The 55294-nt window shown below is 69.9% G+C and carries 57 protein-coding genes, 3 tRNA genes and 1 pseudogene (1 of these 61 cut by a window edge); 14 read left to right on the top strand and 47 right to left on the bottom strand.

Going from position 1 to position 55294, the window contains the following annotated elements; translation table 11 throughout:
- From F6J84_RS03200 to F6J84_RS03120, 17 genes are all read right to left on the bottom strand, one after another.
- Window positions 1-60, bottom strand: the start of a protein-coding gene (locus F6J84_RS03200; protein ID WP_150971328.1) for a CoA-binding protein. 513 nt of this gene lie to the left of the window's left edge; only the first 60 of its 573 coding nucleotides appear in the window; the start codon lies at window positions 58-60; its stop codon lies off the left edge, out of view.
- A complete protein-coding gene (locus F6J84_RS03195) occupies window positions 57-1346 on the bottom strand; it encodes an O-acetylhomoserine aminocarboxypropyltransferase/cysteine synthase family protein (protein WP_150971326.1) in 1290 nt (429 codons plus the stop codon). Before F6J84_RS03195 ends, F6J84_RS03200 begins: the two co-directional genes overlap by 4 nt.
- 107 nt (window positions 1347-1453) lie before the next feature.
- The gene (locus F6J84_RS03190) at window positions 1454-2047 is read right to left on the bottom strand and encodes a TetR/AcrR family transcriptional regulator (RefSeq protein WP_150971324.1); all 594 of its coding nucleotides are present in this window, start codon (window positions 2045-2047) and stop codon (window positions 1454-1456) included.
- Window positions 2048-2057: 10 nt separating this feature from the next.
- Complete coding sequence (locus F6J84_RS03185; protein WP_150971322.1) at window positions 2058-2675, bottom strand: hypothetical protein; 618 nt, start codon at window positions 2673-2675, stop codon at window positions 2058-2060.
- Window positions 2676-2855: 180 nt separating this feature from the next.
- The gene (locus tag F6J84_RS03180) at window positions 2856-3965 is read right to left on the bottom strand and encodes an ABC transporter ATP-binding protein (protein WP_150971320.1); all 1110 of its coding nucleotides are present in this window, start codon (window positions 3963-3965) and stop codon (window positions 2856-2858) included.
- On the bottom strand, window positions 3962-5098 hold the full coding sequence (locus F6J84_RS03175; protein WP_150971318.1) for an ABC transporter ATP-binding protein: 1137 nt from the start codon (window positions 5096-5098) through the stop codon (window positions 3962-3964). The genes F6J84_RS03180 and F6J84_RS03175 overlap by 4 nt, the downstream gene beginning before the upstream one ends.
- Window positions 5095-5988, bottom strand: coding sequence for an ABC transporter permease (locus F6J84_RS03170; protein WP_150892978.1), 894 nt, complete (start codon window positions 5986-5988; stop codon window positions 5095-5097). The genes F6J84_RS03175 and F6J84_RS03170 overlap by 4 nt, the downstream gene beginning before the upstream one ends.
- On the bottom strand, window positions 5975-7009 hold the full coding sequence (locus F6J84_RS03165) for an ABC transporter permease (RefSeq protein ID WP_202980471.1): 1035 nt from the start codon (window positions 7007-7009) through the stop codon (window positions 5975-5977). Before F6J84_RS03165 ends, F6J84_RS03170 begins: the two co-directional genes overlap by 14 nt.
- Window positions 7002-8780 (bottom strand): ABC transporter substrate-binding protein, encoded by a 1779-nt coding sequence (locus tag F6J84_RS03160; RefSeq protein ID WP_191905737.1) that lies wholly within the window; start codon window positions 8778-8780, stop codon window positions 7002-7004. The genes F6J84_RS03165 and F6J84_RS03160 overlap by 8 nt, the downstream gene beginning before the upstream one ends.
- A 155-nt stretch (window positions 8781-8935) precedes the next feature.
- The gene (locus F6J84_RS03155) at window positions 8936-9940 is read right to left on the bottom strand and encodes an amidohydrolase family protein (protein ID WP_150971314.1); all 1005 of its coding nucleotides are present in this window, start codon (window positions 9938-9940) and stop codon (window positions 8936-8938) included.
- Between the two features lie 21 nt (window positions 9941-9961).
- Window positions 9962-11071 (bottom strand): zinc-dependent alcohol dehydrogenase, encoded by a 1110-nt coding sequence (locus F6J84_RS03150; protein WP_150892981.1) that lies wholly within the window; start codon window positions 11069-11071, stop codon window positions 9962-9964.
- 50 nt (window positions 11072-11121) lie between these two features.
- Entirely contained in the window at window positions 11122-11988 is an 867-nt protein-coding gene (locus F6J84_RS03145) for an SDR family NAD(P)-dependent oxidoreductase (protein WP_202980470.1), read from the bottom strand.
- Window positions 11985-13052 (bottom strand): hypothetical protein, encoded by a 1068-nt coding sequence (locus tag F6J84_RS03140; RefSeq protein ID WP_150971310.1) that lies wholly within the window; start codon window positions 13050-13052, stop codon window positions 11985-11987. Before F6J84_RS03140 ends, F6J84_RS03145 begins: the two co-directional genes overlap by 4 nt.
- Complete coding sequence (locus F6J84_RS03135) at window positions 13049-13606, bottom strand: UGSC family (seleno)protein (RefSeq protein WP_150971308.1); 558 nt, start codon at window positions 13604-13606, stop codon at window positions 13049-13051. Before F6J84_RS03135 ends, F6J84_RS03140 begins: the two co-directional genes overlap by 4 nt.
- A 72-nt stretch (window positions 13607-13678) precedes the next feature.
- A complete protein-coding gene (locus tag F6J84_RS03130) occupies window positions 13679-14800 on the bottom strand; it encodes an NDMA-dependent alcohol dehydrogenase (protein WP_150971305.1) in 1122 nt (373 codons plus the stop codon).
- 13 nt (window positions 14801-14813) lie between these two features.
- The gene (locus F6J84_RS03125; protein WP_150971303.1) at window positions 14814-16304 is read right to left on the bottom strand and encodes an aldehyde dehydrogenase family protein; all 1491 of its coding nucleotides are present in this window, start codon (window positions 16302-16304) and stop codon (window positions 14814-14816) included.
- A 36-nt stretch (window positions 16305-16340) separates the two neighbouring features.
- On the bottom strand, window positions 16341-17450 hold the full coding sequence (locus tag F6J84_RS03120) for an NDMA-dependent alcohol dehydrogenase (protein WP_150971301.1): 1110 nt from the start codon (window positions 17448-17450) through the stop codon (window positions 16341-16343).
- A gap of 278 nt (window positions 17451-17728) precedes the next feature.
- Between F6J84_RS03120 and F6J84_RS03115 the strand changes: the two genes are divergently transcribed.
- Genes F6J84_RS03115 through F6J84_RS03100 form a run of 4 tightly spaced genes read left to right on the top strand, consistent with a single transcriptional unit; the run spans window position 17729 to window position 20991 of the window.
- Window positions 17729-18478: a CoA transferase subunit A gene (locus F6J84_RS03115; protein WP_150971298.1), complete on the top strand. Its 750-nt coding sequence runs from the start codon at window positions 17729-17731 to the stop codon at window positions 18476-18478.
- A complete protein-coding gene (locus tag F6J84_RS03110) occupies window positions 18475-19146 on the top strand; it encodes a 3-oxoacid CoA-transferase subunit B (protein WP_275094020.1) in 672 nt (223 codons plus the stop codon). Before F6J84_RS03115 ends, F6J84_RS03110 begins: the two co-directional genes overlap by 4 nt.
- Complete coding sequence (locus F6J84_RS03105) at window positions 19143-20048, top strand: amidohydrolase family protein (protein ID WP_191905736.1); 906 nt, start codon at window positions 19143-19145, stop codon at window positions 20046-20048. The genes F6J84_RS03110 and F6J84_RS03105 overlap by 4 nt, the downstream gene beginning before the upstream one ends.
- Before the next feature lie 31 nt (window positions 20049-20079).
- Window positions 20080-20991 carry an SDR family NAD(P)-dependent oxidoreductase gene (locus F6J84_RS03100; RefSeq protein ID WP_191621810.1) on the top strand — a complete coding sequence of 304 codons (912 nt, stop codon included), beginning with the start codon at window positions 20080-20082 and terminating at the stop codon, window positions 20989-20991.
- Window positions 20992-21143: 152 nt separating this feature from the next.
- On the opposite strand, the gene F6J84_RS03095 is transcribed toward F6J84_RS03100, so the two are convergent.
- Entirely contained in the window at window positions 21144-21383 is a 240-nt protein-coding gene (locus F6J84_RS03095; protein WP_150892988.1) for a hypothetical protein, read from the bottom strand.
- A gap of 212 nt (window positions 21384-21595) precedes the next feature.
- On the opposite strand from F6J84_RS03095, the gene F6J84_RS03090 reads away from it, so the two are divergent.
- The 3 genes from F6J84_RS03090 (at window position 21596) to mftF (ending at window position 25252) form a co-directional block, all read left to right on the top strand.
- Window positions 21596-22399, top strand: a complete 804-nt coding sequence (locus tag F6J84_RS03090) for an IclR family transcriptional regulator (protein ID WP_202980469.1) — start codon at window positions 21596-21598, stop codon at window positions 22397-22399.
- Between the two features lie 136 nt (window positions 22400-22535).
- On the top strand, window positions 22536-23762 hold the full coding sequence (mftD, locus tag F6J84_RS03085) for a pre-mycofactocin synthase MftD (protein WP_150971294.1): 1227 nt from the start codon (window positions 22536-22538) through the stop codon (window positions 23760-23762).
- Window positions 23763-23779: 17 nt separating this feature from the next.
- On the top strand, window positions 23780-25252 hold the full coding sequence (mftF, locus tag F6J84_RS03080) for a mycofactocin biosynthesis glycosyltransferase MftF (protein ID WP_150971292.1): 1473 nt from the start codon (window positions 23780-23782) through the stop codon (window positions 25250-25252).
- On the opposite strand, the gene mftE is transcribed toward mftF, so the two are convergent.
- Genes mftE through mftA form a run of 4 tightly spaced genes read right to left on the bottom strand, consistent with a single transcriptional unit; the run spans window position 25196 to window position 27597 of the window.
- A complete protein-coding gene (mftE, locus tag F6J84_RS03075; RefSeq protein WP_238702576.1) occupies window positions 25196-25969 on the bottom strand; it encodes a mycofactocin biosynthesis peptidyl-dipeptidase MftE in 774 nt (257 codons plus the stop codon). The genes mftF and mftE overlap by 57 nt on opposite strands.
- Window positions 25962-27221, bottom strand: a complete 1260-nt coding sequence (mftC, locus tag F6J84_RS03070) for a mycofactocin radical SAM maturase (RefSeq protein ID WP_150971287.1) — start codon at window positions 27219-27221, stop codon at window positions 25962-25964. The genes mftE and mftC overlap by 8 nt, the downstream gene beginning before the upstream one ends.
- Window positions 27218-27484: a mycofactocin biosynthesis chaperone MftB gene (gene mftB, locus F6J84_RS03065; protein WP_224785933.1), complete on the bottom strand. Its 267-nt coding sequence runs from the start codon at window positions 27482-27484 to the stop codon at window positions 27218-27220. The genes mftC and mftB overlap by 4 nt, the downstream gene beginning before the upstream one ends.
- 17 nt (window positions 27485-27501) lie before the next feature.
- A complete protein-coding gene (mftA, locus tag F6J84_RS03060) occupies window positions 27502-27597 on the bottom strand; it encodes a mycofactocin precursor MftA (protein WP_150892994.1) in 96 nt (31 codons plus the stop codon).
- A 119-nt stretch (window positions 27598-27716) separates the two neighbouring features.
- Here mftA and mftR point away from each other — a divergent pair, with 119 nt between their 5' ends.
- The 3 genes and pseudogenes from mftR to F6J84_RS15650 form a co-directional block, all read left to right on the top strand.
- Window positions 27717-28361: a mycofactocin system transcriptional regulator gene (gene mftR, locus F6J84_RS03055; protein ID WP_150971285.1), complete on the top strand. Its 645-nt coding sequence runs from the start codon at window positions 27717-27719 to the stop codon at window positions 28359-28361.
- Window positions 28358-29950 (top strand): GMC family oxidoreductase N-terminal domain-containing protein, encoded by a 1593-nt coding sequence (locus F6J84_RS03050; RefSeq protein ID WP_150971284.1) that lies wholly within the window; start codon window positions 28358-28360, stop codon window positions 29948-29950. The genes mftR and F6J84_RS03050 overlap by 4 nt, the downstream gene beginning before the upstream one ends.
- A 366-nt stretch (window positions 29951-30316) precedes the next feature.
- Window positions 30317-30493 (top strand): annotated as a pseudogene (locus F6J84_RS15650) (molecular chaperone TorD family protein); the annotation flags it as partial.
- Between the two features lie 32 nt (window positions 30494-30525).
- Here F6J84_RS15650 and F6J84_RS03045 read toward each other — a convergent pair.
- The 8 genes from F6J84_RS03045 to F6J84_RS03010 form a co-directional block, all read right to left on the bottom strand.
- Window positions 30526-31143 (bottom strand): DJ-1/PfpI family protein, encoded by a 618-nt coding sequence (locus F6J84_RS03045; protein WP_150971282.1) that lies wholly within the window; start codon window positions 31141-31143, stop codon window positions 30526-30528.
- Window positions 31144-31244: 101 nt separating this feature from the next.
- Window positions 31245-32858 carry a bifunctional 3-(3-hydroxy-phenyl)propionate/3-hydroxycinnamic acid hydroxylase MhpA gene (mhpA, locus tag F6J84_RS03040; protein WP_150971280.1) on the bottom strand — a complete coding sequence of 538 codons (1614 nt, stop codon included), beginning with the start codon at window positions 32856-32858 and terminating at the stop codon, window positions 31245-31247.
- Entirely contained in the window at window positions 32855-33625 is a 771-nt protein-coding gene (locus F6J84_RS03035) for an HpcH/HpaI aldolase family protein (protein ID WP_150971278.1), read from the bottom strand. Before F6J84_RS03035 ends, mhpA begins: the two co-directional genes overlap by 4 nt.
- Window positions 33622-34086 (bottom strand): nuclear transport factor 2 family protein, encoded by a 465-nt coding sequence (locus F6J84_RS03030; protein ID WP_150893005.1) that lies wholly within the window; start codon window positions 34084-34086, stop codon window positions 33622-33624. The genes F6J84_RS03035 and F6J84_RS03030 overlap by 4 nt, the downstream gene beginning before the upstream one ends.
- Window positions 34087-34088: 2 nt before the next feature.
- Window positions 34089-34913: a 2-keto-4-pentenoate hydratase gene (locus tag F6J84_RS03025; protein ID WP_150971276.1), complete on the bottom strand. Its 825-nt coding sequence runs from the start codon at window positions 34911-34913 to the stop codon at window positions 34089-34091.
- Window positions 34910-35776: an alpha/beta fold hydrolase gene (locus F6J84_RS03020; protein WP_202980468.1), complete on the bottom strand. Its 867-nt coding sequence runs from the start codon at window positions 35774-35776 to the stop codon at window positions 34910-34912. The genes F6J84_RS03025 and F6J84_RS03020 overlap by 4 nt, the downstream gene beginning before the upstream one ends.
- 5 nt (window positions 35777-35781) lie before the next feature.
- Window positions 35782-36717, bottom strand: coding sequence for a 3-carboxyethylcatechol 2,3-dioxygenase (locus tag F6J84_RS03015; protein WP_150971272.1), 936 nt, complete (start codon window positions 36715-36717; stop codon window positions 35782-35784).
- A 67-nt stretch (window positions 36718-36784) separates the two neighbouring features.
- Window positions 36785-38161: an MFS transporter gene (locus F6J84_RS03010; protein WP_150971270.1), complete on the bottom strand. Its 1377-nt coding sequence runs from the start codon at window positions 38159-38161 to the stop codon at window positions 36785-36787.
- A 211-nt stretch (window positions 38162-38372) separates the two neighbouring features.
- On the opposite strand from F6J84_RS03010, the gene F6J84_RS03005 reads away from it, so the two are divergent.
- Both F6J84_RS03005 and F6J84_RS03000 read left to right on the top strand, forming a co-directional pair.
- Window positions 38373-39005, top strand: coding sequence for a TetR/AcrR family transcriptional regulator (locus tag F6J84_RS03005; protein ID WP_150971268.1), 633 nt, complete (start codon window positions 38373-38375; stop codon window positions 39003-39005).
- A complete protein-coding gene (locus F6J84_RS03000; RefSeq protein ID WP_150971266.1) occupies window positions 38998-39726 on the top strand; it encodes an SDR family oxidoreductase in 729 nt (242 codons plus the stop codon). Before F6J84_RS03005 ends, F6J84_RS03000 begins: the two co-directional genes overlap by 8 nt.
- A gap of 49 nt (window positions 39727-39775) precedes the next feature.
- On the opposite strand, the gene F6J84_RS02995 is transcribed toward F6J84_RS03000, so the two are convergent.
- Window positions 39776-40273, bottom strand: a complete 498-nt coding sequence (locus F6J84_RS02995; protein WP_150971264.1) for a LysM peptidoglycan-binding domain-containing protein — start codon at window positions 40271-40273, stop codon at window positions 39776-39778.
- Between the two features lie 81 nt (window positions 40274-40354).
- Between F6J84_RS02995 and F6J84_RS02990 the strand changes: the two genes are divergently transcribed.
- Window positions 40355-40735, top strand: a complete 381-nt coding sequence (locus tag F6J84_RS02990; RefSeq protein WP_150971262.1) for a VOC family protein — start codon at window positions 40355-40357, stop codon at window positions 40733-40735.
- 181 nt (window positions 40736-40916) lie between these two features.
- On the opposite strand, the gene F6J84_RS02985 is transcribed toward F6J84_RS02990, so the two are convergent.
- From F6J84_RS02985 to F6J84_RS02940, 10 genes are all read right to left on the bottom strand, one after another.
- Window positions 40917-40990 (bottom strand) — tRNA-Met (locus F6J84_RS02985).
- Between the two features lie 31 nt (window positions 40991-41021).
- Window positions 41022-41093, bottom strand: a tRNA-Thr gene (locus F6J84_RS02980).
- Window positions 41094-41164: 71 nt separating this feature from the next.
- Window positions 41165-42505, bottom strand: a complete 1341-nt coding sequence (locus F6J84_RS02975) for a M23 family metallopeptidase (RefSeq protein ID WP_150971260.1) — start codon at window positions 42503-42505, stop codon at window positions 41165-41167.
- 280 nt (window positions 42506-42785) lie between these two features.
- On the bottom strand, window positions 42786-43592 hold the full coding sequence (locus F6J84_RS02970) for an inositol monophosphatase family protein (RefSeq protein ID WP_150971258.1): 807 nt from the start codon (window positions 43590-43592) through the stop codon (window positions 42786-42788).
- Window positions 43593-43630: 38 nt separating this feature from the next.
- Window positions 43631-44569 (bottom strand): hypothetical protein, encoded by a 939-nt coding sequence (locus tag F6J84_RS02965; protein ID WP_150971255.1) that lies wholly within the window; start codon window positions 44567-44569, stop codon window positions 43631-43633.
- 143 nt (window positions 44570-44712) lie between these two features.
- Window positions 44713-45966, bottom strand: a complete 1254-nt coding sequence (locus F6J84_RS02960; protein ID WP_150971253.1) for an MFS transporter — start codon at window positions 45964-45966, stop codon at window positions 44713-44715.
- A 78-nt stretch (window positions 45967-46044) separates the two neighbouring features.
- Window positions 46045-46917 carry a class II glutamine amidotransferase gene (locus F6J84_RS02955; protein ID WP_150971251.1) on the bottom strand — a complete coding sequence of 291 codons (873 nt, stop codon included), beginning with the start codon at window positions 46915-46917 and terminating at the stop codon, window positions 46045-46047.
- 168 nt (window positions 46918-47085) lie between these two features.
- Window positions 47086-47170: transfer RNA gene (locus F6J84_RS02950), tRNA-Tyr, on the bottom strand.
- Between the two features lie 99 nt (window positions 47171-47269).
- A complete protein-coding gene (locus F6J84_RS02945; protein WP_150971249.1) occupies window positions 47270-48193 on the bottom strand; it encodes a PfkB family carbohydrate kinase in 924 nt (307 codons plus the stop codon).
- Between the two features lie 2 nt (window positions 48194-48195).
- On the bottom strand, window positions 48196-48690 hold the full coding sequence (locus tag F6J84_RS02940) for an FBP domain-containing protein (RefSeq protein WP_150971247.1): 495 nt from the start codon (window positions 48688-48690) through the stop codon (window positions 48196-48198).
- A 73-nt stretch (window positions 48691-48763) separates the two neighbouring features.
- On the opposite strand from F6J84_RS02940, the gene F6J84_RS02935 reads away from it, so the two are divergent.
- The gene (locus tag F6J84_RS02935) at window positions 48764-49252 is read left to right on the top strand and encodes a YajQ family cyclic di-GMP-binding protein (RefSeq protein ID WP_150971245.1); all 489 of its coding nucleotides are present in this window, start codon (window positions 48764-48766) and stop codon (window positions 49250-49252) included.
- 154 nt (window positions 49253-49406) lie between these two features.
- Here the strand turns inward: F6J84_RS02935 and F6J84_RS02930 are convergent, their stop codons facing one another.
- The 6 genes from F6J84_RS02930 to F6J84_RS02905 form a co-directional block, all read right to left on the bottom strand.
- Window positions 49407-50084, bottom strand: a complete 678-nt coding sequence (locus F6J84_RS02930) for an esterase/lipase family protein (RefSeq protein ID WP_150971243.1) — start codon at window positions 50082-50084, stop codon at window positions 49407-49409.
- Window positions 50081-50824, bottom strand: coding sequence for an alpha/beta fold hydrolase (locus F6J84_RS02925; RefSeq protein ID WP_238702575.1), 744 nt, complete (start codon window positions 50822-50824; stop codon window positions 50081-50083). The genes F6J84_RS02930 and F6J84_RS02925 overlap by 4 nt, the downstream gene beginning before the upstream one ends.
- A 122-nt stretch (window positions 50825-50946) precedes the next feature.
- The gene (locus tag F6J84_RS02920) at window positions 50947-51927 is read right to left on the bottom strand and encodes an alpha/beta hydrolase (protein ID WP_150971239.1); all 981 of its coding nucleotides are present in this window, start codon (window positions 51925-51927) and stop codon (window positions 50947-50949) included.
- A gap of 54 nt (window positions 51928-51981) precedes the next feature.
- On the bottom strand, window positions 51982-53355 hold the full coding sequence (locus tag F6J84_RS02915; RefSeq protein WP_150971237.1) for an FAD-dependent oxidoreductase: 1374 nt from the start codon (window positions 53353-53355) through the stop codon (window positions 51982-51984).
- A 60-nt stretch (window positions 53356-53415) separates the two neighbouring features.
- Entirely contained in the window at window positions 53416-54480 is a 1065-nt protein-coding gene (locus tag F6J84_RS02910; RefSeq protein WP_150971235.1) for a polyprenyl synthetase family protein, read from the bottom strand.
- Window positions 54481-54556: 76 nt separating this feature from the next.
- Window positions 54557-55276 carry a demethylmenaquinone methyltransferase gene (locus F6J84_RS02905; protein ID WP_150971233.1) on the bottom strand — a complete coding sequence of 240 codons (720 nt, stop codon included), beginning with the start codon at window positions 55274-55276 and terminating at the stop codon, window positions 54557-54559.
- Window positions 55277-55294 lie beyond the last annotated feature (18 nt).

Genomic DNA, 55294 nt, shown 5'->3' with positions numbered 1-55294 from the left:
GGGCAGGGCGCAGGTGAGTCCGTTGGCGAGCCGGGCCGAGACGAGTTCCTCGGTCATCATGCCTCCTGGGCGGCGGCGAGCGCCTGGTCGAGGTCGTAGAGGATGTCGTCGACGTCTTCGATGCCGACGCTGATACGGACGAGCCCGGGGAGCACGCCGCCGTCGATCAGCTGCTGCTCGGTGAGCTGCGCATGGGTCGTCGAGGCGGGGTGGATGACCAGGGTCTTCGCGTCGCCGATGTTCGCGAGGTGGCTGGCGAGGTCGACGGATTCGATGAACGTGCGTCCCGCTGCCCGACCGCCCTTCACGCCGAAGCTGAAGACCGCGCCCGGACCCTCCGGAAGGTAGGTGGCAGCACGGTCGTGGTGCGGATGCTGCGGGAGACCGGCCCAGTTCACGTATTCGACGCGCGGGTCGGCGTCCAGCCACTCGGCGACCGCACGGGCGTTCTCCACGTGCGCCTTCATCCGGAACGGCAGGGTCTCGACGCCCTGCGCGAGGAGGAACGCGGAGTGCGGCGCGAGGGCGGGGCCGATGTCGCGCAGTTGCTCGGCGCGGAGCCGGGTGAGGAAGGCGTACTCGCCGAAGTTCCCGGACCACTCGATACCGCCGTAGCTCGGTACCTCCTCGGTGAACAGCGGGAACCGCTCCGAGCTCCAGTCGAAGCGTCCGGACTCCACCACGACACCGCCCAGCGTCGTCCCGTGTCCGCCCAGGAACTTCGTGGCGGAGTGGATGACGATGTCGGCGCCCCACTCGATCGGGCGGCACAGGTACGGGGTCGCCACCGTGGAGTCGATGATCAGCGGCACGCCGGCGTCGCGCGCGACGTCGGCGAGGCCCTGGATGTCGGCGATCTCGCCGGAGGGGTTCGCGATCGTCTCGGCGAAGATCGCCTTCGTCCGCTCCGTCACGGCTGCGGCGTAGTCGGCGGGTTCGGCGGATGCGACGAAGGTCGTCTCGATCCCGAACCGGCGCAGGGTCACGTCCAGCTGGGTGATCGAGCCGCCGTAGAGGTTCGCGCTCGCGACGATGTGGTCGCCGGCCCCGGCCAGCGAGGCGAAGGTGATGAACTGGGCCGACAGGCCGCTCGCGGTCGCGACGGCGCCGAGCCCTTGCTCCAGCGACGCGATGCGCTCCTCGAAGGAGGCGGTCGTGGGGTTGGCGAGCCGACTGTAGATCGTGCCGTACTTCTGCAGCGCGAATCGGGCCGCCGCATCGTCCGTGTCGTCGAAGACGAAGGAGGCCGACTGGTAGATGGGCAGCGCGCGGGCGCCGGTGACGGCATCCGGGATGTTGCCGGCGTGGATGGCGCGGGTCCGGAAACCGTATTCGCGATCTGCCATGGTGGGAAGCCCTTCGGGTGGGAGTCGGCGGCTCCCCGAGCCTATCCGCGGCGCACGCGGCATCCGATTCCGATGACGCCTCGCGTAACACTGCACGCGAGCCGGCGTCACGCCGCGGGTGTCCCCGATCCGCGCAGCGCGTCGCGCGCCATGGCCGTCAGCACGCGCACGGTCTGCGTGGTGTGCGCCTGGGCGAAGTACGGGGTCGAGTTCAGCAGGCCGAAGCAGCCGAGCACACGGATCTGGCGTTCGGCCGAGTCCAGTTCTGGCCGGACCCGGGCCAGCACCGCATCCCAGTCCTGCACGTAGCTGCGCTGCAGAGCGCGGACCGTGCGGTTCGCTTCCGGCGACAGCTGCGCGAGTTCCCGGTCCTGCACCCGGATCACCGCCGGCGAGGTCGTCGTGTAGTCGATGTGGAAGCCGATGAGCCGGTCCAGCGTCCGCACCGGAGGGTCCCCGTCCTCGACGATCCGCCGACCGCCCTCGCTGAGGTGCGTGCTGGCGTCGATGAGGAGTTCACCGAGGAGTGCCTCCTTGCTGGGGAAATGCTTGTAGAGGGCGGGTCCGCTCATCCCGACGGCCTCGCCCAGCTCGACCGTCGAGACCGAGGCGTACCCGCGCTCCGCGAACAGTTCCGCGGCGGTGCGCAGCAGCTCGGCGCGGCGGTTCGCCTTCTGCTCGGTCCGCCAGGTCGTCGACATGGACCGAATCCTACGGGGCGTCCTGCCCCACCGTGACGACCGCGTCGGACACGGCGAGCACGCGCGCGCCGGACGCGACGGCACGGTGCGCCGCCCGCGGGTCGAGCAGCAACGCGGCTTGGCGATCCGCGGGGACCCCGTCAACGGTCAGGTCACCACGCAGATGCAGCAGCACGCGCGTGCCGATGGGCACCTCGGTCGTGCCGTCGAGGGTATGGAACGACAGCATCGGCGGAACGGCGAGAGCGGCGAAGCTCAGCACGAGGAGGGTGCTGACCCCGGTGACCCGCAATCGCGGACGCCGAAAGGAGACCGCGCTCGAGCGCACCAGCAGCGCGCTGTCCCGTCGCAGCGCCGTCGAGTGCTCCGGATCACCGAGCGCGACCTGGGGGCCGGACAGCCCGACGATGCGCTGATGCGTGTGGTCGGGGGCGAGGAACGCGCCGCCCGCCCCCTTCAGCTCGATGAGCTGCACCTGCCACCGGCGCTCCGACCCGGTCCCCTCCTCCGCCCAGATCCGCCGGAGCGTCCCGGTCCCCTCATCCAGGGGACGGCGCGGGAGGTCGCGGAAGCTCAACGGGCGCGGGAGTCCGGCGGGGACGTCCCGTGCGGTGTCGTGATCGGTCATGGTGGGGGATCCGGGGTCGCGGCACAGACGTGCCGCACCGCGGGACCGCCGCGCCGGACGCCTCACAGGCGACAGGGGCGCCGCCCGATCCCCCCACCTTTCCGTGCCCTCGTTTCGCCGACGTTTCCGGAGAGCTCACCCCGGTAAACAAGCGGTGACGCCGGTGATCCGGCGGACGCCTCAGACCGGCGGAGCGGCCGTCTCCGTGGCGGCGGGAGCGCGTCGCGCGGACGCGCGCAGCGACTCGACGGAGATCGTCGCGGGGTCCTCGAGCGGGAAGTGGCAGGCCGCCCGATGACCCGGCACCCCCACCTGGGCGAGCTTCGGCTCGACCGTCGCGCAGATCTCCTGCGCCCGCGGACACCGCGTCCGGAATCGGCATCCGCTCGGCGGATGCAGCGGCGACGGCGGCTCACCCTTCATCGGAACGGGTCGGCGAGCCACGCCCGTCTCCGGGTCGAGCCCGGGGATGGAGTCCAGGAGCGCTCGCGTGTACGGATGCCGAGGGGCGCGGTAGAGCTCCTCGGACGGACCGATCTCCGCGAGTTGGCCGAGGTGCATGACGGCGACGACGTCGCTGATCTGCTTGACCGTGGCCAGGTCGTGGGCGATGAAGATGTAGGCGAGGCCGAGTTCGCGGCGCAGCTTCTCGAACAGGTTCAGCACCTGCGCCTGGATGAGCACGTCGAGCGAGGAGATGGCCTCGTCGCAGATGATCAAGGCGGGGTTCAGCGCGATCGCACGGGCGATCGCGACGCGTTGCGCCTGACCGCCGGAGAGCTCCATCGGCCGGCGCCGCATGTACTGATCCGGGTTGAGCCCGACGAGGTCGAGGAGCTCCCGCACGCGTACACGGCGATCCGCGCTGCTCATCCTGCCGTGCCCGAGCAGCGGCTCGGCCACGACGTCCTCCACGCGCCAGCGCGGGTTGAGCGAGCCGAACGGGTCCTGGTAGACCATCTGCATCTCGGCGCGGGCGGCACGCAGCTGCCGCTTCTTCATCCCCACCATCTCGCGTCCGCGGAACACCACGGAGCCGGACTTCGGCGGGTCCGCCTGGATGACGGCGCGCGCGAGGGTGGACTTCCCGGAGCCGGTCTCCCCGACGACCCCGAGGGTCTGTCCGGCATACAGCTCGAAGGAGACGTCCGACACGGCGTGCACGACGCCGGCCTTCACGCCACCCGGGCCTCGGCTGACGAACTCCTGCACGAGGTGCTCCACGGTCAGGATGGGCTCATCGCGGGACTGCCCCGCGCCCGCGTCGATGTGCGGTTCGGCCAGGGTCATCGCACGACCTCCTCGTGTTCGTCCGCTGCGGCGGATGCATCCTCCGTGTCCGCGTTCGCCGGCGGACCGGCGACCTCCGGGGCGGTCTCGTCGATCGCGCCTCCGGTCAGAGCCGGATCGTCGCGTGACACAGGATGCCAGCAGGCGTACCAGTGGCCCGGCTCGTGTTCATCGAGCGGCGGCGCCTCCTCGCACTTCTCGGTCGCCTTCGGGCAGCGCGGGCGGAACGGACATCCGGTCGGCAGCGCGCTGAGGTCCGGCGGCTGGCCGCCGATCACCGTGAGTTGCGAGTGCGGCACGGTCGTCAGCTGCGGGATGGCCCCGAGCAGGGCCTTCGTGTACGGCATCCGGACGTTGCGGAACAGGGTGCCCGTCGCGGCGTGCTCCACGGCGCGCCCCGCGTACATCACGAGCACATCGTCGGCGTAGCTGGCGGCCAGGCCGAGGTCGTGGCTGATCAGGATCACCGCCGTTCCCAGACGTTCCTGCAGGTCGACCAGCAACTCCATGATCTGGGCCTGCGTCGTCACGTCCAGAGCGGTGGTCGCCTCGTCGGCGATGAGGACCTTGGGATTGCCGGCCAGGGCGATCGCGATCATGACGCGCTGGCGCATGCCTCCGGACAGCTGATGCGGGTACTCGTGGAATCGCCGTTCCGCCGCCGGCAGCCGGACGAGCTTCAGCAGCTCGACCGCGCGTTCCGCCGCGGCTTTGCGGGAGATGTCGCTCTGCATGCGCAGCGCCTCGGTGATCTGGGCGCCGACGCTCATGGTCGGGTTCAGCGATCGCGCGGGGTCTTGGAAGACCATCGCCACGTCTCGTCCTCGGATCTCGCGCATCGCCTTGTCGCTGCGCCCGATCAGCTCGATATCGTGCAGCCGCGCAGACCCCGTGATGTAGGCGCTCGGCGGGAGCAGTCCCATGAGCGCGCGCACGCTCACCGACTTGCCGGAACCCGACTCCCCGATGATGGCCAGCATCCGTCCCCGCCGCAGGGTGTAGGAGAGCCCGTTCACCGCGTGGATGAGCTTGCCGCCCCGCGAGAAGGTGATCCGCAGGTCGTCCACGGTGAGGACGGCGTCGTCCTCACCCCCACCGGGCCCACCCGTCGTCGTCTTTTCGAGCATCGTCATCGACCACTCATTTCGTCTCGGACGTTCTCACCGAGGAGGTTGAATGCCAGCACCGTCACGAGCAGTGCGAGGCTCGGCCAGAGGACGAGCAGAGGCGTCGCCGACAGCGACTGCTGGCCCTCGTAGATCATGTTTCCCCAGCTGGGCTGCGGGGCCGGGATGCCGAGTCCGAGGAAGCTGAGCGCACCCTCCGTCACGATCACGATGCCCATTCCGAGCATCGCGAAGTTCAGCATCTGGGGGATGATGTTCGGCGCGATGTGCCGGAGCAGGATGCGCCAGGACGGGCTTCCGCTGAGCTCCGCCGCCTGGATGAACGGCATGTTGACCACGCGCAGGGTGGCCGACCGCGAGATGCGGGCGACGGCCGGGATGCTGAACGCGCACAGCGCGAGCACGGTGTTCGGCAGGCTGGGTCCGAGCGCCTGCGCGATCGCGATGGTGAGCACGAGCGACGGGAACGCGATCAGCACGTCGAGCGCCCGCATGATGATCGTGTCCGTGATGCCGCCGAGGTAGGCGGCGATGGCGCCGATGATCCCGCCGACGACCGTTCCGATCAGATTGACCGCGATGGCCACCGTGAGCGAGGTCCGCCCGCCGAACAGGAGCCGCGAGAGGACATCGTTCCCGTTGACGTCCGTGCCCAGTGGATGCCCCGGGGATCCCGGAGGCAGGGCACTGTCGAGCACGCTGCCGCCGATCGGCGAGGGCAGCGGCAGCACGAACGGCCCGATGAAGCACAGGACGAGCAGGAAGCCCACGACCCCACCAGGGATCGCGACGATCAGCCGACGTCGGATCTTGGCCCAGCGCATGCTGCGCTCGGACGGGTCTACGACAGCGGGGGCAAGGACGCGGGCGGTGGTGGCGGCGTCAGCGAGAGCCATAGCGGATCCTCGGGTCCAGGACGGCGTACATCACGTCCACAACGAGATTGGCGAACACGGCAACCGCCGCGAAGATGAAGACACAGATCTGCACGACCGCGACATCCCGGGACATGGCGCCCTGGAGCATCATCATGCCGAGGCCCGGCATCGCGAAGATCTGCTCGATGATGATCGTGCCTCCGACGAGCCCGCCGACGTTGAGACCGACGAGGGTCAGCAGTCCGAACGACGAGTTGCGGAAGGCGTGCACCCAGAGCACCCGCCACGGACCGACGCCCTTCGCCCGCGCGGTCTCGATGTAGTCCGCGGAGTTCATCTGCTCGACGAGGTCGCCGCGCAGGAATCGCGCGTAGAAGCAGGAGATCGGCACGCCGAGGGCGAGCACGGGGAGGGTGACCGATCGGAGGTTCTCCCACAGTCCGTCCTCTATCGGAACGAAGCCGATGGCGGGCAGGGTGCGCAGGCTCACGGCGAAGACCAGGACCAGCAGGAGCGCCAGCACGTAGTTCGGAACCGCGAGCAGGGTCATGGAGATGACCATGACGATGCGGTCGAACACCCCGCCGGGCTTGCGGGCGGCGAGGAGGGCGATGGGAAGGGCGATCACGAGCGAGAGAGCGAACGCGAGGAGCACCAGCTCCATCGTCACCGCCATCCGCTCGCCCACCAGAACGGCGACGGACTGACCACTCACGGTCGAACGACCCAGGTTGCCGGTCAGGAATCCCAGCAGCCACGAGACGTACCGCTCGACCGGGGACCGGTCCAAGCCGAGGCGCTTCCGGACGGACTCGACCTCCTCCTCGGTGGCGTCCATGCCCGCCTGCTGACGGGCAGGGTCTCCCGGCATGGCCTCCAGGAGGGCGAACACCAGGACACTGATCGCGAACAGCAGGGGGATGGCGATCAGCACCCGCCGGACGATGAGCCGGACCAGGGGGGAGCCGGCCACCCGGCCGAGGAGCGACGAGCGCTCCTCGGTCCGGATGGACGTCGTCTCTTCGACGGTGTTAGTCACTCTCGACCCAGACCCGGTCGTACAGGACGCCCTGGTTGACCGCGAGCGCCGGGATGGGCGTGGTCAGCCCGGGACCGTAGACGTTCTTGCGCATGACCTGGGCGGGGCTGAACGCCATACCGAAGGGTCCGTACGCCTCATCGGAGATGTACTTCGCGACGGCTGCGTAGCGGGCCTTCCGCTCCTCGGGATCGATCGTGGCGATCGAGTCGGCGAGGAGCTGGTCGAGCTCGGTCTCGAGCCCCCGGGCCAGGGCGTCCCCGGCGTTGGCCGCACCCTCCGGCAGCGGCGCGCCGCTGTACGGCGAGGTGGAACCGAACCGGACGCTCACGCCGATGCCGACCGACGGGTCCCATGCTCCAGCGGTCTGCAGCATCGCCTCCCACTGCCCGCCGACGAAGTCGCTGATCACGTCGCCGAGGGCCTGCGCCTCGATCTCGACATCGATACCGGCTTCCGCCCACTGCGTCTGCAGGGCGGTGGTCACGGACCGGGCGGTGACGATGTCGGTGGTGCCGAGGGTGACCTTCAGCCCGCCGAGCTCCTCGACGATCTCCTTGGCCTTCTCGGGGTCGTAGGTGCGGTAGCCCTCGACATCGGGCTCCCAGAACAGACCGCCGGAGGCGGTGAAGGACTGGCTCATCTCGCCCTGCCCCTTGAACAGGCCCTCATTGATCGCGTCGAAGTCGGTCGCGTAGTAGATCGCCTCTCGGGCACGCTTGTCGTCGAACGGCGCGATGCGGCTGTTCAGCTGGATCACGTACGGCGATGTGGGCGCTCCGAGGACCACCTTCACATCGGGGTTCTTCTCCGCCTCCTCGATGAGCGTGACCGAGCTGAGACCCTCGATGACGTCACCCTGGCCCGCCAGCAGCGTCTGGTAGGCGACCTGGTCACCGGCGACGGACTGGAACGTCAGCTCGTCGAGGTACGGCAGCCCCTCCTTGAAGTAGTCCGGGTTCTTCTCCAGCTCGAGCCGCTCATTGAGCTTGTCGCTGGTGACGATGAACGGGCCGGCTGCGACGGGCATCAGGCTGAACGCCTCCGCCCCCATCTCGGCGTACGCCGTCGGCGAGCCGATGAGGTTGAGGTTGGTGCCCGGGAAGCTGTTGAGGAGCGAGCCGTTCACCGTGTTGAGCTGGATCTTGAGGGTCAGGTCATCCACGACCTGGATGGCGGTGAGGTCGCTCTCGACGTCCGCCTTGTTGACGTCCTCCGGCAGGGCTGCCCAGAGGCTGTCCATGAACTCCGGGTCCAGCGTCGGCGCCGGCCCGTCGGTCTTCAGATCGATCCGGGGAGCGCCGGTGCTGCCCGAGTTCAGAGCCCGGATCCAGTTCCACAGGACGGCGTCGGCATCCATCGGAGTGCCGTCGGTGAAAGTGATGCCGTCGCGGAGCGTGATCGTGAGCGTGCGGCCCTCGTCGGTCCACTCGTAGCTCTCGGCCTGGTTCGGCACGATCTCTGCCTCCGCGCCCTCCTCGGACTCGAGGGTGAACAGGCCGCCGAAGATCGCGCTGTTCTGGGGCAGGTTCGCCCCGGTCGTGTTGCTGGTCGCGGGGTCGAGGCCGGTGGCCCAGCCTCCCGCGAATCCGGCGTCGAGCAGCACGGTCAGATCGCCGCCGCTCTGCGGCTCACCGCTCTTTCCCTCATCGGTGGCGTCGGACTGCCCGCCGGGGGCGCAGGCCACCGAGGTCAATCCCAGGCCCAGCACGACGGCGAACGAGCCGATCAGCCGCGCTGCTGACCTTCCTTCGTTGCGAATTCTTTTCATGTGACGCTTCCCCTTGGACGTAGCGTTCCGGAGTTGTCGCGGCGGCTTCAGCGCCGCAGAGGCCCGGTTTTCCGGGCTTGGAGGGCAGTCTTTCCGAGTGCTGGATGCCGATCTACGCGAATTCCGCGGGATGGCAGGACCGGCATCCAGCGTGATCAGGAGGCGCTTTCCCGGCCCAGCCAACGCATCGCGTTGCGCCAGCTGATGTCCTCCCATTCGTCGTGCGGAAGGTCCATCGACATCAGCGTCTTCGCGGTCGGCTCCTCGCGGAGCATCGCCGGGAAGTCCGATCCGACGAGCAGGCGATCGGCTCCGAGCAGGTCGATGAGGTAACGGATGGTGCGCCGGTCGAACACCATCGAGTCGTAGTAGAACCGGCGGGCGTACTCCAGCGGAGACGGCCCGTCTTCGGGCATGACGGCACGGCTCGGGTCCTTGGGCTCCTCGTTCCAGGACCCGCCCCAGAAGTAGTTGGCCCGGGGCAGCATCATCGCCAGACCACCGGCCGCGTGGCTGAAGGAGATTCGCAGATCGGGGCAGGCGGCAGCGGTGCCGCCGAGGATCATCGATGCCGCGGCGAACATCCCCTCGATGCCCACGACGTACGTCCCCATTGCGGACATCGGGAGACGGTCCATGGGCGAGGGCATGGCGTGCACGAAGACCGACAGACCGAGCCGCTCGACCTCCTGGAAGAACGGCAGGAACTTCTCATCTCCGATGGAGCTGCCGAGGATGTTGGACGCGATCTCCACACCATCGAGCCCCGCGGCCTTGATCGCGGCGAGCTCGGCGGTCGCGGCGTCCGGGTCCTGCATGGGGACCATGCCGAGACCGAACATGCGCTCCGGTGCATGCGAGGTGAGCTCGGCCGTGAAGTCGTTGACGTGCCGGGCGAGCGAGAGCCCGTCGGCGGCGGGGAGGTCGTACTTCAGCAGGGGCGGCATCGGGCTGATGACCTCCGCGTCGACCCCGGAGGCGTCCATGGCCTCGATCCGGCGTTCGGCTTCGAAGAACACCTCCTTCGCCGGGAAGCGGGTGGCACCGAAGACGAGCAGCCGATTGGTGCTGTCCTCGATGGGCTCCATGTGCGGGAAGCACTCGGGGGCGTCAGCCGGGTAGTCCTTGGGCAGGAAATGGGCGTGTGCGTCGATGATCACGGGATGCCTCTCGTCGTCGGGTCAGGAGAAGTTCGGGTGGACGGACACGTGGATGGCCGACTTGTCCTCGGTCTCACCCGCGAGGGTGTCGATGGCGAGGCCGACCTCGTCCAGTCCGAAGGTGTGCGTGTGCAGCTTCTCCAGCGGGAAGCGGCCGGATTCGAGCAGGGCGATGGCCTTGCGGTTCGCGTCGACATCCACGCCGAACGCGCCCTTGATCGTGATGGCGCGGTTGATGATGATGTCCGTGACGAGCGGGATCTCCCGACTGCCCTTGAGGCCCGCCAGAACCACCCGGCCGCCGTGGCGGACGCTCTTGAGAGCATCCGTGATCGGCCCGCCTGCCATCGGGGTCAGATCCAGCGCCACGTCGACACCGCGGCCGTCGGTGATCTCCTGCACGGCCTCGACGATGTCCCTGCCCTCGTCGCCGTCGACGACGACGGTGTGATCGGCGCCGAGTTCGCGCGCGATCTCCAGCTTGTGCGCGTCGGAGGCGAGACCGGTGACGATGATGTTCTCTGCGCCGGCGGCCTTCGCGGCGATGACCGCGGCGAGTCCACGCTGGCCCGCACCCAGCACCAGCAGGCTGTCCCCGAGACCTACCTCCCCCAGGCCGACAGCCCAGCGCACTCCCGCGCCGAGCGGGTTGTACATGGCCGCGATCTCCGCCGGCAGGGTCTTGTCGATCTTGTGGACGACGGAGTTCGGCGAGATGTACATGTACTCGGCGAACCCGCCCCAGAGGGTCGGTGCCACCTCGATGCCGGTCACACCGTGCCCGTACTTACGGAATCGGCACGCCTGGTAGCGCCCGGTGAGGCAGTCGTCGCAGGCGCGGCAGGGGACGATGACCTCGAGTGCGACCCGGTCGCCCACCTGGACTCCCCAGCGCTCGGCCGCACGCTCGCCGACCTCCTCGATGATGCCCATCGGCTCGTGGCCGGGGATGAACGGTCCCCGGTCGGGGGCACCGATGTGCCCGCGGAAGATCTCCACATCGCTTCCGCAGATGCCGTTCGCCTCCACCCGGAGCAGCCCGTCGTCGGGGCCGATCTGCGGCCGCGGGAACTCGCGCATCTCGATCTTCCGCGGACCGGTCTGCACCGCTGCGCGCACCATCTGAGTCATGTCGTCTTTCTCGTTTCTGTCGTGGTCGGGGCTTCGTCGCCGCGCCTGGGTCAGTGCGCCGCGACGGCGCTCTTGGGAACGGAGGTGATCGGCGGTCCGGGCGGGAAGAAACTCATCGGCCCGCCGTCGACGGCGAGGATCTGCCCGGTCACCCACCGCGCTCGGTCGCTGAGCAGGAAGAGCGCGGCGTGGGCGATGTCCCACGCGGATCCCTCCGATTTCAGGGTGGTCGCCTTGCGGCGGGGTTCGCGCATGTTCTCGTCCATGTTGGACGCGGCGAACGACCCCCAGATCGCGCCCACGGCGATGCCGTTCACGCGGATCCCCTGCGGACCCAGCGTCGTGGCCGCACCCTCCGTCATGTTCTCGACGCCCGCCTTGGCGACGCAGTACGGCATGCCCGGCCCGCGTCCCCGCACACCGACGGAGGAGATGTTGAGGATGGCGCTGCCCCGGGGCATCAGCGGGACGGCGTGCCGGGTGACGTACCAGGCGGACTTCAGGTTGATGTCGATGAGTTCGGAGAAGCGCTCCGGGGTCACATCGAAGATGCCGGCGCGGTCACCGCTCGCGACGTTGTTGACGAGTGTGTCGAGACCGCCCAGCAACCGGGCCGCCTCGTCGACGGCACGGTCGCATTCGAGGTCGTCGGTGACGTCGGCGACGATGGGGATGGCCTCTCCCCCGCTCGCGCGGATCCGTTCCACGGTGCGGTCGGCCGCTTCCTGCGACCGGTCCAGCACCGCGACTCGGGCGCCGTGCGCGGCGAGCAGTCGCGCGATGGCGTACCCGACGCCCGGGAGATCGCCGTTCTGCCCGGCGCCGGTCACGAGTGCGGTCCGTCCGGTCATCCACTGCTCGCCAAGGTGCGCGAGCGGGTCCTCGAGGGGGTCCAGCGTGCCGGGCGCAGCCGTCACGACGCCTCCCCCGTGGTGATCGGCACGGAGATGCCGGACCAGTCGGCGAAGAAGCGCACCACCATGGAGATGCCCGCCGTCCGCGATCCCGCGACGGCGATCAGCACCTTGTCCTCGGCGCCCTCGGCGACCGTGCGCTGGAAGGTCTCCGAGCCGGCGCCGTCACCGGGGCGACGCACGCCCTTCTCCGCGAAGTCCTTGCCGGCACGGGCGAGCTGGTCGCTCGAGCGGCCGGAATGCCGGGCGAGCCAGGCAGCCACGTCCTCCCGGCTGTAGCCGGCATCGGCGAGCAGCCGGGCGTGCTCGGGGCAGAGGACGACCCCCACCATGGCGTTCTTGAAGATCCAGGAGCCGGAGCGTCCGATGGTGTCGGCGAAGTCGCTCAGCAGCTGCTCCGGGTCGGTGGTGTGCCGGTTGTCGACGTACTCGCAGGTGCGCAGGAGGGTGGTCGTGACCGCGTTCCCGGGCACGCCGCGGCTCTCCGCCAGCGGCGGCCACGGGCTGTCCTCCTCGTTCTCACCGAAGCAGATCGACCACCGGCCGGGCACCCCCTGGGTCGCCTGCTCCAGCTCGTGCGGGATGACGCCGAAGGCGTTACGCACGATGAGTCCGATGGCGCGGGCGACGGTCGCGTTCGCCCGGAACCCGGGCCCGAACACGCCGCCCGTGCTGTTGAAGCCGAGCTCTTCGCGGATCGGCCCGTTCACGATGATCAGAGGAGCCGGGCCGCTGGTGGACTGCCATCCGCCGCCGCCGGTCGCACGCTCCCGCATGAGCGCCTCCCAGGCGGCCAGGACGACCGGGAAGTACTCGGGCTTGCATCCGGCCATGGCCGCGTTGATCGCGGCCAGCTCCACGGTGACCGTGCGATCGACCTGCGGCATCCGGCCGATGATCTCCTCCGCCGGGCGTCCGCCGGCCTCGAGGAAACGATCGACGAGCGGCCGGCTCGCCGGGACGAGCGGCAGACCGTCCGACCAGCCCTGCTCGTAGCAGTGCTCGATGGCCGCCTGCGCGATGTCGGGATCCAGGATGTCGGTCTCGGTGGGGGTGGTGGTGGTCATCGTGCCGTCTCCGTCTCTCCGAGGAGCATTCCGACGACCTGCGGCAGGAGGCCGGCGGCACGCTCGCGCACCTGTTCCTCCGTCAGCGCGGCCATCGGGTGCTCCGTGGTGATCCACTCGTAGTCGGGATCGCCCTGCACGCCCGCCATCATGCGTCCGGTGGTCAGGAACGCGTCGGTGAGGACGACCGCGGCGGGCAGCCCCGCGCGTTCGAAGTTGATGCCGTCGGCGACGGCGGCGGCGCTGCACGATCCGCAGTCTCCGACGCCCGTGATCACGACGTCGCAGCTGTCCCGGTATCGCCCGACGATCGTCTCGTCGACGGGGATCGAGAAGCTCTGCTTGGTCTCGACGATGCTGACTCCGGCGGCACCGTGCTTCTCCACCAGCAGCTCGCCCACCGTCTGGAGGAACAGCATGGCGTTGTGCTTCGTGTTGTCCAGGAGCCCGATGCGGACTCCGGCGAGCGACGCGGGGCGGGGGGCGTGCACGGACGGTGCAGCCTCCTGATCGGCCGCGGCACGGCCGGTCGGGTCGAGTATGGCGTTGGGCATGGGTCTTCCTTTCCCCTCGGGACGGACACCTGTGCGGCGCCGTCCGGGGACGGCGCCGCACAGGTCACCGGGTCAGATGTCGTGGACGATCACGCCTCGGATGTTCCGCCCCTCGGTGAGGTCGCGGTAGGCCTGGTTGACCTCATCGAGCGCGTACGTCCGCGTGATCAGTTCGTCGATCTTCAGGTCCCCCGCACGGTACAGGCCGAGCAGCTTCGGGATGTCCGAGAGCGGGTTGCAGTCCCCGAACAGAGCGCCCCGGATCTGACGCTGGTAGCCGATGAGCGCGCCGCCGTGCACGTGCACGGCCTTCTCCGCGATGTGGCCGACCGCGGTGATCGTGACCTTCCCGCCCTTGCCAGTCATCATGACCCCGGAGTTGACCATCTCCTCCGTCACGGCGTTGGGCGTCATGATCACGTGGTCGGCCAACTGACCCCAGGTGGTCTCGGCGACGAACTCGTGCGCTTCGGCGGCGGTGGCGAACGCCTCGGTGGCGCCGAAGGTCTTCGCGCTCTCGCGCTTGAACTCCACCGGGTCGACGACGACGACGTTCTTGGCTCCCGCGTAACGGGCGCCCTGCACGGCGTTGCTGCCGACTCCGCCGGCCCCGAAGACGACGACCGTGTCACCGGCGCGGACGCCCGCGGCGTAGACCGCCGAGCCCCAGCCGGTCGGGACACCGCACCCGACGAGGGAACCGACCTCGAACGGGATGTCGTCGGGGAGCGGCACGACAGCCCACTCCGAGACGACGGCGTACTGGGAGAAGGTACCCAGCGAGCAGAACCCGCCGAAGTCCTCACCGTCCTTGTGGAAGCGGAAGGTGCCGTCCAGGAACATGCCGGTGCCGGCGTTGAGGCCCTTGACGCACATGTTCTGGTGTCCCGTGGAACAGGGCCGACAGGCGCCGCAGGCGGGGATGTACGAGCAGACGACGCGGTCCCCCGGCTTCACCCGGCGCACGTTCGGTCCGACCGACTCCACGATCCCGGATCCCTCATGGCCGCCGACGATCGGGAACCGCACGGGCGCGTCGCCCTCGGTGATGTGGTGGTCCGAGTGGCAGAGCCCGGATGCGGCGAACTTGATCCGGACCTCGTGCTCCTTCGGGTCGTCGAGCTGAAGGTCGGTGATCTCCCACTCCTGGTGGGGTTCCCGGGCGATCGCCGCGCGAGTGGTGATGGTTGCCATAGACGTGTTCCTCTCAGCGCCTGGGGAGTGCGGCGTCGCGCATCGACACCGTCTTGACCTGCGTCCATTCGAGTACCGAGTCGGCACCCATGGTCCGGCCGAACCCGCTGCTCTTGAACCCGCCGAACGGACCGCCGATGACGCCGGCGCCCAGGGCGTTGTTGATTCCCACCTGGCCCGCCTGCAGTCGCCGGCTCATCCGGACGGCGGTGCCCACGTCGCGGGTCCACACGGAGGCCACCAGACCGTAGTCGGTGCCGTTGGCGACCTCGATCGCCTCGGCCTCGTCGTCGACCGGGATCACCGAGAGCACCGGGCCGAAGATCTCCTCGCGGGCGATCCGCATGCCCGGGTCGACCTTGTCGAACAGGGTCGGCTGGACGAAGAACCCGTTCCCGTAGTCGCTGCCCTGCGGAACGCCACCGCCGGTGACGACGTCGGCGCCGGCGGCGCGACCGATCTCGATGTACTCCAGCACCCGCTCGTGCTGCTTCTGGTTGATCAGCGGTCCCATGTTCACGGGCTGGTGCCAGGGGCCGACCGTCACCTTCTCCATCTGCGCCGCGAGCCGGTCCACCAGTTCGGCGTGGATGCTGCGCATCACGACGACGCGGGACCCTGCTGCGCAGACCTGCCCGGTGTTCAGCGTGATCCCGGAGACCATCGCCGGGACGGCCGCATCCAGGTTCGCATCCGCGAAGACCACCTGCGGCGACTTGCCGCCGAGCTCCAGGTGCAGAGGGGTGAGGTTGCGGGCACACGCTTCCATGACCAGCGCGCCGGTCTGCGGGGAGCCGGTGAAGCCCATCCGGCGGATGCGCGGGTGCGCGGGAACCGCGGCTCCCGCCTCATGCCCGTACCCGGTGACGACGTTGATGACACCCGCCGGGATGCCGGCCTCGAGTGCCAGCTTCGCCAGCGCGAGCGGGGTGAGCGGCGCGTCCTCCGCCGGCTTCATGACCATGGTGTTCCCCGCCGCGATCGCGGCGCCCACCTCGGTGACGAACATCGGCCCCGGGGCGTTCCAGGGGATGATGCCGCCGACGACGCCGTACGGCTCACGCAGGGTGAAACCGAGCGTCTCCGGCGAGTAGGTGGGCAACGAGATCCCCTGGACCTTGTCGGCCTGCCCCGCGATGAATCGCAACTGTCCGGGGGTGCCGAGCGGGCCCCAGCTGGGTCGGCCGACCTCCTGGCGCTCGATCTCGTCGATCTCCGCGGCGCGCTGCTCGATCAGGTCCGCCCAGCGGAACAGCAGCCGGCCGCGGCTGGTGGCGTCGAGGTCGCGCCAGGCCGGGAGGGCCTTCTCCGCGGCCTGGACGGCGAGTTCCACGTCCTCCGCGGTACCTCGGGGGATGCGGGCGAGCAATTGGCGGTTCGCCGGGTTGAGGACGTCGATGGTCTCACCGGACGTTGCGGGGACCCACTCTCCGCCGATCAGCTGGGCGCCGTCGACGAGCAGGTCGCTCTGGATGGTGGAGGGGTTGTCGGACGCGATAGTCATGGTCTCTGCTCCTTCGAAGAGGGGAACGGTCCGGGGTCAGTGATCGATGAGGACGACGCCGCGGATGTTCTTTCCGTCCAGCATGTCCTGATAGCCCTCGTTGACCTGGTCGAGCGTGTATCGGTTGGTGATGAGCTCGTCGAGCTTGAGGTGCCCCGTCTTGTAGAGGCTCAGCAGGCGCGGCACGTCGTACAGCGGGTTGCTTCCTCCGTAGATGGCCCCCTGCACACGACGCTGGTAGCCGATCAGCATCCCGGGGTTCTCCTCGAGCCGGCCGTTGCCGACCGCGGTGATGGTGACCTGTCCGGTCTTCCCGACGATGCTGATCGCGTCGTGGATGACCTTGTCGTGGAGCGAGCCGACCGTGATGATCGCGTGGTCGGCGAGTTCGCCCCAGGTGGCGTCGATCACGAACTCGCTGGCCTCCTCAGCCGTCGCGAACGTGTGGGTGGCGCCGAACACCTTCGCCATGTCCCGCTTGAACTCGACCGGGTCGACGACCACGACGCGCTGCGCACCGGCGTATGCCGCACCCTGCACGGCGTTGCTGCCGACACCGCCGGCACCGTAGATCACCACGGTCTGCCCGGCGCGGACGCCGGCGGCGTGCACCGCGGTCCCCCATCCGGTGGGGACGGCGCAGCCGACCAGGGCCGCGACCTCGAACGGGATGTCATCGGGGATCGGGATGACCGAGTACTCCGAGACGACCGAATACTGCGAGAAGGTGCCGAGCACGCAGAGGCCACCGAAGTCCACACCGTCCTGGTGGAAGCGGAAGGTGCCGTCGGGGAACTCCCCGGTGGACGCGTTCTTGCCGGCGTCGCAGAGGTTCTGGCGACCGGTGGAACAGTACCGGCAGGACCCGCAGGCGGGGATGAAGGAACACACCACGTGGTCGCCGACCCGGACCCGGGTCACGCCCTCGCCGATCGCGTCGACCACGCCCGCGCCTTCGTGACCGCCCACCACGGGCATCCGCATGGCGGCGTCGCCCTTCTGGATGTGGTCGTCGGAATGGCACATCCCGGCGGCGTAGAACTTGATGCGGACCTCGTTGGCACGGGGCTCGTCGAGTTCGAGCTCGGTGACTTCCCAGGGCTGGCCGGGTGCGCGGCACACGACCGCGCGGGTGGTCATACTCATGTGACCTCTTTCGGTGATGGCTTTTTGAGGGGACGGTTCGGCCGCACCTTTGCGGTATCGCCACCGGTGAGCACCGACCCCACGACTGACTCCACCGTGGGCCGGGCGGGGCCGCCAGACCACCGGGCTTTCGTCTTGCGGAAGACAATCTCCCCGCCGCGGGGGCGGTCGCCGATCCTCGGCGCTTCGGCCTTCTGTGCAGCGGAAGGTGGCGTCCTGCGCCCGCGGGGCTGCCGCTTAACTGTCGACGTCCCTGTCCCGATCACCGAAGGATTCTCGTGATTGACAAGTTCCGAGACGATCTCCTGGCCGAGCTCGACGTCATCCCGTCGGGGTCGACGATCGCGATCGGCGGCTTCGGCAGCTCCGGCCGTCCGGACGCACTGCTGAACGGCCTGTGCGATCTGGACAAGCGCGACCTGCACGTGTACGTCAACAACGTGGGCGACGACTTCACCGGCGTGGGCCGGCTCATCGCCGAGGGGCGGGTGCGCCGCTTCACGGGATCGTTCCCGATCCTGCAGCACTTCTACGACGACTACTTCGCCGGGAAGGTCGAACTCGAACTCGTCCCGCAGGGCGCGTTGGCCGAGCGGATGCGGGCCGGCGGCGCCGGCATCGCGGCCTTCTTCGCGCCGTCCGGGGCGGGCACGATGCTCGCCGACGGGAGCTTCCCGCTCTCCTACGGTCCCGACGGGGTCCGCGAGCACGTGCCCGCGAAGGAGACACGGGTGTTCAACGGGCGCGAACACGTGCTCGAGTACGGCATCTTCGCCGACTACAGTCTCGTCAAGGCGCAGAAGGGGGACCGCAAGGGGAACCTGCGATTCCACCTCTCCGCCCGCAACTTCAACCCTCCGGCGGCGATGTGCGGCCGGACCACCTTCGCGGAGGTCGAGCAGCTCGTCGAGGTCGACGAGCTCGGCGCCGACGACGTCCACATCCCCGGCGTGTTCATCGACCACGTGGTCATGACCGCCGCACCGATACCCGCCGATCCGGCGACGATCCAGGGAGGTCCCCGTTGACCATCGCCGACTCCGCTCCCCCGGCCCTCGCCGGCCGCACCCGTGACGAGATCGCCCGGCGGGTCGCCGCGGACCTCGTCGACGGGTACACCGTCAACCTGGGCGTCGGGATCCCGTTGCTCGTGCCCCACCACATCCCCGAGGGCGTGGAGGTGTTCCTGCAGTCCGAGAACGGCGTACTGGGCATGGGCCCGCACCCCGGGGAGGGCAACGAGGACCCCGACCTGACGGATGCGGGGAAGCAGCCCGCCAGCCTCATCCCGGGCGCGGCCATCGTCGACTCGGCGACCTCGTTCGCCATCATCCGCGGCGGCCACCTCGACGTCACGATCCTGGGCGCGCTGCAGGTCTCCGCCGGCGGCGACCTCGCCAACTGGTACGTGCCGGGCAGGAACCCCGCGGTGGGCGGCGCGATGGATCTGGTCGCCGGCACCCGGGAGGTCTGGGTGTGCATGGAGCACGTGGACCGCCAGGGGCGCCCGAAGATCGTGCCGGAGTGCACGTTCCCGCTCACCGGCACCGGTGTCGTGACGCGGGTGTACACCGACCTGGCGAACTTCCGCGTCGAGGACGGCGCACTGGTGCTGACCGAGTGCGCCGACGGGGTCACGGTGGACGACATCCGCGCACGCACGACCGCGGACTTCACCGTGGAGCTCTCCCGATGACCGGCCAGGCCTCCGGGATCGACGTCGACGAGATCGTCGCGATCGATGTGCACACGCACGCGCATCGCTCGGTGCACGAGACGGCGCACGATGGCGCCGGCAACGACGACATGGGCCAGTACTTCGGCATCGGCACGATGCCGCACTACAGCGTCCCCGAGCTGGCCGCCTACTACCGCGAGCGGAAGATGGCCGCGGTCGTCTTCACCGTGGACAGCATCTCCCAGTCCGGCGAGGACCCGGTCCCCGGGAACCTGGAGATCGCCGAGCTCTCCGCCGAGCACCGCGACGTGCTCATCCCGTTCGCGAGCGTGGATCCGGCGCGCGGCAAGGCCGGCGTCGAGATGGCCCGCCGGCTCATCGAGGACCACGGGGTACGCGGCTTCAAGTTCCATCCCAGCGTGCAGGCGTTCTACCCGAACGACCGGCTCGCCTACCCGCTGTACGAGCTCATCGAGGAGCACGGCCTGGTCGCGCTGTTCCACAGCGGTCAGACCGGCGTGGGCGCCGGCACCCCGGGCGGCGGCGGCGTCCGATTGAAGTACGCCAACCCGCTGCACCTCGACGACGTCGCGGTGGACTTCCCCGGGATGGACATCATCATCGCCCACCCGTCCTTCCCCTGGCAGGACGAGGCGCTGTCCGTCGCCACGCACAAGCCGCGCGTCTACATCGACCTCTCCGGGTGGTCCCCCAAGTACTTCCCGCCTCAGCTCGTGCAGTACGCGAACACCCTGCTGAAGGACAAGATGCTCTTCGGCTCGGACTTCCCGGTCATCACACCGGAGCGCTGGATGCGGGACTTCGAACGTCTGGAGCTGAAGCCCGAGGTGCGACCGCTCATCCTGAAGGAGAATGCGGCACGGCTGTTCGGACTGCGCGGCACCGCCGACGCGAGCTGACCACGGCGCGCTGCGCCACGAGGAGGAACCCATGCAGGATGTCGACGGCAGAGTAGCCGTGATCACGGGTGGTTCCAGCGGCATCGGCCGCGGGATCGCCCTCGCCTTCGCCCGGGCCGGGATGCGCGTGGTCGTCACCGGCCGCCGTCCCGAGCATCTGGCCGAGACGGTCGAATCGTTCGCCGCGGAGGGGCTGGAGGTCCACCCGATGCAGGTGGACGTGACCGACCTGTCCGCGATGCGCGCGGCCGCCGACGAGGTGCAGGCCCGTTTCGGCCGGGTGGACGTGCTGGTCAACAACGCCGGGATCGGGCTGACCGGCCCGGTCGCGTCCGCCCTGCCGACGGACTGGGACTGGGTGATCGACGTCAACATCAGGGGGGTCGGCAACGGCATCCAGGCCTTCCTGCCGAAGATCCTCGAGAACGGGGACGGCGGGCACATCGTGAACACGTCCTCGATGGCGGGCCTCATGCCCATCGTCGCCGGGCTCTACTCGATGACCAAGGCCGCGGTGATCGGGCTCTCGGAGGCGCTGCACATCGAGCTGAAGCCCGCCGGCGTCGGCGTGTCCGTGTACTGCCCCGGGCCCGTCCACAGCAACATCGCCACCGCGGTCGCCGCGCGTCCCGAGCAGTACGGGGAGTCGGGCTACACGGCACCCGATCCGTCGTTCGCCGAGTTCGCCCGCGCGCAGCCGTACATGACGGCCGAGGAAGCCGGCGAGCGGGTGCTCGCGGGGCTCCGGCGGGGCGATCTGTTCATCCTCACGCATCCCGAGTTCCGGGCGGGTGTGATCGAGCGGCACGCCACGATCGAGGCGGCGTTCCCGGACGAGCCGATCGACGAGGCACGCAAGGCCGCCATCCCGTTCCTGCTCTCCTCCCCGGTCTACGCGGAGGAGAACCGGCTGCAGCCACCCGTGCTCACGCGTACGGTCTGAGCGCACGTGAGACCGCCCCGGGGAGCTCGTCCTCGGGGCGGTCTCACGTTGCGTCGCAGAATCGGACGTACGTCGCACGATTGCGGGCAGGTCTGCGGCCTCGGTGCGATCCTGCGAACAAGACGCAGGTCGAGCCGACACGTCCGGCGGGTCTACTCCCCGGCGTGGACGTCGACCGGGTAGTCCAGCGCGATCCGCTCCGCGTCGACCCCGAGCATCGGGGCGAGCATCGCCCGCATCAGGGGCTTCGGCACGAGGCACTCCGCGCAGGCGTCCGGGCCGGCCGAGATCTTCACGACCGCGTCCTGGCCCTGCAGTTCGTAATCGAGGTGGTAGTCGTCCGCCGCGAGGCTGGCCTGCATACCCGCCAGTTGAGTCTCATCCGTCGGCATAGCCGCTCCTCTCGTTTTGATCGACAGTAGGACTCCTCCGATAGGCTCGCGACGAGTTCTTCCACCTGCCGGAAGCCGGCGCCTCTCGAGAGGGTTTTCGACCCACACTCGGAAGCGACCCCTTCCAGCTCACGGAAGGACGCGTCCCCCCGGGACCGGACGTCGGACAGAGCTGTCCGACGATGAGAACACAGCATGGAGGTCGATCGACGATGACCCTGACCCAGATGACGACAACGGCGCGGACGGCGCCCATGACCGCCGCACAGCGCGTGCTGGCGGTCCTCGAGGCATTCGATCAGGAGCACATCGTGCTCACTCTCAGCGAGATCAGTCGCCGCGTCGGCCTGAGTCTCAGCACGACCCACCGGCTCGTGGGCGAACTGCGCGAGTGGGGCGCGTTGGAGCGCTCCGCCGACGGCAAGTACGCGATCGGGATGCGGATCCTCGAGCTGGGGTGCCTCGAGCCGCAGGGTCTGAAGCTCCGGGACGTCGCGCTCCCCCTCCTCGGCGACCTGCAGGCCGCGACGAACGCCAATGTGCACCTGGCCGTCCGCGACGGCCACGACGTCGTCTACGTGGAATCCCTCCGGGCACGCAACGGGGCGCGCGTGCTGAGCCGTCTCGGCGGACGCTGGCCGCTGCACGCGACCGGAACCGGACTCGTGCTCCTGGCCTTCTCCGGCCCCGATCTCCAGGAGGCCGTGCTCTCCTCCACGCTGAAGAGGTTCACGCCGAAGACCATCACGGATGCCGACGAGTTGCGCCGCACGCTCGCGCAGGTGCGCCGCACCGGCATCGCGGTCGTCGAGGACTCGATCACGGTCGACGCGATCGCCGTCGCCGTCCCGGTCCGCGGGCCGCGTGACCGGCTGGTCGCGGCCCTCGGTGTCACGGTCCCCACCAACACCGCGTCGCCGACCGCCCTGCTGCCCGCACTGACGGCGACGGCGCGGGCGATCTCGCGCGGGCTCGGGGCGCCGTCCGCGATCGGCCGCCCCAACACCGCCGCATAGCCGCACCGAAGACGTCGGCCGGACCCACGCGGGTCCGGCCGACGTCTTCGTTCCGTCCGGTGAAAGACCTCATCGCAGTGGCACTCGGTGTCACTAAGCTCCCTCAGGGATGCACCCTGACGAGGAGGTCGATTGCATGAGCGGTGGATGGTTCGAAACGATCGCGGAGGCACAGCGCCGCGCGAAGAAGCGCTTGCCGGCGTCCGTCTACGGGGCGCTGCTGGCCGGCTCCGAGCGCGGGGTCACCTATGAGGACAACCTCGCGGCGTTCGCCGAACTCGGCTTCGCACCCCATGTCGCCGGCCTGTCGGGCCAGCGCGACCACAGCACCAGCGTGATGGGGATCGACATCTCGCTGCCGGTGATCATCTCGCCCACCGGCGTGCAGGCGGTCCACCCCGAGGGCGAGGTCGCGGTGGCCCGCGCCGCGGCCGCGCGCGGCACGATCATGAGCCTCAGCTCCTTCGCCAGCAAGCCGGTGGAGGACGTGGTCGCGGCGAACGAGAACACGTTCTACCAGGTGTACTGGATGGGCACGCGCGAGGTCATGAAGCGCCGCTTGGACCGCGCCCGCGCAGCGGGGGCGAAGGGCATCATCGCGACGCTCGACTGGACCTTCTCCAACGGCCGCGACTGGGGCAGCCCGTGGATCCCGGACCGGCTCGACCTGAAGACGGCGGCGCGGTTCGCCCCGCAGGCGCTTCGTCGCCCCGGCTGGTTGTGGAGCTTCGCCAAGACCGGCCGCGTCCCCGACCTCACCACGCCGAACCTGTCGGCCGCGGGCGAACCCGCGCCCACGTTCTTCGGCGCTTACGGCGAGTGGATGGGGACCCCCCTGCCCACCTGGGAGGACATCGCCTGGCTCCGCGAGGAATGGGGCGGGCCGTTCCTCCTCAAGGGAGTGTCCCGTCTGGACGACGCCCGCCGCGCGGTCGACGCCGGCGTCACCGCGATCTCGGTCTCCAACCACGGCGGCAACAACCTCGACTCGACCCCGGCGGCGATCCGGATGCTGCCGGCGATCGCGGACGCCGTGGGCGACCAGATCGAAGTGCTGCTGGACGGCGGTATCCGCCGAGGCGGAGACGTCGCGAAGGCCCTCGCACTCGGCGCACGCGCGGTCCTCATCGGGCGCGGCTACCTCTGGGGGCTGGCCGCGAACGGTCAGGCCGGTGTGGAGAACGTGCTCGACATCCTCCGCGGGGGTCTGGACTCCGCCGTCCTCGGCCTCGGTCACTCCTCGGCGCGGGAGCTCAATCGCGACGACCTCTGGATCCCCGAGGGATTCACCCGCGAGTTCGGGGGCTCCGGCTCCGCCATCGCTCCGGCCCGGGCTGCGGCGAGCGCGCCGGAGCTGGTCTGACCGCCGGCGGGACGAGGATGACCGCTGCGCCCGGGCTGCCGGACGGGTCGACCGTCCGGCTCGCCCGTCGCACCCGGGTGATCGACGACGGCCGCGTCCTGGTCGGCGGCGCCCCCACGCGGGTCGCCCGGCTCGTCCCGGCCGCCGCGGGTCTCCTGCGCGGACGAGACCTCAGGGTGTCCGATCCGACCAGCCGACGGCTCGCCGAGCACCTGCTCAGCGCCGGGCTCGCCGAGCCGGTCGTCGGTTCCCTGCCGGCCCTCCCGCTGGACGGGGTCACCGTGGTGATCCCGGTCAAGGACCGACCGGAGCCGCTCTCGCGTCTGCTGGCGAGCCTCCCGGACGGGCTCGGTGGCGTCATCGTCGTGGACGACGGCTCCGAGGATGCGGAGGGGATCGCGGCCGCCGCGCGGGCGCACGGCGTCGACCTCCTGCGTCTGGACGTCAACGCCGGACCGGCGGTGGCCCGCAACACCGGTCTCGCCCGCGTACGCACCGAGTTCGTCGCCTTCATCGACTCGGACGTGGTGGTGGAACCGGACGCGATCGGCCTGCTGCTGCGCCACTTCGCGGATCCGAGGCTCGCCCTGGCGGCGCCACGCGTCCTGTCCACCGACGTGGCGGCACCCACCTGGATCACGCGCTACGAGGACGCGCGCTCCTCGCTGGATCTGGGCGGCGACGCCGCCAGCGTCCGGCCGCGGAGTCCGGTGACCTGGGTTTCCAGCACGGCTCTCGTCGGCCGCGTGGCCGCCCTCGGCACGGGCTTCGACCCCTCGATGCGGGTCGGCGAGGACGTGGACATCGTCTGGCGCCTCGTGGAGGACGGATGGCGCGTGCGCTTCGAACCGGCCGCGGTGGTCCGGCACGAACCACGATCGACGACCGGGACGTGGCTGGGTCGCAAGCGGTTCTACGGGACCGGCGCGCACCCCCTCGGGCAGCGCCATCCCGAGGACATCGCGCCGGCGGTCCTGCCCTGGTGGGGTGTGGCGCTGCTGATCCTGGCGGCCCTGCAACGCCGCTGGGCGGCCGCCGCGGCGGCGCTCGTCGTCGCCGGGGTGGTCGTGCGGATCGCCCGCAAGCTGGGGCACGTCCGCCGGCCGTGGCTGCTCTCGCTCCGGCTCACCGGCACGAGTCTCGTCGCGACCGGCACACAGGGCATCGCCCTGCTGGTGCGGCACTGGTGGCCCGCCGCCGTCGCCGCAGCATTCCTCTCCCGTCGCGCGCGACGACTGCTCGCCATTGCCGCGGTCGTCGACTCGGTCTGGGAGTTCTTCCGGCTCCGTCCGAGACTCGACCCGGTGCGCTTCGCCGTCGCCCGCCGCCTGGACGACCTCGCCTACGGCTGGGGCGTCTGGGAGGGGGCCTTGCGCGGGCGCAGCATCCGGGCGCTGCTGCCCGCCGTCACCTCGTCCGCCGATGCGGACCGGTCACGTCGCCGCGCCCCGCGCCGCGTCGTCCAGGACCAGCCGGCCCCCCGACCCTGACTCGCCGTCCCGGTACACACGCCAGACGTGCGCCGTCAGTTCGGCGAACAGTCGCTCCCCTGCCGCGGGGGTCGCCGTGCGGGGGTCGCCGAGGACCCCGTTGGCGGATACGGCCGCGACCCCGCCGGAGCGCAGCTCGGGCAGGATCTCCGCGAGGGGCCGCGTCGACCCGCACTCCAACCGGCCATGGTCCACCCGGTCGGGTTGCAGGTGCATCATCACGGCGGTCTCGAAGAACCCGGCGTGGGTGTCGCGGGGTGACGCGCTCGACGGGGCGGAGCAGGCCAGCCAGGACGCGTCCCGTCCCTCCCGCCGCAGCTGCGGCACGGCACGATGCAGCGCCTCGACGTTCCCTCCGTGACCGTTGACGAACACGATGCGCTCGAGCCATTCCGTCGCCGAACGCCCGAGCTCCACCAGGACGGTCGCGAGCACGTCGGTGCCGATGGACAACGTCCCGGGGAAGGCCTGGTGCTCGCCGCTCGCACCGAAGGCGACCGGCGCGGTGACGACCGCATCCGTCCCCGACTCCCGGATGCGGTCGGCGAGCGCTCCGGCCACCGCCCGCGCGATCACGGTGTCGGTGTCCAGCGGCAGGTGCGGACCGTGCTGCTCGGTCGACCCGACCGGCACGATCAGCACGGGCCTGCCCGCCGTCCGCCAGGTACGGTCGGCGAGCAGGCCCGGCGCCGTGCCGCGCTCCCGGGGGTCAGGCACCCCGGGGTGCGAAACCGGTGAGGGGATCCTCCGCGCACGCGTGCACCGGCTGGCGCGGCACATCCCCCTTGCGCGAGATCGTCACCCGGACGGGGCCCTGACCGGACCGGACCGGCGGGCTCGTGCGGTGGGAGTGGTCCCCGGAGGGTACACGCGGGGTGAGCTTCGCCTTGTCCTTGAGCATCTCCTCGCCGAACCCGCGGACGCACTCCGGGTCCGGTCCGTCCAAGGGCAGCCCGGTGAAGAACTTGGCCGCCATGCATCCGCCCTTGCAGGTGTCGAAGAACTGGCAGGACGAGCACGCCCCACCGGACTGGGGCTTGCGCAGGTTCTGGAACAGCTCCGATTCGCGCCACACGTGGGTGAAGCCGCCCGGCGCCCGGACGTTGCCGGCCAGGAACTCGTCGTGGATGGCGAACGGGCAGGCGTAGACGTCTCCGACCGGATCGATGAGGCAGACCACGCGCCCGGCACCGCAGAGGTTCAGCCCGGGCAGTGCCGCACCGTAGGCGGAGAGGTGGAAGAAGGAGTCGCCGGTGAGGACGTTGTCGCCGTTCGCGATGAGCCAGTCGTACAGCTCCCGCTGTTGCTCGGCGGTCGGATGCAGTTCGTCCCACACGTCGGCGCCGCGTCCGGAGGGGCGCAGCCGGGTGAGCCGGAGCTGGGCCCCGTACCGGTCCGCGATCTCCTTGAACTCGTCCAGCTGGGGGATGTTGGTGCGGGTGCACACGACCGACAGCTTGAAGTTGGTCATCCCCGCGTCGGACAGGTTCTGCATCGCGCGCAGCGCCGTGTCGTACGACCGTCCGCCGCGGATCGCGTCGTTGACCTCGGCGGTCGCTCCGTCGAGGGAGATCTGCACGTCGACGTAGTCGTTGGCCGCGAGCTTCGCGGCGATCTCGGGCGTGATCTTGACCCCGTTGGTCGAGAACTTCACCCCGACATGATGCGCGGTGGCGTAATCCAGCAGTTCCCAGAAGTCCGAACGGACGGTGGGCTCACCCCCGCCGATGTTCACATAGAACACCTGCATGCGCTCGAGCTCGTCGATGATCGCCTTGCACTCGTCGGTGCTGAGCTCTCGGGGATCACGCCTGCCCGAACTGGACAGACAGTGCACGCAGGAGAGGTTGCACGCGTACGTGAGCTCCCACGTCAGGCAGATGGGAGCGTCCAGGCCGCTCTCGAAGTGGTCGACCAGCCGCTTGGGGCGGGTGGTCACCGGCGATTCGACGGTCAGCTCCATGGTCATGCGGCCCGTTCCTCCAGCATCTGGGACTCGACGAGGGTCTGCAAAGCGCTCAAGTACGTCTCGTGGCGCTCCGGCGGGATGCCGGCGTCGCTCAGCGCCGCCCGCGCCGAAGGTGCGCTCTCCAGCGCCTCCACGGCATCCAGCAGCGCGCGATCCTTCAAGAACGACAGCTTGCGGGTGCCGAAGTGGTACAGGAGCGCACCGAACGGCTCGGGTCGCACCGAGACCTGCGGGTGCAGGCGCCAGGGTGCGTCGGGGTTCACGATCTCTCCGCGGCGGTCTAGTAGACGCCGCACATGCCGTCGATCGAGACTTCCTCCACGAGGGAATCCTCGACCACGACGGCGGGGGATGCGGCATTCTGCTGAGGGTCCATGGTTCTCTCCTTCGAGTGGGTGGACGGCACTGGCGCCGAGGCGCTGGTCGCGATATTAGTGACACTCAGTGCCTATTCGGAAGGCCGTCTTCGGCCTCACGGAAGACAAGGTGGTCCGCATGTCCGTACCGACCGCGCCGATCGCCGGTCGCGCGCCCGGTCGCGCCCGGGCGACGACGCACGGCCACCTCAGCCACGTGGCCATCGAACTGTTCGTCGAGCGCGGCTTCGAGGAGACGACGATGGACGACATCGCCGCCGTCTCCGGGGTCGGCCGACGGACCCTGTTCCGCTACTACCCCTCCAAGAACGACCTGCCCTGGGGGGATTTCGACGGCATGCTCGGACAGATGCGGGCGCGGCTGGCGGCGACTCCGCGAGAGCTCCCCCTCATCATCGCCCTGCGCTCAGCCATCCTGGCCTTCAACACCTTTCCCTCGGCCGAGCTGGTCCACCATCGCGAGCGGATGCGCCTGCTGCTGACCGTCCCCGCGCTGCTCGCGCACTCCACCCTGCGCTACGCGGCGTGGCGGCGGGTCGTGGCCGAGTTCGTCGCAGCCCGGACCGGGCAGACGCCGGAGGACCTGGAGCCGCGGACGACCGCGTGGGCCTGCCTCGGGGTTTGCCTGGCCGCCTACGAGCAGTGGCTCACCCGGGACGACCTGGAGCTCGTCGACTGCCTCAGCGCCGCGTTCGACGACCTCGCCGCCGTCCTGGCGGACGGGGCGGCGCACGCGGATCCGCATCCGGGACCTCAGGGATGATCCGGACGATCGTCGTGGGCGGCGGCGCGTCGGGCGTCCCCCTCGCCGCGCGGCTGAGCGCGGATCCGAAGCGGTCCGTCATCCTGCTCGAAGCCGGGGATGCGGAGTCCCCGACGCCGCCGGATCTGCTCGACGCCGGCACCGTCCAGGGGGCGATGCCCGGACACCCCGCGAACTGGTCCCACCTCGGCCACCTCACCCCGGATCTGCCGTACACGATCGCACGCGGGCGGATCCTGGGCGGGTCCAGCGCCCTCAACGGCGCGTACTTCGTCCGCCCGCGGCCCGCCGACTGCGCGTCGTGGGCCCGTGCGGCCGGGCCGGAGTGGTCGTACGACGCGCTGCTGCCGGCGATGCGGGCGATGGAGTCGGATGCGGACCATCCCGATGAGCGGATCCACGGCACGACCGGCCCGATGCCGATCCGGAGGCCCCCGCAGCGTAACCGCGCGGTACGTGCCTTCACCGCGGCGGCTGCGGAGCTCGGGTATCCCGCTGAACCGGACAAGAACGCTGTCGGCACGGCTGGTGTGGGGCCCGTCCCCGCCAACATCGTCGCCGGCCGGCGCGTGAACACCGCGATGGCGTACCTCGACGCCGCCGTTCGGGCGCGGATCGATCTGCGCGGCGACACCCGGGTGCTCTCCGTCATCGTGGAGGAGGGCAGGGCCGTGGGTGTCCGCACCACGGCCGGGCCGGTCCTCGGCGACGAGGTGGTGCTCGCGGCGGGCGCCATCGGTTCCGCGCACCTGCTCCTCGTCTCCGGTATCGGATCCGCCGCACGGCTGCGGGCGCTCGGGATACCGCTGGTGGCCGATCTCCCGGTGGGCGAGGAGTTCAGCGACCATCCCGACATCGCCGTGGGGTGGCGCGCACGCCGCCCCGTGTTCGACCCGGCCGAGGGGTTCGCGTTCCCGACGGCGCTCAACCTCGACTCCGGGACCGGCCGGCATCCCGACGGCGACCTCGAGATCCTGCTGTCGGTCAAGCCGCTCGGCTACCTGCTCACCGGGTCCACGCACGCCCGGGCCGCGGGCCTCCGGCATGCGCTGAGACACCCGATCCGCACCATCCGCTCCCTCGTGGGCGTCTCCTCCCGGCGCGCCGCCGAACAGCTCGCGCACCTCGACGACCTTCAGCTGATCGTGGGACTGCAGGCGCCGGAGGGACGTGGTTCCGTTTCGCTGGAGTCGGCCGACCCGCTGCACCCGCCGCGGATCGACTACCGCTACCTCGAGCTGGAGTCCGATCGCGCCCGGATGCGGCACGGCATCCGCACCGCCGCCGCGCTCCTCCGCGCGGAAGCCTTCTCCGGGGTGTTCGACCGGCTGACCGAACTCGACGACACCGTCCTCGGCGACGACGACGCCCTCGACACCTGGATGCGCGCCCACCTGGGAACCGCGATCCACATGTGCGGCACGGCCCCGCTCGGCGAGGTGGTCGATGCGCACGGCCGGGTCCACGGCGTGCCCGGGCTGCGGGTGGCGGACACCTCCATCCTGCCGACCGTGCCGAGCCGCGGCCCGTTCGCCTCCGCGGTCCTGGTGGGTGAACGGATCGCGGAACTGATGCGCTCGGAAGCCTGACCTCCCTATCCCAGTCCGGCGCATCCGAAGGCCACGTGAGCGTCTCTTGCGCCGATCTTGCGCGAATCTTGCGCTTTCGTTGCCGATACGCCGGGGATTGCGTTGCGCTCCGGGTCCCAGACTGAGAACGTTCCGCACGACGGCCCGACAGGACCGAACCGGTGGGACCGGCAAGGGGGCAGGGACTCGAGCTCCGCCCCTGGCCCGTGTCGGTACGACTTGTGGGGGTCGTCGTACCGACGCGGTCCCGAGAGAACCGGAGCAGAGACCCGAACTCAGCTCCCCGGCTCGCGCCGAGCGACGTATGGGGGTACGTCGCCCGGCGCGGGCCTTCTGCATCCGCCGATCCTCCCCATTCCGGACGACATGTCCAGGCGGCACGCGCTCTACCGCTCCTACTGGACCGACGGCGACACCCGCCGGCGCAGAAAAGTGCTGGCGGACCTCAAGCGCCGATACCGCGAGCAGGGGATCGAACTGGCCACCACGGGTGAGCTGCCGGATCATCTGCCGCTCGTGCCGGAGTTCGCGCAGTATGCCCCGGAGCGGCCGTCATGGCGAAGTGATCGCCCTGATCACACCAGGCCGTACAGTCGGGCGAACGGATCCCAGGCGGGGTCGTCGTGCACCTCGAGCTCGGCCGCCGCCGCGAGGGCTGTGGCGACCTCGGATCCACACAGTCGCCGGATCAGGGCGGCCGTCATGTCCATGCCGGCAGCCACGCCCGAGGACGTCCACCGGTTGCGGTCCTCGACCCAGCGCGCCTCCGGCACCCACTCCACCTCGGACCCCTGCGTCACGACCCAGTGGAACGCCCGCTTGTTCGACGTGGCACGGTATCCGTCGAGCAGTCCGGCCGCGGCGAGGACCGCGGCACCGGTGCATACCGACGTGACGATCTGCGCCGAGCCCCCGAAATCCGCCAGCCATCGCAGGAACAGGTCCTGCCCGACCAGCACCCGGGTACCGGGGCCACCCGGGATGAGGATGATGTCGGCCTGGGCCGCGTCGTCGTATCCGGTGGGAGCGAGTACCTCGAGCCCCTGGGAGCTCCGGACCGGTCCCGCCTGCGGGGCGAGGTACTCGATCGCGAAGAGGTCGGGCGCACCGCTGAGGAGTTCGACCGGCCCGAACACGTCCAGCAACTCGAAGTCCTCGAAGAGCACGACGCTCACCCGGCGCTGCTGCGTCATCCTCCGACCCTATCCATGACGCGGGTGGGCGCGGGAGACACACGAGGCCTCGTGACGAACGAATCCCCCGGCACCGAGTCGATGCCGGGGGATTCGTGCGCTCAGGCGATGGAGGCGGCGCTGAACACCCGAGCGAGCACGTCATCCAGTTCCTGGGTGAGGCACTCCGCCGCGATCACGTGGTCCGGGCGCAAGATGACCGCGCCGACCGGGCGTGCATCGAACCAGGCCTGCAGGCTGTCGTCGCCGCCGAGGTCACCGACGACCGTGACACCGGCGGCGGCGTTCTCGCGCGCCCACGGCAGCTGCGCCTCCGGCACCACCTGCACGAGCCGGGCGTCCAGGCGCTCGAGCGTGGCCAGGTGCTCCGCCGACAGGAACGCCGTCGGGTCGTTGTTCCAGGTGAGCACGCGCCAGCCCTGCCCCGTGGCGTCGTCGAGCAGCATCCGGACGCCGTCCCGATCGGTGGCCTGCGGCTGCGGGAAGATCGTCCCGGCCAGTCGCGGCACGTCGCGGGCCGGCACCGTCTTGAAGGTCGGCAGCGGGGTGTGGACGACCACGCCCTCGTCGAACTTGGGCTGCGGCTTGAAGGCCTGGCGCCGCTGGGCCTCACGCTCCTCCGGGGTGCGGTTGGCGGCGATCCGGTCGCGCTCGGCGGCGGCGACCGGGTCGTGGTCGGTCATCTCCTTCGCCATGCTGAGCGACACGGCGACCATCTGCGCGACGTGTCCCATGCGCTCCACCTCGTAGGTGTCGAGCAGCGCGTCGGTCGCACGGCCGTTCACCACCGCGGCGAGCTTCCAGCCGAGGTTGAACGCGTCGCGGATGCCGGAGTTCCACCCCTGACCGCCGACGACCGGCATGACGTGCGCGGCGTCGCCGGCGAGGAAGATCCGCCCGTCGCGGAACCGTCCGGCCACGCGGGCGTGGTGCCGGTACACCCGGCGACGGATGATGTCGAGCGCGGCCGGGTCCGGCACGTGGGGGGCGAGCAGCTCGAAGATGAACGCGTCGTCGTCCACCACCGAGGGGTCCTCGTGCTCGTGGAGCGTGAACTCCCAGCGGCGGATGCCGTGCGGCAGCCCGATGGTGGCGTAGCTGCGCGTCGGGTCACCGCCGAAGACCGCGTGCGGCGTGCCGATCGGGTCGTTCGCGACGTCGATGACGATGCCGTCGCTCGGCCGGGTCTCGCCCTCGAACGAGATGCCCAGGCGCTTGCGCGTCGGAGACGCGCCGCCTTCGGCGGCGACGACGTAGCGCGCACGCAGGGTTTCGCCCCCGGCGAGGGTCGCCACCACGGAGTCGGTCTCCTCGTCCAGATCCACGACCTCGGCCCCGAAGCGCACCTGAACGCTCGGGAAGCGGTCGAGACCCTCGAGCAGGACACGGTCGACCAGGGGCTGCACGAAGCCGTTGCGGCGCGGCCAGCCGAACTCCCGCGTCGTCGGGTTGATCTCGGAGAGGATCTCCCGATCCCCGTTGACCATGAAGATCTTCTGGTCCGGGATGGTGTGCGGCAGCACCTTGTCGACGATCGCGGCGGTCTGCATGGCGCGCAGGGCCTCGTCGTCCACGCCGACCGCGCGCGGGTAGTCGATCAGTTCGTCGTTCTGCTCCACGAGCAGGACACCGACGCCCTGCTGACCCAGAAGGTTCGCCAGGGTGAGGCCGACGGGCCCCGAGCCGATGATGAGAACGTCGGTGGTGGTACTCATGAATCACTCCCAATGGATCGCGCCGATCCCAGCGCAGAGATGGTGTCCTGGAACGAGCGGTTCAGCAGGACGAGATCGATACCGAGGCCCGCGTAGTCGACCAGGCCGTCGGCGAAGAGGGCCGCCGTGTAGGCCGGCTGCCCGGAATAGATGCCGAGCGTGACGCCGTGCGCCGTCGTCAGCTCGCGCAGGTACACGATCGCGTCGCGCACCGGTCCGTCCTCCCAGTCGCCCCGGGCCGGCAGTCCGTAGGACGCGGCGAGGTCGGCGGGGCCGATGTAGATGGAGTCGAGGCCCGGCGTCGAGACGATCTCCTCGGCGCGTTCGAGGCCGACGCGCGTCTCGATCTGCGCGATCGTCGACACGGCCAGGTTCCCCGCATCCGGGTAGGAGTCACCGACGTACAGCCCCGGACGCGACGGGCCGATACTGCGGTTGCCGACCGGCAGGTACTTCGTGGCGGCCACGAGCGCCTCGGTCTGCTCGCGCGACTCGACGGTGGGCGCGATGATGCCGCGCGCTCCGCTGTCGAGCAGGCGCAGGATCGGGCCCGCGTCGATGGCGCCGACCCGGGCGTACGAGTACGCGCCCGCGCGCGGCAGCGACCGCAGGATCATGCAGGCGGTCTCGAGTCCGAGCTCACCGTGCTGCAGATCCAGGATCACGCCGTCGTAGCCGGCAGCGGCCGCCCACTCCGATTCGGAGAAGGACGGCAGCGCCTGGTGGAACAGAACCGGACGGGGGCCGCCGAGAGCGGACGCTTTCATGTCGCCGACTCCTCGCCGGCGGCCAGGCGTGCGGCGTGGGCCTTGGCGGCGAGACCACCGAAGATCGGCACGATCTCGCGGCGAGCGAAGCGCCACTGTCCGTCGACCTTGCGGTAGCGCTCGCGGAACTCGCCGACCGACGCGGGCTGCGTCTGCGGGTCGTTCGCGTCGCGGAAGGTCAGGTACTGGACGGTGCCCTCCACCTCGTCGCCATCCTGGACGAGCCGGATGCCCCCGATGATGTGCCGGCCGACGATGTCGGTCTGCTGGGCCCGCTTCGCGCCCCAGGCCCGCATCGCCTCGCGGTCCATGTCCCCCATCGGGCCGGCCGAGACGCCGTCCTCGGTGTAGAGCTCCCACGTGGTGTCGGCCTGGTTGTGGTCGAGGCGGTAGAGCATCTCCGAGATCAGCTGCTCGATCTCCACACGCGTGATCACGTCGACGGGCTGATAATCGCTCATCGTCACTTCTCCGAATCCACGGTCGCGACGACGCGGCCGAGACCGCTGATCGTGGCGACGCACTCGACGTCCGCGGGCCACGGCTCGATATAGCCGATGGACCCGGACAGCAGGACCTCTCCGGCGCGCAGCGGCTGGCCGGTGCGGATCGCCGTCTCGGCGAGCCACTGGATCGCGTTGATCGGGTCGCCCAGCACGTTGCTGCCGACGCCGCGGGTGATCTCCTCGCCGCCACCGGTGATCACCATCTCGACCTCGGTGAGATCGACCGATCCGTAGGGGTGCTTCTCCTCGCCGAGCACGACGCCACTGCATCCGGCGTTGTCGGCGATCGTGTCGACGATCTGGCCGACGCTGCCGTCGTAGCGGAAGTCGACGATCTCGAACGCGGGCGTGACGTAGTCGATCGCCGCGATGATCGCCTCGGGCGTCGCCTCGAGGATGTCGTCCTTCAGGACGAAGGCCACCTCGGCCTCGATCAGCAGGCGGTTGTACCGCGACGCGGGGAGCACGACGCCGGACGCGAAGACCATGTCGTCGTGGATGATCCCGTAGTCGGGCTCGAAGACGCCGACGCGGGCCTGCACGAGCGGGTTGGTGAGACCCACCTTGCGACCGACCGGCCGCACCCCCAGCTCGCGCTCGCGCAGCTGCGCGAACTCGGCCGAGATCGCGTAGGCGGCGTCGAGGTCGCGCTCGGGGAGGCGCGGGCTCACGTAGGGGACGGTGTAGACGCCGACGCGGGCGTCGTGCAGCTCGCGGGCGATCGCACGGATGGTCTCCGGCGCGGTCGGCTGCGTCGTGGCGCTGTCGTTCTGTTCGGTCATGGCTGTTCTCCGTTGCGCTTGAGGAAGTCCACCGCGGCAGCGTTGAAGGTCTCCGCGCCCTCCCACTGCGGCCAGTGCGCGGCGCCTTCGACCAGGAGGAACTCGCCCCGCGGGATGAGTCCGGCCAGGCGACGACCCTCGTCGGGGTCGCCGGTGGGCTCGTTGTCCGTCCATACGAAGAGCGCGGGGACGCCGACGGCGGCGAAGTCCTCATCGGTGACGCGGTTGCGCCAGCGGGTTTCGGGCTGACGCAGCACCGAGATGTGCGCCATGTTGACGCCCGTCGGGTCCTGGCTGTAGATCGCCCGACGGACGTTCACGAGCTCGTCGGTGATGTTCTCCGGGTCGTGTATCACGACCTGGAGGCGTCGCTTGACGTTCTCGAACGTGGGCTCGGTGACGGCCTGCGTGCTCACCGACTGGGCCTTGTCGACCTTCTGCTCCCCCACCACGCGCCCGCCGGGCGCGCTGAGGATGACCGAGCGGAGGCGCTCGGGGTGGTGAGCGGCGAACTTCACCGCGATCCAGCCGCCGAGCGATTCTCCCGCCAGGTGCACCCGGTCGAGGCCCAGGGCGTCGAGGAGACCGATCAGGTGCTCCTCGTACTCGGGGATCTCGAGATCGTGGTCGGTGAGGGTGGTGTAGCCGTGCCCCGGGTAGTCGTACCCGATGACCCGGTAGCCGGCCTCCACGAGAGCGCGGACGTTCTGGGTCCACGCCTCGATGTGCCCGCTCGTGCCGTTGGCGAGCACGACGACCTCGTCACCCGTGCCGATCTCGAGCACGCGCGTGCGCCACGGCCCGACCTCGACGAAGTGCAGGCGGTGCGGGAGGTCCGCGATCGCCTCCCAGAAGGTGACCAACCGGCTCATGCTGTGCGCGCCGCCTGCACGGCGAAACCGGCAGCCCAGCCGCGGACCGCCCAGTACCGGTCCACCGGGAACTCGTACGCGCCCGCGGTCGACAGTGCGGCGTACGCGGCGATCCAGCTGCGCATCTCGTGCGCGGCCGATCCGCCCTCCGCCAGGAACCATCCGTTGTCCCACGCGTCCACCGGGGAGAGGTCTCCGGAGCGGAAGGTGTCGAGCAGCAGGGTGTCCCACTCCTCGTTCAGCGGATCGCTGGAGCCCTCGCCATCGGCGATCTTCTGGATCGACGTCACGATCGCGTTCTCGCGAGCGAGTCGCTCCTCGCGGGTCGGCGCGTAGTCGATGAGGCGCTCCATCAGGGTGCCGGGCGCACCCTCCCAGCGCGGGATCGGCGGGTCGTGCGAGATGCCGCCCGACGCCATGAACAGCACACGCTTGTCCATGGCCTGCGCCGCCTTGCCGAAGGCCTCACCCATCTCGCGGACGCGGTACATCGGCGTCAGCGGGTGGCCGAGGGAGTTCACGAACACCGGCACGATCGGGCGCGAGAGCTCCAGCCCGAAGAGGAAGTTCACCGGCTGCATGACGCCGTGGTCGACCTTCATGCGCTCCGAACGCCCGATCTCGATGCCCTGCTCGAGCACGCGTGCGTGCAACTCGCGGGCGATCTCCGAGTCCACGGGGATCGGGCCCTCGGTCGTCCCATAGTCGCCGATGCCCTCGGCCTGGGCTCCGACGACCCACGGTGAGATGTTCGAGTACAGCTGACCGTTGAAGTGGTCCGGCCCGAAGACGACGATCGCCTCGGGGTCGAACTCGTCGACGAAGGTCCTGACCTCGTCGATGGCCTCGTTGATCTCGGCGAACGTCGTACCACCGGGGTCGACGTTGCCGAAGGACGGCGCGTGGGAGAGTGCTGCGACGGCAAGCGACATTGCTGTTCCCTTCATAGGCCGACGAGAACGCCGGCGTTCGTTATCTGGGGGGGTTGAGGAGTCCGGGTCACACCGAAGCGCGGGCGCGGCGCGTCTGCGCCTGCTTCGCAGCCAGTGCGTCACGGGCATCGGCGCGCTTGGTGGCGATGTGGAGGACCACCAGGAGTACGGCTGCGAGCAGCATCGGCAGCGAGAACAGCGTGAAGGCGGTTCCCATGCTCATGCCGGAGTCGAAGGCCGCGCCGCCGAGGATCGGGGCAGCGATCCCGCCGAAGCGTCCCACACCGATGACGATGCCGTAGCCGGTGGAGCGGGCGAGCGTCGGGTACAGCTTGGGGATGATCGTGTAGAACCCGGCCGACCCGGCGCAGACGAAGAACGACGCGAGGCACAGCGTCCACCAGGCGGTGGGCATGTTCGGCCCGATGAGGCCGAACACCGAGAGGGTGATCGTGGCGAGCACCAGGACCACCGCGGTCAGCACGCGGAGGTTGGCCTTGCCGGCGATGAGGCCGAAGCAGACCGTGCCGAGGATTCCGCCGAGGCTGAAGGCGGCGACCAGCTGCGGCGCGAGAGCGGGATCCCCGCCGGCTGTGGCGACCGACGTGGGGGCCCAGTTCGTCATGAAGTAGAAGCTGACCATGTAGGCGATGAAGCCGACCATCATCAGCACCGTGTAGAACCCCGTGCGGCCGGTGAAGACGGTACGCACGGCGCCCTTCGCCTTCACGACGCGAACCGTCTCGGTGGGCGGCAGCTCGTCGAGGGCCGGCTGACCCATCTTGCCCAGGAGGCCGTTGAGACGCTCGAGCGAGTCGCGGCGACGCCCGGCGGCGAGCCAGGTGATGGACTCGGGCAGCAGCGCGAAGGTCAGAACCGCAGCCAACGCGCTGAGGACGAAACCGACCCACCATCCGAACTGCCAACCGTAGGTGGCGAGCAACGGGCCGACGAGGGTCGCACCGAGGAGGCCGCCGATGTTGATCGCGGCGGCGTAGACGCCCATGACGATCGGGTAGACGCGCTTGCCGGTGTACTCGGAGATGATGACGCCCACCACCGAGACGAGGGCGCCCACGCCGACGCCGGTGAGGATGCGGCTGAGGACGAGGAGTCCCGTTCCCATTTCGGCCGTGGCGAACGGTCCGATGAACATCCCGACCGCGATGGTCGACGTGGCGATGACGCCCATGTTGCGGCGTCCGATGCGGTCGGCCAGCGGCGCGATGAGGATCGATCCGATGAGCATGCCGATGAGGGCGCCGGACATCACCAGACCGAGCTCGGTCTTGGAGACCCCGAAGCCCTGCTGGAGGTAGGGGGCCGAGAAGGACGTGAGGGCGACGTCGTAGCCGTCCAGCACGATGAGGAAGATCGAGATGATGACGGCGCGAATCTGCAGCCCGCTCATCTTCGAATTGGCGATGTGGTCGGTGATCCTCACGGAGGCCTCTCTGTCTACGGGATCGGGCGGATCGGCAGCTTTGCGCGCTCCGCCGGGTGCGGATGCGGGCCGGGTCACGGTCGCATCCTGAATAAAACCTCTAGAACGGTGCTTCTAGAACGGGTTGCTATGATCACTCCGAACACCGGTCAATGTCAAATGCACGTCCGATCGGCGGTGGACGCGACCCGGAGCGCAAGGAGGCACGAAGGTGGCGAGACGGAACGAGCACCATACGTCGGCGGCGTCGAAGCGCGCGATCCTCGAGGCGGTGCTGGAGCGGGCGCTCGAGGCGGGCTACGAAGGCACGACCATGGCCGACGTGGCGCGCGCCTCGAAACTGCCCATCGGGTCCGTCTACTGGCACTTTCAGAACAAGGAGCAGCTGTTCGTCGAGTTGCTCGACTACTGCTTCGACGTCTGGCAGCAGACGCACTCCACCATCACCGATGTCCGGGGGTTCCTGCGACGCACGATCGGCAGTTCGGCCGCCGCCTCGGCGACCTCGACCGACCCCGCAGCGGCGTTCTGGAGCATCGGCCTCGTCTTCGCGTTCGAGAGACGCCTGACCGATAATCTGGCCCGTCAGCGCTACCTCGGCATCCGCGAGGAGATGTTCCGATTCGTGGTGACGAGGTTGCAGGGCGCGTTCCCCGACGCACCGGAAGAGGTCGCCGCAGAGCTCGCCCGCGACCTCGCCACCCTCGGGCGCGCCCTGACCGACGGCTTCCGCGCCGCCGCGGCGGCCGGCGACGAGGTGGACCTCGCACGGTACGCCGACCTCGCCGCGGACGCGCTCGAATCCCTCGTTTCCGCTCGCCTGAAGGAGTACACGAATGTCTGAATCCCCCGCACCCGGATCCGAGAAGGTCGCCATCATCGTCGGCGCCGGCTCCGGTATCGGCGCCGCCTGTGTACGGGAGTTCGCGGCGAACGACTACCACGTCGTCGCCCTCTCCCCCTCCGGTCGCGGTCGGGAGCTGGCGGAGTCCCTGGGCGGCGCGGGTGTGGACGGGTCGAACACCGACGTCGACGACCTCCGCGCCACGGTAGACCTCGCGATCTCCCGGTTCGGACGCATCGACACGGTCGTCAACAGCAGCGGTCACGCCGCCCGTGGCCCTCTGCTGGACATCACGGATGAGGAGTGGCTCGCGGGCGTCGACCTCTACCTGCTGAACGTGGTGCGGATGGCGCGGCTCGCGACGCCACACCTGCTCGCTGCCGGCGGCGGAACCATCGTCAACGTGTCCACGGCGGGCGCCCTGGAGCCGTCCGCGTCGTTCCCCGTGTCGGTGACGCTTCGTGCCGCGCTCGCGTCGTTCACCAAGCTGTACGCGACCGAGTACGGCCCGCAGGGCATCCGCATGAACAACGTCCTCCCCGGCTTCACGAAGGACGACCCGGCATCCGTCCCGGCCGAGTGGACGACGGGCATTCCGCTGCGCCGCGCGCAGAGCACGGCCGAACTGGCTCGGGTCATCCGATTCCTCGCGAGCGACGAATCGGCCTACATCACCGGGCAGAACCTCCGCGCCGACGGCGGCGAGACCCGCTCGCTCTGACACCTGCTGAACGGGCACCGAGGGGGCGGCCCACCCGACGCGCCATGGGTCATTCCTCGTACGGGTAGTGGTACTCGAACCCCGGAACGGCCACCGGGTCGAGCACGAGGACCTCTCCCGGCTGGATCGCCTCGTAACCGCGGTGGCCGTTCATGAGCGGGATCGCGTTGCCGTTCGCGAAGCAGAATCGGTCGCCGATCGCCCACGGGGAATCGCCCGCGGCCACGGTGTACGCGGCGATGCGACCGTCCGCCGAGTAACCGACCTCGCCGACCGCGAACTCGCGCGGCCCCATGTCCACGAGGTCGGCCCCGAGGAGACGGACGTTCCAGGGCTCCCCGTCCTCCTTCGTGATGTTGATCCACGTCGTCGACACGCAATCGCCGGGGCCGCCCGCGGGGATCGCCACGCCCTCGCCGAGATCGACGTACCCGTCCGGCAGGTCGGGCATCGTGCTCGGGTCGGTCGCGGCGACAGCCTGCGGGGCGTCGAGCAGGAGCGCGGCGTTGCCGCCGACGGACTGCGCCGCGGCGACGACCGAGACCACCGCGGGGTATGCCGCGATGTCCGACCCCGCGCGTAGCGTCGACCGTGGTCGGGTGCCTACGCCGGCCAGGAGGAGGGCGTGATGGACTGGAAGATCGAGCTCATCTTCGTCCCGGTGAGCGATGTCGACCGGGCGAAGGACTTCTACCTGAAGATCGGTTTCCACGCCGACCACGACCAGGTGCCGTACGACGGACTCCGCTTCGTGCAGATGACTCCGCCCGGATCTGCGTGCTCCATCGCCTTCGGCGACGGACTCGGCATCACCCTCGAACCGGGTCGGCAGGACACGATCCAGGTCGTCGTTCCGGATGCGGATGCTGCCCTCGCACAGCTCCGCGAGGTGGACGTCGAGGCGAGGGGCGTCGACGAACAGGCCTGGGGCCGCTTCGTCACGTTCGACGATCCCGACGGGAACACCTGGACACTTCAGCAACTGCCGCGCCACAGCACGTCGGGCTGACCTGCAGAGACCCGGTGAGAGGCATGCGCGTCGGGCGTCACCGTTCGCGCCCCAGCCTCTCCCCCTCGCAGCGCGCGCCGCGGATCGATCCATGACCTCGGACTCGCCGGGCAGGATCATGATGGTCCGGGAGTCGCGCAGCAACGCAAAAACCCCCGGGATGCCCGGGGGTTTTCATCTGTAGCAGGAGCGGGGCTTGAACCCGCGACCTCACGATTATGAGTCGTGCGCTCTCACCAACTGAGCTACCCTGCCGCACGGCATCCGGGTTGTGACGGATACTGCGAGCCCCGAGTCAGGATTGAACTGACGACCCCTTCCTTACCATGGAAGTGCTCTGCCACTGAGCTATCGGGGCGATACCCGGACCGGAATCCGGGCAACCAGAAAAGAATATCAGAGCTTGAGGCCCCCGTGAAACCAGGGCTCTCAGCCGCCCGCGTGAGTGCGCAACCAGGACAGCGGGTCGATGGGGGTGGTGCCGTTCTGGAGGAGTTCGAAGTGCAGGTGCGCGCCGAACGAATGACCGGTGTCGCCCACCAAGCCGAGCATCTGCCCCACCTTCACGGTATCCCCCGTCTTCACCTGCAGGGAGCCGTACTGCATGTGACCGTACCGCGAAGAGATGAGCTCGCCGTCGATGATGTGGTCGACGATCACCATCACGCCGTACCCGCCGCCGCTCTCGGTTGCGATGCGCACGGTACCGTCGGCGATCGACTGGACGTGGGCTCCGGCGCCCGGGGTGAAGTCGAGCCCGTTGTGCATGGTCCCGCTCCGCGTGCCGAAGCCGTAGCTGATCGAGACCCCCACGGCGAACGGCCACTGGATGGCGGCGTTCGCGTTGTTGCTGAAGAAGTTCGAGTAGTGGCTGATCCCTTCAGCGGCCGCGATCTGCGCGGTCGAGGCGGTCGAGTACACGCTCCGGTCCAGGGCGAGCGTCTGCGCATCCGCGGGAGCGACGTACGCCTGGATCTCGTCCTTCGAGACCGACGGCGAGGAGGTGGACGTCAGCGCGAGGTCGGAGGTGGCGACGCGCGTGCCGGCACCCGAGACCGCTTCGGCGGGGGTGGTCATCCCGATCGCGAGCAGTCCCACGATGCCCATCGCGCCGACCGAGGCGGAGGCTGCCGTCACCCGCTTGAATGATGAGCCGGCGAAACGCCGCTTGCGGGGCTGATCGGCAACCGTCAAGGTCACCTCGGATACCGGAAGCTCCTCCTCGATCGCCGCGGCCGCGACCTGGATCGGGGTCTCTCCGGTGAACGAGAAGAGTTTGGCGGCGGCCTCGAACTCGTCGACGACCGTGTGCGCGACGTCCTCGTCGGCGAGCACCGCGTCGGTGAAGACCTCATCAGCGGTCGCGACGTGCAGTTCGGCCGTCCCTGCGGCGTCGCCCGCGTCACCGGCCACGGCGACCTCGACGAGGTCGACGACGGGGAGTTCCGCAGGAGCATCGTCGATGGCGCTGAGGGCCACGTCGATGGGCGTCGCGTCGGGGACGGACCCCGCGGCGGACTTGGCGGTCTCGGCGGCCACCGCGGCGGCTGCTGCCCGCCGGAGGCTCTGCTCGCGCGCCTGCTTGCGCGTCAGGGGGACCATACCCGTCGCCGGCGCGGGCGTGTCAGGGCGATCGAGCGGAAGGGCTGCGACCGAGCGCGCCTCGGCGGCACCCGTCTCCTCCGTCGGCTTCACGTCGTTGCGGGCGCTCCACACCGTGGCGGGAAGCGATCCGGACGTGCGGGTACGACGCTCGGCGGGTTTCACCATGACTTCGGGCTTCCGCGCCGGGGCCTGGGGCGCGGCCTGGCGCCGGCTGGAGCGTCGCGTGAGAGCGGTCTCAGCCTGGGGATTATCGGGTGTCAACGGGTAGTGTGCCTCGGTCAGGTCGCATCGGGTTGCGACGTGGTCATCACGAAGAGGTGCTCAACTCCGCCGAACGGGTGACGAAGATAACGAATTCATAAACCCTACCTCCGGAGTCCTGAGAAAGCCATGCACGGGACTCATTTGTCGGCAACGGAGACTCCATCTCCCCCGGGAAAGCCACTCAGTTCGAGAGGAGATCCGTCAGCCGACGGAAGAACTCCGGCGCCGCGGCGACGGTCATCTCCCGCCCGGCGCGCTCTCCGGAATACCCCCCGGTCATCCCTCCGGCCTCCTCGACGATGAGGGTACCGGCGGCGAGGTCCCACGGGTGGAGCCCTCGTTCGTAGTACGCGTCCAGACGGCCGGCCGCGACCCCGACGAGGTCGAGCGACGCTGCGCCGATGCGACGGATGTCACGAGCGAGCGGCATGACGCTGGACAGGCGGGCGAGGTCTCCGGCATGGGTCTCCGGGTCGTAGCCGAAGCCCGTCGCGATGAGCGCCCCCGCGGGCGAAGGCTCCGCGACGGCCAGTCGGCGATCCCCCTCGATCGCGGAGTGCAGCCGTGCCCCCTCACCGCGGGCCGCCACGAACAGCTCATTGACGGCGGGGTTGAAGACCGCGCCGGCGAGGGCCGTCCACTCGGCGGGATCGGCCGTCCCCTGGACCGCAGCGATGCTCACGGCGTAAGCGGGGATCCCGTAGGCGTAGTTCACCGTCCCGTCGATCGGGTCGACGACCCAGGTCACACCGCTCTTGGACGTCCCCTCGCCCGACTCCTCACCGAGGAATCCGTCTCCGGGGCGGGCGGTGGCGAGGCGATCGCGGATCAGTTCCTCGACCTCGCGGTCGGCGTCCGTGACGATGTCGGCCAGGGCGGACTTCGTGGCCGCGATGTGCACCCCCTCACGCCGACGCTGAGCGGCCAGCGCACCGGCCTCCCGGGCGATCTCGATGGCGAGGGACTGCAGCTCCAGCGGCGTGGTCATGTCCCCACGCTACTCCGGGCTCGGCGCCGTCCGAGCGCTCACCGGGGAGGCAGCGGAGGCGGCGGGGGGAACCCCTGGTATCCGGCGGGCGGCTGCGCCGGCTGCGTCACGGCCGGCTCCGACGGGGTGATCTGCGGGCCCTGCTGCTGCGGATGCTGCTGCTGCTGCGGCTGCGCCGCCTGCGGAGGGTATGCCGTCGGGTGCCCGGTGTAGTAGGCACCCCAGTCCGGCGATCCGTCCGGCATCATCGGCAGCGGCGTGACACCGTCCGCGTAGGTGGGCCACGCCTGGAGCGGCGGAGCAGACGGAGCGGGCGACGGCGCCGCCGGACGCGGGCGCTTCGGGGCGAAGAGTGCGTTCACAAGCGGGAGCAGTGCGGTGCCGACCGCGGCGAGGATCGTGATCGCGACGACGATGCGCCAGTAGATGTCGTGGAAGCCGATCCATTCGTTGAGCATGAGCGGCAGCACGAGCAGTACCGCGAGGACGACCACGAGACCGATCGTCGCGTACCCGACGATGCGGTTGAACGACGACGGTGAGCGGTCGATGGCCTTGCTGTAGAGCCGGACGTGCAGAACGGCGAGCTGCAGGATCAGCACGATCAGCAGGAACGACAGGAACCGCGTCACGCCGACGGCCGAGTAGCCGAAGGCCCGCTCCGGCATCCAGACGAGGAAAGCGCCGATGAGCAGCGCGACGATCCAGCTGCCCATGCTGGCAAGGGTGAACCACGCCGGCCGGCGGGGCGCGAGGTGCGTGTCGAGCAGCGTCACCCCGGCGAACGCGGCCAACAGCAGGATGGTGAGGAACGCACGGCCGACGAGCCCGTTCTGCTCTCCGACCAGCACCCACACGACGCTGACGAGCGCCGCGGCGATGAGCGCACCGATCGCCACCCAGATGGCGCTGCGGACGAGTCGCGCCTGGCGCGGATCGGATGAGGCGTTCGTCGGAGTGTTGCCCGGCTGGCTCATGGTGGTGCTCCCTCCGCGGGCGCATACCCGCCCTGTCATCCTGGCACGACGCCTCCCGTGCCGGGGAAGGCTTGTGGATGCGGCGCGGACCGTCCCGGCGCACCACGCGGCGGCCGTGCCGACCGGGGCGTGGACACCGAGCGTCATGCCGACAGCGAGGTCTCCTCTCGCCGCAGGCCCGGCACGGAGCCGACCGGCCGGTCACGCCGGAGCGCCATCACCACACCGACGGCGGCGAGGAGACCGGCGATCACCACCGCCCCGGCCGAGAGCGCGGTGACGCCCGAGGGCGCGTCGGCGCCCCCGACCAGGGCGCCCGCCACCGGCCCGACGGCGATGCCCATATTGAAGAGGACGACGACGCCCGCCCCGGCGAACGGCTTCGTCCGCTCGCTGGCCACGCGCATCAGAATGGTCTGCACGAGCGGGAACAACGCTCCGTTCGACACTCCCCAGAGGATCAGCGCGGCGATCATCACGGAGGTGCCGCCGCCGGGGAGGCAGAGGACGGCGAACGCGGCGCCGAACCCGGCCAGGAGGGCGGCGAGGGATGCGCGAGGGAACCGGTCCGCGACGAGCGCGGCGAGCACGACTCCCCCGAGTCCCGCCACACCATAGGAGAGCAGCAGGGCGGGCGCCCACTCCGCGGCGATCCCGGCGGCTGCCAGGTACGGGCGGATGTACGTGAAGGAGGCGTACTGGGCGGCGGCGAGGACGCCCATCGACAGCCCCAGGACGAGCACCGGCAGGAACGTGCGGTCCCGCCAGATGCGCCGGCGTCCGGGCCCGCGCGCCTCGCGTACCGCGTGGGAGGCCGGCATCGTGCCGATGATGAGGATGGACAGCACCAGCGCGACGGCCCCCAGCACGAGGAACGCCGACCGCCACCCGAACATCTGCGCGAGCAGTGTCGCCGCCGGGAGGGCCGCAGCCGACGCCGCGCTGCCGCCCGCGCTCACGATCGCGAGGCCCCGGCCGAGGTGGGCGGGCGCGAGCAGCGAACTGGCGTAGACCATCACGACCGACCAGAACACCCCGTGGGCGACGGCTCCGGCCAGACGCGCGACGATCACGAGCGAGTAGTCGGGCACCAGTCCGCTGACCATGTTCGCCACCGCGAAGACGGCCAGGGCCACACCGACCACGGCGCGACGATCCAGCCGGGCCAGGGCGGTCGACAACGGCAGACTCGTGAGGATCACGGTCGCCGCCCAGATCGAGATCAGGGTGCCGATCTGCTCCGGCGAGACCGAGAGGTCCGCGGCCATCTCCGGCATCAGCCCGGCGGGAAGCGCCTCCGCGGTGACGGTCACGAGGACACCCACCGCCAGCAGGAGCAGGGCACGGAGCGGGAGACGGTCGGACGGAGGGGATGCGGAAGGCGCGGCGGTGTGCATGTCAGCGCCCAGACTGTCGTATCCCTGTTACGAGCAGATTCCGGCGGGTGATTCTCTCTCGGCCGAGGTCAGCGCGGGTCAGCCGAGCGGGTGGAAGGCCGGCTCCGCGTCCCGCCGGAAGACGCCCACCGTGCCCGCAGGGATCTCCCTCCAGTGGCGGCGCGACCAGTGCAGTTCCAGCGGTTCGGACACCACGAGCTGGGCGCCCTCCGGGAGCCTCTCCGTGCGGCCCGGACCGACGTGCAGCGTCTCCGACCCGGTGCTGTGGAACAGCGAGGGCGCCGGGAGCTCGCCGGCATCCGGACTGACCCACCGCAGCACCACCAGTCGCTCACCGTCGGACGCACACATGGCACCGCGGAAGGGTTCGGTGATGCCGTGCGCCCGGCGAGCGGTCTCGACGCGCTCGACCATCCGCCTCAGTGCGGCGGCGGGATCCGCGGCCAGCCCGTACGTCAGGGCGAGGAAGAAGCACACCTCACTGTCGGTCGTGCCCTTGATGAAGGGGTAGAGCTCGGGGGCGACATCCATCGTCAGTTCACGCTTGAGGTCCCGGAACCCGCCGATCTCTCCGTTGTGCTGGAACATCCAGCCGGCATGCACGAAGGGGTGCGCGTTCTGTTCCGAGATCGTGCCCCCAGGGGCCGCCCGCACGTGGGCGAGGAAGCATCCGGACTCGATCTGCGCGGCGATGTGGCGAAGATTGTCGCTGTCCCATGCCGGCGTGATCTCCCGGAACTGGCCGAGCGTGCCGGCCCGTCCGGACCAGGCCAGCCCGAACCCGTCACCGTTCGTGGGGAAGGCGTGGTCCCGGAACTGCGAGGCCATCGCCGTCCCGGGCAAGTACAGCCGCCGGGCGAGCAGGCTCTGCGCGATGAGCGAGTGATCGGGGCGGACGAGGACGTCCTCGACGGGAATCGCGGCCCCGAGGTAGGCGATCCACCGGCACATGTCCGTCCTCCCTGTGCCGGCAGGGACGACACCGACCGACCTGCCGCCCATGCTGACAGGAGGATGCCGGGCTCACCAGGCCGATAGGTCCCGTAGTCGGAGCCGCGGCTCCGAAACGAAGAAGACCGCCGATCGGATCGGCGGTCTTCTCTCGAACAATGCTTGGTGTGGTGGCAGGTGAGGGATTCGAACCCCCGAATGCTGAGCAGTCTGATTTACAGTCAGATCCCTTTGGCCGCTTGGGTAACCTGCCAAGTGCGCGCCCGCCCGGCTTTAGCAGTCGAGCGGAGGCGCGATCCCCGATATTACCCGCTTCGCGCCCCGCATAGAAATCGGCCCGGCGCGCCGCGCATCAGGACCCGGCGCCGTCGGATTCCAGACCGGCCAGCGCGGACGGCAGCCGCAGCAGCGCGCCCTCGAATCGGCAGGTCGCGGCGGCGACTTCCATCGCCCGCTCGAGGAGCGTCGCCCACGCATCCTCGCTCGAGGGGTGCTCCACCAGGAGCGACGCCACGGCCGAGGAGAGCACCGCATCCCCCGCTCCCATCGTGTCGACCACGGCGGCCGGCGCCTCGGCGATGGGACGGGTCACGGACAGCGCGGCGGTCGAGACGCCCGCGCCACCCGGTCCGCGGGTTCCCAGTACCGCGGCTGCTCCGGCTGCGAGGAGCCGCTTTTGGAGCAGGTCCAGGGGCTCGCCGTAGAGGAGGGCCGCGTCGTCCTCGCCCACCTTGACGAGATCCGCCCCGGCGGCGAGGGCTTCGAAGCCGCGGACGAACCGCTCGCGGTCGTGCAGCATCCCGGCACGCGGGTTCGGGTCGATCGCCACCAGCCCGTCCGTACCGGCGAGCGCCGCGGCCAGTTCCTCCGTCTGCGCCTCGTCGTCGAAGGCGAAACAGCTGATCACGGTGATGGCAGCCGTCGCGATCGTACGGCGCTCCTCGTCACCGAAACGGATGCGCCGTGCGCGGGCGGCGTGGTTGAACTCGTACTCCGGTTCGCCGCCGGCATTGCGGATGCTGACGGCGCGCGCGGTGCCGAGCGGCGACGGGGTCGCCACCAACCGCACCCCGTAGTCGTCGAGGTAGGAACGGATGTGGATACCCGCCTCGTCGTCGCCGACCATCGCGATGAGCGTCGTCGGCAGCCCGAGCCGCGCGAGCCCCACCGCGACGTTGAGCGCCGCGCCGCCGACGAACTCCCGCGTACCCGTCGCATCCCGCAACTCATCGATCAGAGCGTCGCCGATGACGACGACAGGACCCGTCCCGGGCATGCTCACGCTCCCTCTCCTGCGCGCACGCGTTCCACGAACGCCTCCGCACGATGCTTGGTGCCGTCGATACGCCGATCGACGCTCGCCCGGATCTCGCCCGGCGCCAGCGGCGCCGCGATCCGTACGTTCTCGTGGCAGGACAGGTCGGCGCACATGTACGTGCCGACGCTGTCGCCGTGGTCGCCCGCCGCCCCGGCCTTGCGCGCGGTGAAGAGGGTCACCTGGTCGGCGGGCTGGGTGGTGTGGCAGACGTTGCACATCGCCGACCGCGCACGGCTCGATCCCTCCGCAGCGCGCAGGACGACGCCCACCGGCTCCCCGTCGGGCTCGGCGACGAGATATGCGCGCCCCCGGCTGCGCGGATCGCGCCAGGCGAAGAAGTCCTGGTGATCCCAATCCGTCAGGGCCAGATCATGGGGCATGGCGACGTGACGGAGTTCCTCCGCCTCCGCGTTCACGAGCGCAGCCCGCAATTGGTCCTCGGTGAGTGCCCGCATCCGCACATTCTATGAAGACGCTCCGGATGCGGCGAGCCCGCCACGACGGCGGGCGTCCCAGTAGAATCGCGGCATGGCTGACTCCAGTTTCGACATCGTCTCCAAGATCGACCAGCAGGAGACCGACAATGCGCTGAACCAGGCCCGCAAGGAGGTCGAGCAGCGATACGACTTCAAGGGCACCGGCGCCTCCATCGAATGGAGCGGCGAGTCGATCCTCATCAAGGCGAACAGCGAGGAGCGGGCGAAGGCGGTGCTCGACGTCTTCCAGACGAAGCTGATCAAGCGCGGCATCTCCCTGAAGAGCCTCGAGTCCGGTGAACCGACTGCCAGCGGCAAGGAATTCCGCATCGTCTCGACGATGAAGGAGGGCATCTCGCAGGAGATCGCGAAGAAGATCAACAAGATCATCCGCGATGAGGGCCCCAAGTCCGTCAAGTCGCAGATCCAGGGCGACGAGCTGCGCGTGCAGTCGAAGAACCGCGATGACCTGCAGGAGGTCATCCGTCTGTTGAAGGCCGCCGACTTGGACGTGGACCTGCAGTTCGTGAACTACCGCTGAGCACCGCTCACGGAGAGAGCCCCGATGCCGATGGCACCGGGGCTCTTCCCATCTCGCGGCATATCCGGGGGGCGGGAACCGCGACTAGGTCCATTGAAGCCGAAGTGGCGCCCGCGCGCCGTCCCCTCTTCGGGGGACATTGATGAGAAAGGTCTCACGCCACTGTGTCGGCGAGCGACTCCACTTCGGCGACGATCCGCGGGTGGGCGAGGATCCGGAAGTGCCCGCCTGTCTCCAGCTGCACGTTCTTGGCACCGGCGAGCGCACTGCCCTCCGGGATGTGCGGGTCGAAACGACTGTAGATCGAGACGATGCGAGCATTGACGCCGGTCTCCGCGGCCAGCGCGAGGATCGTGCGGTCCTGCGGGGAGAAGCTGCGCAGAGACCGCATGATCATGTAACGCGCGTAGACGGATCCGCCGAACGGCGCAGCAACCGCGACCATGCACCGGACACGGTCCCCGGCCGGCCCGAGCGCCATGACGTGCTTGCCGATGAGACCGCCCTTGCTGTGCGCGACGATCAGCACGTCGCGCAGGTCCTGCGCGACCAGGTAGTCACTCACGAGTGCCGCGCCCGCATCCACCGGCATGCGGTTGTCGTGGAGCGGGTCGACGATGTGCACCGGATGACCCCGCTCGTGCAGGGCGGCGATGAGCGGATGCAGGAACTGCCACGTCTCGTACACACCGGGAACCACGACGATCGGCTGCCGATCACCATTCCGGAAGCTTCCCGGGTCGGTGCGGTCGAAGGCCGCACGGACCTGCCAGAGACCGGCGTACAGGTAGTCCGCCGCCCACCATCGCAGCCGGCGCAACGGCTCGGTCATGGCGCGAGCACGAAGGCGCGGAGCGCCGATGCGACGGCCCTCGGCGCTCCCCAGTGCACGATGTGCGGGCGGCCGGGGACCTCCACGAGGCGGCCCGCCCCGGCCGCATCCCGCAGGCGACGGCACCACTGCCGCGTCGCGACCGGATCAGCGCCCCCGCGGATGATCAGAAGCGGGGCGGACAGCTCGGCGACCCGGCGCTCGATCGGGTACGTCAGCATCGGTCCCAGCTGCCGCAGGTACCACCGAGGCCCGCAGCGGACGTAGTCCGTGAACACGATCGCGTTGGCCGCAGGGGGCTCCCCGCACGAGTCCAGACCAAGAGCGAGAGCCTGTACCGACCCGTTGCGCCGGCGATCATCGGTGACCGGACCGATCACCACCACGTGGGAGACGAGATCGGGGCGCGCGGCGCCGAGTTCCACGACCCATTGCGATCCCATCGAGTGCCCCACAGCCACGACCGGCTCTGATCCGAGCAGAACCACCACGCCCCCGAGCGCCGCCGCCATCTCCTCGACCGGCACCTCCCGCCGAGGCTTCGGCGTGCCCCCGAAGCCCGGCATGTCGAGCGAGTGCACGGTGGCCCGCTGAGCCAGCACGGCATGCAGGCGGCGAAGGTAACGATGCGACATACCGATCCCGTGCACGAGCACGTAGACGGCCGCCGGATCCGGATGGACCGAGGAATGAATGCGGAAAGTGAGCCCCGCCACTTCTGCCGTACGCGCCGCCACCATCCCTTGATCCTGGGGCATCGGAGTCCGGATCCGCTGAGGTGTGCGCCCCGCGCGCATTCGTGATACCGGCACGTCCTTGCCCGAGTCGAACGGTCGCGCGGTCGGTGTCTGTGCGGTCGAGGTCAACGGAACCGCGCGGCCGTCCAGTCCCGGGTCACCGCGAACGCGTGCTCTCGTGGTGCGGACGCCGACAGGAACACGTCGTGGATCGCGCCGGGGATGCGCGCCACCGTGACCAGCGGCCCGAGCCGGAGCGCAGCCCGGGCGATCTCGTCGACCACGAGCACGGAATCCGTCTCGGTCATCGCCGGGACCCACCGCAACGGCGAGCTCGAACGAGCCGAGAGCAGGACGAGGGCCGGGCATCCGACGTCGATGCCCGCTGCCACCGTCGCATGCCCGGTCAGGACCGCGTTGAACCATCCTGGATGCGTCGGGAAGCCCTGCGCGGGACGCCACAGCTCGCGGTACTCCGGCGTGGGGATCGCCCCGAGCTCGATCTGCGCGCGCGTGTAGAAGCCGAGATCGACGACGGGATGCTGACCGAGCGGCTGGAACCGGGCGCGCGCGAGCACCAGCGGCGCGATCGCTTGGCGGGCGAGCGGACCGATCTGGAGTTCGAGCCACGGGCTGTTCAGCACGAGCGCGGACGCGCGTCCGGGATGACGCGCGGCCCACAGCGAGAGGGTGAGACCGCCGGTGGAGTGGCCGACCAGGACGAGCCGCCGGCCCCGCTTCTCACCCTGGCCCATCGCCGCCAGCGCCAATTCGATGTCCTCGTCGTACTCCTCGAGCGAGTCCGCATAGCCGGGCACCTCGCCGGGCAGGGTGCTGCGGCCGTAACGATGCAGATCCAGCGCGTAGAACCGCGCGCCGAGATCCGTCCAGAATCGGGCGAGCTCGCGCTGGAAGAAGTAGTCCGACCAGCCGTGCACGTAGAGCACGTCGACGTCACGCAGGGGTTTCGTCCACGCGACCAGCGGATTCGGCGCACTCCGGACGAGCGTCGCAACGAGCGGGCCGTTCTCCCCCGGCTGCACCAGCGGGAGCGTCCGCTGCTCGAACCCCGCGCCCAGGATGTCCGGACCCCAGCCGTCGCTCATGTCGCAAGCGTATCGGCCGAGGCATCCGTGCCCGCCCGGAGGCCGGGCGATGCGCTACTCGCCGCGCGAGACCTTCACCATCTCGTCCCGCGGGACGACCTTGATACGAGCACGCTCGTGCGGCGCGCCGAGGGCGACCTCGTGCTCGTCCAGCCGGTGCCAGCCGTCGAGGTCGGTCCACCGGACGCCCCGTTCGGCCAGCAGAGCCGGGATGGCCTCCTCGGAGGGGTCCTCCGGCTGCCACCAGGAGCCCTGGTCGTTGATGACGTGGCGCACCGTCTCCATCGCATCGGACTTGGTGTGGCCGATCAGGCCCACCGGTCCGCGCTTGATCCATCCCGTGGCGTAGATTCCGGGGACGATCTCGTTGGAGTCCGACTGCAGCGCCTGACCCTCGTGGTTCGGGATCACGCCGTGCCGCTCATCGAAGGGGACGCCCGGCAGGGGCGAACCGAAGTAGCCGACCGCCCGGTAGAGCTGCTGCACCGGCACCTCGCGCAGCTCGCCGGTGCCGACGACGCCGCCCTGTCCGTCCGGGCGCGTCCGCTCGTAGACGAGAGCCGCGACCCGGCCGTCCGCATCCTTCTTCACCTCGACGGGCTTCGCCCAGAAGTGCAGGTGCAGGCGGCGGGACGCCTCGCCGCCGGCGTTGTTGACGCCGGGGCGCTTGCGCCAGGACTGGAGAACGCGGTCGATGACCATGATCTGCTTGTTGCTGGCGATCGCGGCGCGCGTCGCGTCGTCGTAGTCGAAGTCCTCGTCGTACACGACCATGTCGACGTCGCGCAGTTCGCCCAGCTCGCGCAACTCCAGGGGCGTGAACTTCACCTGGGCGGGGCCGCGGCGGCCGAACACGTGCACGTCAGTGACCTGGGAGGCCGCGAGTCCCTCGTAGACGTTCTGCGGGATCTCCGTGGGGAGCAGGTCCACGGCGTGCTTGGCCAGCATGCGGGCGATATCGAGCGCGACGTTGCCGTTCCCGATGACCGCGACCGACTCCGCATCCAGCGGCCAGGTGCGCGGCACGTCGGGGTGCCCGTCGAACCAGCTCACGAAGTCCGCCGCGCCGAACGAACCCTCGGCGTCGATGCCGGGGATGTCCAGGTTCGCGTCGCGGATGGCGCCGGTGGAGAAGATGACCGCGTTGTAGTGCTTCTTGAGGTCGTCCAGGGTGATGTCGACCCCGAACCGCACGTTGCCGAACAGCCGGATGTCACCGCGGTCGAGCACGTCGCGCAGCGCCGTGATGATCCCCTTGATGCGGGGGTGGTCGGGCGCCACACCGTACCGGACCAGCCCGTACGGGGCGGGCAGTTGCTCGAAGAGGTCGATCGACACGTCGAACGCGCGCTCCGCCTTCAGCAGGATGTCCGCCGCGTAGATGCCGGCGGGTCCTGCGCCGACGATGGCCAGCCTGAGCTTGGTCATGGGAGTCCTTTCCTGGATGCCGCGGGCATGCGACGCACCACGCGGCCGATGTGTCCGGGGTCAGCTGCTGCGGTCGGTGACCGCATCCGCGAAACGCACGAGCGCCTCGCGGACGGGTCCGGACGGCAGGGGCGCGAGGGCCGCCACCGCCTCAGCAGACCATGCCTGTGCCAGCCGCACGGTCTCGGCGGTGGCGTCGTGTTCACGGAGGTCGGCGAGCGGAGCGTCGAGGAGCGCCGGGTCGGCACCATCCGCGATCCGCGCGACGCCCTCGTCGATACGGGACAGCAGGGCCGCAGAGGCCGCGTCCTGCCGCGCCGCGAGAAGGAGGTACGGCATGGTGGGCACGCCCGCGCGCAGATCTGTCCCGGGGACCTTGCCCGTCTCGGCGGGGTCTGCGGAGAGATCGATGACGTCATCGAGCAGCTGGAAGGCGACGCCGATCTTCTCACCGAAGACCAGCACCGGTTCCCGGTACTCCGCCGGGGCGTTGGAGAACAGCACGCCGGCCTGCGCGGCCGCTGCGATCAGCGACCCCGTCTTGTCGGCCAGGACCTGCAGATAGAACGCGACGCGGTCCTCGCCCTCTGCCGGACCGACCGTCTCGTGCAGCTGGCCGAGCACCAGACGCTCGAAGGTGTCGGCCTGCAGCTGGATGGCGCGCTCGCCGATCCGCGCCATGATCTGGCTGGCCCGCGCGAACAGCAGGTCTCCGGTGAGGATGGCGACGTTGTTCCCCCACACCGCGTGGGCCGCGGGCACACCACGACGCTTGTCCGCGCCGTCCATGACGTCGTCGTGGTAGAGCGATCCGAGGTGGGTCAGCTCGAGCGCCGCGGCGCCCTCGATCACCTCGGGGGTGACGCCTTCGCCCAGCTGCGAGGTGAGCAGCGTGAGCATGGGGCGGACCCGCTTGCCGCCCGCCTCGTACAGGTAGCGGCTGGCGGCATCCGCGATGGAGTCGGCCGCACGCAGCTCCTCGCCCATCTTCGTCTCGACACGTGCCAGACCGTCCTCGACGGTCTTCAGCATGCGCCGTGAGGCAGGACCGGCGAAGACGCGCTCGGTCAGGCCGAGGCGGCTCGCGAGGTGCGCACCAGGCGCGGAAGGGCTCCGTGTCACCATGCCAGCCTACCCGTGGTGCCGCACCCCGGTCGGCGCGGATGCGAAGGCACCGCCCGCACAGGGCATGAGCCGGGCGTCAGGCCTGCGGCGCCCGAGCGCGGTGCAGCGCGACGATGCCGAACGTGAGGTCCCGGTAGGCCACGTCGGTCCACCCCGCCTCGCGTAGCCACGTGCTCAGTGTGCGCTGATCCGGCCAGTCCTTGATCGACTCGTTGAGGTAGTCGTACGCCTCCGCGTTGGAGCTGACACCCTTCGCCACGATGGGCAGCACTCGGTCGTTGTAGAAGCGGTAGACGCCCGCGAACAGCGGATGCTGCGGGTGCGAGAACTCGCAGATCACCAGGCGTCCGCCGGGCTTGGTGACCCGGCGCATCTCGGCGAGCGCCGCGCGCGGATCGTTGACGTTGCGGAGGCCGAAGGAGATCGTGACGGTGTCGAACTCGGCGTCGCCGAAGGGCAGCGCCGTGGCATCCGCCTCCACGAAGGACAGCCCGGGGACGTCACCGTGGCGACGGGCGCCCTCCGCGATCATCCCGGGGGAGAAGTCCGCCGCGACCACCTCGGCGCCGCTTCGGGCCAGGGCGACCGAGCTGGCCCCGGTGCCGGCCGCGAGATCGAGGATGCGCTGGCCGGGACGCGGGGCGACCGCCCGCGTCGTCGCGATGCGCCAGAGCTTGTCGTTGCCGAGGCTCAGCACCGTGTTCGTGCGGTCGTAGTTCTGCGCGACCTGGTCGAACATGCCGCTGACGCGCTGGGGATCCTTGCCGAGGTCGGCGCGATTGTGCTGTTCGCTCACCCGCCCAGCCTAAGCCGT

This window comes from Microbacterium caowuchunii (genome assembly GCF_008727755.1).
GTDB lineage: Bacteria > Actinomycetota > Actinomycetes > Actinomycetales > Microbacteriaceae > Microbacterium > Microbacterium caowuchunii.
This window is presented reverse-complemented; position numbering and strand designations above follow the sequence as displayed.

Excerpts from the sequence above, each read along its gene's own strand:
- F6J84_RS03195 (WP_150971326.1), bottom strand. The coding sequence starts at position 1,346 with ATGGCAGATCGCGAATACGGTTTCCGGACCCGCGCCATCCACGCCGGC.
- F6J84_RS03190 (WP_150971324.1), bottom strand. The coding sequence starts at position 2,047 with ATGTCGACGACCTGGCGGACCGAGCAGAAGGCGAACCGCCGCGCCGAG.
- F6J84_RS03185 (WP_150971322.1), bottom strand. The coding sequence starts at position 2,675 with ATGACCGATCACGACACCGCACGGGACGTCCCCGCCGGACTCCCGCGC.
- F6J84_RS03180 (WP_150971320.1), bottom strand. The coding sequence starts at position 3,965 with ATGACCCTGGCCGAACCGCACATCGACGCGGGCGCGGGGCAGTCCCGC.
- F6J84_RS03175 (WP_150971318.1), bottom strand. The coding sequence starts at position 5,098 with ATGACGATGCTCGAAAAGACGACGACGGGTGGGCCCGGTGGGGGTGAG.
- F6J84_RS03170 (WP_150892978.1), bottom strand. The coding sequence starts at position 5,988 with ATGGCTCTCGCTGACGCCGCCACCACCGCCCGCGTCCTTGCCCCCGCT.
- F6J84_RS03160 (WP_191905737.1), bottom strand. The coding sequence starts at position 8,780 with ATGAAAAGAATTCGCAACGAAGGAAGGTCAGCAGCGCGGCTGATCGGC.
- F6J84_RS03150 (WP_150892981.1), bottom strand. The coding sequence starts at position 11,071 with ATGACTCAGATGGTGCGCGCAGCGGTGCAGACCGGTCCGCGGAAGATC.
- F6J84_RS03140 (WP_150971310.1), bottom strand. The coding sequence starts at position 13,052 with ATGACCACCACCACCCCCACCGAGACCGACATCCTGGATCCCGACATC.
- F6J84_RS03135 (WP_150971308.1), bottom strand. The coding sequence starts at position 13,606 with ATGCCCAACGCCATACTCGACCCGACCGGCCGTGCCGCGGCCGATCAG.
- F6J84_RS03130 (WP_150971305.1), bottom strand. The coding sequence starts at position 14,800 with ATGGCAACCATCACCACTCGCGCGGCGATCGCCCGGGAACCCCACCAG.
- F6J84_RS03125 (WP_150971303.1), bottom strand. The coding sequence starts at position 16,304 with ATGACTATCGCGTCCGACAACCCCTCCACCATCCAGAGCGACCTGCTC.
- F6J84_RS03120 (WP_150971301.1), bottom strand. The coding sequence starts at position 17,450 with ATGAGTATGACCACCCGCGCGGTCGTGTGCCGCGCACCCGGCCAGCCC.
- F6J84_RS03105 (WP_191905736.1), top strand. The coding sequence starts at position 19,143 with ATGACCGGCCAGGCCTCCGGGATCGACGTCGACGAGATCGTCGCGATC.
- F6J84_RS03100 (WP_191621810.1), top strand. The coding sequence starts at position 20,080 with ATGCAGGATGTCGACGGCAGAGTAGCCGTGATCACGGGTGGTTCCAGC.
- F6J84_RS03095 (WP_150892988.1), bottom strand. The coding sequence starts at position 21,383 with ATGCCGACGGATGAGACTCAACTGGCGGGTATGCAGGCCAGCCTCGCG.
- F6J84_RS03090 (WP_202980469.1), top strand. The coding sequence starts at position 21,596 with ATGACCCTGACCCAGATGACGACAACGGCGCGGACGGCGCCCATGACC.
- mftD (WP_150971294.1), top strand. The coding sequence starts at position 22,536 with ATGAGCGGTGGATGGTTCGAAACGATCGCGGAGGCACAGCGCCGCGCG.
- mftF (WP_150971292.1), top strand. The coding sequence starts at position 23,780 with ATGACCGCTGCGCCCGGGCTGCCGGACGGGTCGACCGTCCGGCTCGCC.
- mftC (WP_150971287.1), bottom strand. The coding sequence starts at position 27,221 with ATGACCATGGAGCTGACCGTCGAATCGCCGGTGACCACCCGCCCCAAG.
- mftA (WP_150892994.1), bottom strand. The coding sequence starts at position 27,597 with ATGGACCCTCAGCAGAATGCCGCATCCCCCGCCGTCGTGGTCGAGGAT.
- mftR (WP_150971285.1), top strand. The coding sequence starts at position 27,717 with ATGTCCGTACCGACCGCGCCGATCGCCGGTCGCGCGCCCGGTCGCGCC.
- F6J84_RS03050 (WP_150971284.1), top strand. The coding sequence starts at position 28,358 with ATGATCCGGACGATCGTCGTGGGCGGCGGCGCGTCGGGCGTCCCCCTC.
- F6J84_RS03045 (WP_150971282.1), bottom strand. The coding sequence starts at position 31,143 with ATGACGCAGCAGCGCCGGGTGAGCGTCGTGCTCTTCGAGGACTTCGAG.
- mhpA (WP_150971280.1), bottom strand. The coding sequence starts at position 32,858 with ATGAGTACCACCACCGACGTTCTCATCATCGGCTCGGGGCCCGTCGGC.
- F6J84_RS03035 (WP_150971278.1), bottom strand. The coding sequence starts at position 33,625 with ATGAAAGCGTCCGCTCTCGGCGGCCCCCGTCCGGTTCTGTTCCACCAG.
- F6J84_RS03030 (WP_150893005.1), bottom strand. The coding sequence starts at position 34,086 with ATGAGCGATTATCAGCCCGTCGACGTGATCACGCGTGTGGAGATCGAG.
- F6J84_RS03025 (WP_150971276.1), bottom strand. The coding sequence starts at position 34,913 with ATGACCGAACAGAACGACAGCGCCACGACGCAGCCGACCGCGCCGGAG.
- F6J84_RS03015 (WP_150971272.1), bottom strand. The coding sequence starts at position 36,717 with ATGTCGCTTGCCGTCGCAGCACTCTCCCACGCGCCGTCCTTCGGCAAC.
- F6J84_RS03000 (WP_150971266.1), top strand. The coding sequence starts at position 38,998 with ATGTCTGAATCCCCCGCACCCGGATCCGAGAAGGTCGCCATCATCGTC.
- F6J84_RS02990 (WP_150971262.1), top strand. The coding sequence starts at position 40,355 with ATGGACTGGAAGATCGAGCTCATCTTCGTCCCGGTGAGCGATGTCGAC.
- F6J84_RS02975 (WP_150971260.1), bottom strand. The coding sequence starts at position 42,505 with ATGGTGAAACCCGCCGAGCGTCGTACCCGCACGTCCGGATCGCTTCCC.
- F6J84_RS02970 (WP_150971258.1), bottom strand. The coding sequence starts at position 43,592 with ATGACCACGCCGCTGGAGCTGCAGTCCCTCGCCATCGAGATCGCCCGG.
- F6J84_RS02965 (WP_150971255.1), bottom strand. The coding sequence starts at position 44,569 with ATGAGCCAGCCGGGCAACACTCCGACGAACGCCTCATCCGATCCGCGC.
- F6J84_RS02960 (WP_150971253.1), bottom strand. The coding sequence starts at position 45,966 with ATGCACACCGCCGCGCCTTCCGCATCCCCTCCGTCCGACCGTCTCCCG.
- F6J84_RS02955 (WP_150971251.1), bottom strand. The coding sequence starts at position 46,917 with ATGTGCCGGTGGATCGCCTACCTCGGGGCCGCGATTCCCGTCGAGGAC.
- F6J84_RS02945 (WP_150971249.1), bottom strand. The coding sequence starts at position 48,193 with ATGCCCGGGACGGGTCCTGTCGTCGTCATCGGCGACGCTCTGATCGAT.
- F6J84_RS02940 (WP_150971247.1), bottom strand. The coding sequence starts at position 48,690 with ATGCGGGCACTCACCGAGGACCAATTGCGGGCTGCGCTCGTGAACGCG.
- F6J84_RS02935 (WP_150971245.1), top strand. The coding sequence starts at position 48,764 with ATGGCTGACTCCAGTTTCGACATCGTCTCCAAGATCGACCAGCAGGAG.
- F6J84_RS02930 (WP_150971243.1), bottom strand. The coding sequence starts at position 50,084 with ATGACCGAGCCGTTGCGCCGGCTGCGATGGTGGGCGGCGGACTACCTG.
- F6J84_RS02925 (WP_238702575.1), bottom strand. The coding sequence starts at position 50,824 with ATGGTGGCGGCGCGTACGGCAGAAGTGGCGGGGCTCACTTTCCGCATT.
- F6J84_RS02920 (WP_150971239.1), bottom strand. The coding sequence starts at position 51,927 with ATGAGCGACGGCTGGGGTCCGGACATCCTGGGCGCGGGGTTCGAGCAG.
- F6J84_RS02915 (WP_150971237.1), bottom strand. The coding sequence starts at position 53,355 with ATGACCAAGCTCAGGCTGGCCATCGTCGGCGCAGGACCCGCCGGCATC.
- F6J84_RS02910 (WP_150971235.1), bottom strand. The coding sequence starts at position 54,480 with ATGGTGACACGGAGCCCTTCCGCGCCTGGTGCGCACCTCGCGAGCCGC.